The organism is Aeromicrobium flavum (assembly GCF_007992115.1).
GTDB lineage: Bacteria > Actinomycetota > Actinomycetes > Propionibacteriales > Nocardioidaceae > Aeromicrobium > Aeromicrobium flavum.
On sequence record NZ_BJZQ01000004.1, the window covers coordinates 165919 to 219920 of the forward strand.

The window sequence follows — 54002 nt, forward strand, 5'->3', positions numbered from 1 at the left end:
CCTCGACCATCGCGGCGATCGCCTCGTCACGGTCGGCCCCGGTGGCGACGACCTTGGCCAGCATCGGGTCGAAGGCCGACGAGATCGTGGTGCCGTCCTCGACGACGGTCTCGACCCGCGCCACGGGCCACCATGCCTCGCGGACGCGGCCCGCCTGCGGCAGGAAGCCCGCGTACGGGTCCTCGGCGTAGACCCGCACCTCGATCGCGTGACCGCGGCAGGTGAGGTCGTCCTGGGTCATCGGCAGCGGCTCGCCCGCGGCGACCGCCAGCTGCCAGTGCACGAGGTCGGTGCGGGTGACCTCCTCGGTCACCGGGTGCTCGACCTGCAGCCGGGTGTTCATCTCGAGGAAGAACGCCTCGTCGCCCTTCACGAGGAACTCGACCGTGCCGGCGCCGACGTAGCCGACCTCGCGACTCAGGGCGACGGCCGCGGACAGGATCCGCTCGCGCACGGCGGAGTCGAGGTGGGGCGCGGGTGCCTCCTCGACGACCTTCTGGTGCCGGCGCTGGGCCGAGCAGTCGCGCTCGAAGAGGTGCACGACGTCGCCGTGGCGGTCGCCGAAGACCTGCACCTCGACGTGGCGGCCTCCCTCGACGTAGCGCTCGATCAGCAGGGTGTCGTCGCCGAACGCGGCCTGCGCCTCGCGGGCCGCGGTGGCCCACGCGTCGGCGAGGTCCTCGGCGCGGCGCACGACGTGCATGCCCTTGCCGCCGCCGCCGGCCGCGGCCTTGACCAGCACCGGGAAGGCGTCGGACGGCACGGCGTCGGGCTCGTAGCGCGGCATGACCGGCACGCCGGCACGCTCGGCCACCTCGCGGGCGCGGTCCTTGCGACCCATCAGCTCGATCACGTCGGTGTCCGGACCGACGAACACCAGTCCGGCGTCCGTCACCTGCCGGGCGAACCCGGCGTTCTCGGACAGGAAGCCGTAGCCGGGATGGATCGCCTCGGCACCTGCTTCGCGGGCGGCGGCGACGATCGCGGCGCCGTCGAGGTACGACGGCACCTCGACGACCGCGGCGGCGGCGGCCAGGTGCGCGGTGTCGCCCGCGACGTGCACGGCGATGCCACGGATGCCGAGCTCACGGCATGCGCGCAGGACGCGCGCGGCGATCTCGCCACGGTTGGCGACGAGGAGGGACTGCAGGGTCATGGGACTCACATCCGGAAGACGCCGAAGCGCGGCTCGGGAACGGGGGCGTGGGCGGCGGCCGAGAGACCGAGCGCCAGCACGCGGCGGGTGTCGACCGGATCGATGATCCCGTCGTCCCACAGCCGTGCGGTGGAGTAGTAGGCCGAGCCCTGGGTCTCGTACCGGTCGCGGATCGGGGCCTTGAAGTCCTCCTCAGCCTCCGGCGACTCGAAGTCGCCGCGCACGGTGGCCAGGACCGAGGCGGCCTGCTCGCCGCCCATGACCGAGATCTTCGCGTTGGGCCACATCCACAGGAAGCGCGGGTCGTAGGCCCGGCCGCACATGCCGTAGTTGCCGGCGCCGAACGAGCCGCCGATGACCACGGTGAACTTCGGGACGACGCTGGAGGCGACCGCGGTGACGAGCTTGGCACCGTCCTTGGCGATGCCGCCGCTCTCGTACTCGCGCCCCACCATGAAGCCGGTGATGTTCTGCAGGAAGACCAGCGGGATCCCGCGCTGGTTGGCCAGCTCGATGAAGTGCGCGCCCTTGAGCGCGGACTCGCTGAACAGGATGCCGTTGTTGGCCAGGATCGCGACGGGCCAGCCGTCGATGTGGGCGAACCCGCAGACCAGCGTCTCCCCGTAGAGCGGCTTGAACTCGTGCAGGCGCGAGTCGTCGACGATGCGGCTGATGACCTCGCGGACGTCGTACGGCGTGCGCGAGTCGACGGGGACGACGTCGTAGAGCTCGTCGGGGTCCTCCCGCGGCGGCAGCGGCTCGCGCCGGTCGATCGACGGGGTCTGGGGCCGGGCGAACGTGTCGACGATCGACCGCACCAGCTGCAGGGCGTGGTCGTCGTCCTCGGCGAGGTGGTCGACAACGCCCGAGACCTTCGCGTGGACGTCGCCGCCGCCGAGCTCCTCGGCCGTCACGACCTCGCCGGTGGCGGCCTTCACCAGCGGCGGGCCGCCCAAGAAGATCGTGCCCTGCTCACGGACGATCACGGTCTCGTCGCTCATGGCCGGGACGTAGGCGCCGCCGGCGGTGCACGAGCCCATGACGGCGGCGACCTGCGGGATGCCCTGCGCCGACATCTGCGCCTGGTGGAAGAAGATCCGGCCGAAGTGCTCGCGGTCGGGGAAGACCTCGTCCTGCATCGGCAGAAACGCGCCGCCGGAGTCGACCAGGTAGAGGCACGGCAGCCGGTTCTCGGCGGCGATCGTCTGGGCGCGCAGGTGCTTCTTGACGGTCAGCGGGTAGTACGTGCCGCCCTTGACGGTGGCGTCGTTCGCGACGATGACGCACTCGCGTCCCGCGACGCGGCCGATGCCGGTGATGATGCCGGCGCTGGGCACGGCGAACGGGTCGTCGCCGTAGAGGTCGTACGCGGCCAGGGCGCCGATCTCGAGGAACGGCGAGCCGGGGTCGAGCAACCGGTCGACCCGGTCGCGCGGCAGCAGCTTGCCGCGCGCGACGTGGCGGTCGCGCGCCTTCTCCGATCCGCCCAGTCGCGCGGTGGCGGTCCGCTCCCGCAGCTCGCTGACGAGCTCTCGCATGTTCACGGCTCGAAGGTTAACACTCATTAACCTGCGCTGCTATGCTCCCGGTGTGAGCCGCCGCGAGCAGATCCTCGACACGGCCGCCGGCCTGTTCGCCGAGCGCGGCTACCACGGCGTCTCGGTCAACGACATCGGCGAGGCCTGCGGGATCTCCGGCCCCGCGCTCTACAAGCACTTCGCCGGCAAGGAGGACCTGCTGGCGCAGTCACTGACCTCGATCAGCGACCAGCTGGTCTCCGAGGGACGTCGGCGTCGCGCCGAGGCCCCCGATGCCGACGCCGCGCTCGACGCGCTGATCGCCTGGCACGTCGGGTTCGCCCTGCAGCACCCCGCCCTCATCGTCGTCCAGGACCGCGAGTGGTCGAACCTGCCGCCGGCGGCGCAGGCCACCGTCCGCGAGCTGCAGCTGTCCTACATCGACACCTGGGTCGGGACGCTGCGCGAGCTGCGCGCCGACCTGGACCGCGCGACGGCGCGCGCCGCTGTCCAGGCGGTGTTCGGACTCATCAACTCCACGCCGCACTCGGCGCGCATCAGCGCCGACGCGATGGCACGGCTGCTGGCGTCGATGGCTCGGGACGCGCTGCTCGCGACCTGAGCGACACCGTCGCCACCGCCACGCCCACCATCATCACGATGCCGCCCGCCCACTCGAGCGCGGCCGGCACCTCGTCCAGCGCGACCCACGCCGACAGCACCCCCACCGGCGGGACGAGCAGGATGAACGGCACGACGCTCGCCGCGGGGTACTTCGCCATGAGCCCGTTGAAGATCGTGTAGCCCACGAGCGAGGACAGCACCACGGTGTAGAGCGTGCTGACCCAGGCCTCGACCCCGAACCGGCCGAGCGCGGCGGAGATCTCGGCCGGCCCCTCCACGACGAGCGAGACGGCCAGGGCGGGCAGCGGCACCACGAGCGCCGACCACACCACGAGCGAGAGTCCCGACGACACCTTCGCCGCCCGGGCGATGACGTTGCCGACCGCCCACGAGAGCGCGGCGCCGACCGTGACCAGCAGCGGGACCAGCGGCGCGTCCTGGTGGAAGCCCCAGGCGACGATCGCCAGGCCCGCGGTGCCGATCGCGGCGCCGATGCCCTGCCGCCGGGACGCACGCTCGCCGAGGACCCCGGCGGCGATCAGGATCGTGAAGATGACCTGCGCCTGGAGCACGAGCGCGGCCAGGCCGGCGGGCATGCCGATCGCCATCGCGAGGTACAGCAGCCCGAACTGGCCGAAGCTCATGAAGAACCCGACGGCGACCACGACCTGCCAGGACGCCTGCGGACGGGCGACGAAGAACACGAGCGGGAACGCCACGAGCAGGAACCGGATCGCCAGGAACAGGAAGGGCGGCACGTCGGCCAGGCCCACGTGGATGGCGACGAAGTTGCAGCCCCAGATCACCGCGACCAGGACGGCGAGGAGGCTGTCACGGCGGGTCACCGACTCATGCTCGCAGGGTGCCGGCGGAGGTGCCGCCGCACCGCCTGCCAACCTTCGTCGAGTTCACGCCACCGGCACGCTAGAGCGGCAGCGAGATGACCGGCGGGACGGGCCTGCCCGCCGCGAGGAGGTCGAGCACGTCCCGCTCGTGGGGCACGAACGGCTCGGGCAGCGCCGAGAGCGGGTACCACCCCGCCGACGCGGCCTTGTCGGCCTCGACGTGCGTGGCGTCGCCGCTCCACCGCGTGGCCTCGAAGAACAGGTCGATCCGTTGTTCGACCTGCGGGCCACCGCGCTCGAAGCGATGGATCGCGGTGACGGGACGCAGGTCGTCCGGAGCGACGGTGACGCCGGCCTCCTCGAGGGCTTCGCGCACCGCGGCCTCGTGGGCGGACTCGCCGGGGTCGACGTGCCCGGCCACGACCGCCCAGTACCCGTCGCGGTAGCCCGTCCCCGCGCGCTGCTGCACGAAGACCTCGTCGTCGCGGCGCAGGATCACGTAGGCGGCGGCGACGAGCAGCGAGCGGGCGTCGGCGTGGTCGTCCAGCCGGTAGTGCTCGGTCACGTCGCCAGTGTGTCAGCCGGCGGTCAGGGGCGGCAGCGCTCGCCGTAGAACTCCTCGAGCGACGCCCGCGTGGCGTCGTCCAACGGCAGGGTGAAGTAGGCGTGGTCGACGTCGGCCGTGCGGACGCGGACCCCGAACCGGGTGCCCACCTTGTCCTCGGCCACGACGTGCGGATCGCAGCGTCCCATCACGACGTCGAGCCGGGCCCGCCGCGGGCGGTCGAGAGGCAGCTCGACGTCCACCGGGGTGGCCGGCCCGAAGGCGAACCGCAGGGTGGGCGCGAACCCGAGCAGCACGACGTCGGTCTCCGCGCGGGGCGTCAGCACGACGTCGCTGGACCAGGTGTCGCCCGTCACGCGCGGCTCCTCGACCCGCATCTCCACGGCCTCGTCGAAGGCCTGCCGGCCGCAGTCGCCGTCGACGAGGTCGCGCAGGACGCCGTACGGATCGTCGACCGGCACGCGGGACGTCCGGTCCTCGTCGCCGAAGCGGTACGTGAAGTCGGCCGTGACGGACAGGTCGCCCTCGTCGGGGCACGTCCCCAGGGGCGCGGCCACGTCGATGCCGGTGCCGAACCCCGGACCGACCTCCTCGGCCCCGTCCCAGGCGAACGCGTCCGACCACCGGTTCGACGACAGCCGCAGGCTGGTCAGCTCGATCGACCGGTCGGTGCCGTTGGTGACGGCCAGGGCGATGTCGCGGGTCAGTCGCTTGCCGCGGTACTGCATGACCTCGGCCGTGAACCCGTCCGGCGGTGCCGTGCGCTCGGGCTCCGCCGAGCAGGCGGCAGCCAGCAACAGCACCCCCGCCAGCGCGACTCGACCCCGCATGGGCCGAGTGTAGGTCCGCTCAGCCGTGCCGCAGGGTGCGTCGCGAGACCAGCGCGGCACCCAGCGCGACGAAGATCGCCGCGCCGGCGGTGTACTGCACGCCGAGATCGAACGCGGAGGCCGCGGACGCGTGGATCCAGCCCTGGACGGGTGCGGCGAACCGCTCGCCGAACTGCAGGGTGCTGCCGAGCGTCTCGAAGGCGTTCTCCTGCTCACCGAACTTCGCGACGGCCGGGACCGTCAGGTGCGAGCGGAACGTCGCGGTCAGCACGCTGCCGAGCACCGCCGTGCCCAGGACGGCGCCGATCTCGTAGGCGGTCTCGGAGATCGCCGATGCGGCGCCGGCCTTCTGCGGCGGGACGCTGGACAGGATGAGGTCGTTGGTGATGGTCTCGGCGAACCCGATGCCGATGCCCAGGATCGTGAACGCCACGGCCACCGACACGACCGTCGGATGACCGGTGAAGGCGGCCAGCGCGTAGCCGCTCGCCGAGAGCATGAAGCTCAGCGGCACGAGGGTGCGTGCCGGGACGTGCTCGACGAGGGGCACGGCCGCGAAGCCGGCGATCATCGTCGCGATCAGGCCCGGGACGAGGACCAGGGCCGATTCCAGCGGCGACAGGCCGAGCACGAGCTGCAGCAGCTGGGCGCCGAAGAAGAGGAACCCGGCCAGCGCCATGAGGCTCAGCGCGTTCGCCGCGAGCGCACCGCTGAAGACCGGGTTGCGGAAGAGCGCGAGATCGAGCATCGGCGAGGCGCTGCGCTGCTGCCGTCGGACGAACAGCCAGCCGGCGATCCCGCCCACGGCGAGCGCCGCGAGGGTCGTGTCGTCCAGGCCCGCGCTCGCGCCGTGCTTGATCGCGTAGACGAGCGGGACCATCGCCAGGAGGGACAACGCCACCGAGATCGGGTCGAACCGGCCCGGATTCGGGTCGCGGGACTCGGGGATCACGGCGAGCGCCGCCGGCACGAACACGATGATCATCGGGACGTTCAGCAGGAAGACCGAGCCCCACCAGAAGTGCTCGAGCAGGTAGCCGCCGACGACCGGGCCGAGCACCGCACCGCCGGAGAACATCGACGCCCACGCCGCGATGGCGGTGCGCCGGTCGCGGGCGTCCTCGAAGATGTTGCGGATCAGCGACAGGGTCGAGGGCATCAAGGTGGCGCCGAAGAAGCCCAGCAGGGCCCGGCCGGCGATGAGCATCTCGGCCGAGCTGCTGAACGCGGCGAGGGCCGATGCCGCGCCGAATCCGATCGCGCCTGCGATGAGCAGCCGACGACGGCCGATCCGGTCGCCCAGGCTGCCCATCGCGATGAGCAGCCCGGCCAGCATGAGCGCGTAGATGTCCACGATCCACATCAGCTGGTTGCCGCTGGGCCGCAGCTCACGGCTGATCTCCGGCAGCGCGAAGGACAGCACGGTGTTGTCGACCGAGACGAGCAGGACGGGCAGCATCAGCACCGCCAACGCGATCCACTCGCGTCGGCCGGCACGCGTGGTGGCGGGGGTGAACGTGGACATCAGTAGGACTATACCGTCCAGACGGTACAGTTCCAAAATGACTGTCATCACAGCCTGTTTCGTGATCGCGCTCACAGTTCGTCGCGGGTTGCCCACCCCCGCCCGGCCGAATCACTAGGCTGGGCCCATGGCCGAGGAACGCAGCACCCGCGACCGCGTCCTCGACGCCTTCGAGCGCCTGCTGGTCGGCGCCGGGAGCCGCGCCGCCACCCTCGACGCGGTGGCCGCCGAGGCGGGCGTGTCCAAGGGCGGCCTGCTCTACCACTTTCACAGCCGCGAAGCGCTGGTCGACGGGATGGTCGAGCGATTGCGCGAGCAGGCCCGTACCGACGTCGTGAAGATGCTGTCGGCGCCGCAGGGTCCGGTGGAGTTCTACCTCGAGACCTCGGTCGACACCGGCAGCGACTTCGACCGCGCGCTCATCGCCGCGTCACGGATCGCCCAGGAGAACGACCACGGGGCCCGCACCGCGCTGGCCGACATCCGCGACGCCTGGTTCGACGTCCTCAACGGGCACCTCGGCGACGAAGCCCTCGCCCGGACGATCCAGCTGATCGGCGACGGCCTCTACTTCGACGACACGACGGGCCTCGGCAATCCCGACGCCCTGACCCACGTGCGCGAGGTCCTCGGCCGCCTCGGCCGCTGACCGAGTGGGTTTCCCACCTCACGCATCGCGCCAGACAGGCGCCAGCTCCTCGAACGGCAGGCGGTCGAGCACCGCGAGGTCGGGGGCGGCCACGTCGTAGGTGACCTGGTCGGCGGCGTAGGCCACGTCGAGCACGTCGGCGCCGCGGCGGAGCCGGTTCTCGAGGGAGCCCGCCTCCGCGATCGGCACGACCAGCCGAGCCCGGCGCCACAGCACCCGCTCGCGCGTGCCCGCCACGTCGAGTGCCGCGGCGGTGGCGTCGGCATATGCGCGCGCCAGACCGCCGGTGCCGAGCAGGGTCCCACCGAACCAGCGGGTCACCACGACGACGACGTCGCTGACCCCATGGCCCGAGATCACCTCGAGCATCGGGCGGCCAGCGGTCCCGGAGGGCTCGCCGTCGTCGTTGCTGCGGCGCAACGCACCGTCCGGGCCGATCACGAACGCGGTGCAGTGGTGCCGCGCGTCGTGGTGGGTGGCTCGCACCTCGGCGATCAGCGACCGCGCCGACTCCTCGTCCTCCACGCGGCCGACCCGGGCCAGGAACCGCGACCTGAGCACGACGACCTCGGCCTCGGCGGAGCCGCCGAGGCCGAGATCGATGGTGCGGTAGGTCGCCACCCCTCAGTTCTTGCGCAGTTCCAGGAAGATCGAGGGACCGAAGTCGCTGGCGGCCAGCGGCTTCTGCAGCACCCGCTCCACGGCGACGAGCGCCTTGGCCGGCACGATGCGCTTGAGCTTCTGGCTGCGCAGGTTCGACACCGAGAGCTTGCTCTGCAGGGTCAGGCCGGCGGCGGCGAGCTGGCTCACGACCGTGTCGATGTTGTGGTTCACGAAGGCGATCGCGTCGGGCTGGTCGGCCGCCACGGTGCGGATGCTGACGGGCTCCTTCGGCAGCGTCTTGCCGGCCTTCTTGAACGCGCGGCGGTTCTTGAAGTGGCCGTAGTTCGCGACCTCGATGATCGCGGTGCCGCCGGGGGCGAGCACGCGCGCGATCTCGGCGAACTCCGCCGTCGGCTCGGGGATGTGGTGCATGACGCGCACCATGGTGATGAGATCGAGCTCGCCGTCGGCGAACTTCAGGGCGTCGGCCTGCTGGCGCTCCTTGATGACGTCGCTGGCCGCGAGGAACGTCTCCGCGGCGTCGAGCTGGGTCTGGCTCGGCTCGGCCAGGGTGACCCGGTCGGCGTACTCGCGCAGCAGCAGCGCGAGGCGACCGAAGCCGCCTCCGACGTCGGCGGCCTTCGTGAAGCGGCGGCCCTTCAGGAGTCGGCGGATCGCGACCTGCTCGGCGGCGTTCTCGTAGTCGCGGTTGTTCCAGTACTGGGTGTAGTCGTATCCCCGGTCGTACTGGTCGGCGACCTTCTTGCTGGGCTTGTCCTCGTTCACCGGGCAACCCTAACAATCAGGTGCTGATCGGCCCGCATCCGCAGACGCGCGTCAGCGACCGAAGGTGCGCGGACCGAACTCCGGGTCGGTCTTGGCCATGCCGGCCTTGCGCGCGACGGCCGTGTTGGGGGCCTTGAACATCGCCTTCTGCAGCTGGCGCTCGAGCTTGAACGCGCGGCGCGGCTGCGCCCGGCGGGTCTCGTTGAGCAGCTTCTTCGACGCGGCGACCGAGTCGGGCGAGCGCGCCAGGATCTGGTCGATGAGCTCCAGGGCGGGCTTGGTCGGGTCCTCGGCGACGCCCGAGGCGATGCCGTACTCGACGGCCTGCTCACCGGAGAAGACCTCGCCGGTCATGACGAGGCGCTTGGCCAGGTCGGCGCCGACCAGCTCCGACAGCGCGACCGTGCCGCTCATGTCGGGGACGAGGCCCCACTTCGCCTCGAGGATCGACCACTGGCAGTCCGGCGAGGTGAAGCGGAAGTCGGCGGCCAGCGCGAGCTGGATGCCGCCGCCGAACACGTGGCCGCGGGTGACCGCGATGACCGGCACCGACAGCTCGCGCCACGCCCACAGCGGCTGCTGGAACCGGTTGGTGCCCTTGAGCGGGTTGGGCAGGAAGTACTTCGTGACCTTCTTCTTGTCCGTCATCACGGAGCCGAAGTCCAGGCCGGCGCAGAAGGAGGGACCGCGGCCCTCGAGGATCACGGCGCGGACGTTCGGATCGGCCTCGATCCGGTCGGCTGCCTCCATCAGGCCGTCGAGCACGCCGAACGTGATGCCGTTCAGCTTCTCGGGGCGGTTGAGCCAGACGTGGGCGATGGGCCCCTCGATCTCGGTGACGACGTGCTGTTCGGCCATGCGCTCAGGGTAGATCGTCGCCGAGCGCGTCCCGCAACTGCTCCACCGCCTCGCTCAGCGAGTGCGACGTGGCGACCCCCTCGGGCCAGCCCGTGCCCCCGAGCACCAGCCGGGTGTGCTGCGCCATCGCGGCCAGGCGATCCATGTCCTCTGGGGGCGGGGTGACGTACGAGGACCACAGGAACACCGCGTCCGGCTGGCTGCTCTGGACGAACACCTCCAGCGACTCCATCGGCAGCCGGGCACCGAGCTCGGTCCACGGATGACCGTGCTTGGCCAGGGCCGCGCCGAGGGCGACGATCGGCAGCTTGTGCTGCTCGTCCTCGACGCACGCCAGGACCACGCGCGACGGGCCGTGGGTGGGGCGCTCGTGGGCCGCGGCACGCAGCGCGCTGAGGATGGAGGCGGTGACGAGGTGCTCGGCGGCGACCCCGAGTCGGCCGTCCTCCCACTGCAGGCCGACCTCGATCATCGCGGGGGCGATGACGGAGTCCCAGCCCTCCTCGATCCCGTACCGCTCGATCGCCTGCTCGGCGGCCCGCTGGACCTTGGCCGGGTCGAACTCCTTGGCTCCGGCCAGGATCGTGAACACCGCCTGGTCGTGGCCCGAGGTGCGTAGTCCTTCCGAACCACCACCGACGATCGCCGCCAGCTCGTGCGGTGCCAGACGCTTCACGCGTTCGGCCGCCTCCTGGGCAGGCACGCCCGCCTCGATGAAACGGGCCAGGGTGGCGACCCGGTCGGCGTCGATGATCGTGTAGCGGCGGTGACCGCCGGACGTGCGGAACGTGGGGCCGACGCCGTACCGGCGCTCCCACGTGCGCAGGGTGGGAGCGGCGATGCCCAGCATCTCGGACAGCGCCCCCACCGTCCAACGGCGGTGCATGGGTCAGATCATAAAACTTATTCAAGGTGCTTGCCAAGTGAATAGATTGACTAGTACGGTCGAACTACTTGACCGGGTTGTGCACCCAGCTCGGATCTCGCTCCTCACCCTTGGGGAAGGGCAGGAAACATCATGGTCAACATCAAGCGACTCCCGTCGCCCATCATCGAGTCCTACGAATGGCAGTGGGAGGGCGCCTGCATGGGCGTCGATTCCTCCGTCTTCTTCTCACCCGAAGCAGAGCGCGGCATGAAGCGTCACCGCCGCGAAGAGTCCGCCAAGGCGGTGTGCGCCACGTGCCCCGTCATCGATCGGTGCCGCGAGCATGCGCTCGCCGTCCAGGAGCCGTACGGCGTCTGGGGCGGTCTCACCGAGTCCGAACGTGCCGAGATCCTGGCCGGCCGCGTGTCGGCCGTCGGCTGATGTCCAAGGCGAAGCAGGGCAAGGCCAGTACGTCGGCCAAGATCCTGTACCAGCCGGTCGGACTGATCTCCTCGTTGCTCGCGGGACTCATCGCCACCGCGATCTTCAAGCAGGTCTGGAAGCGGGCCAGCCCGAACAGTGAAGGCGATCCGCCCACACCCACCCAGTCGGAGTTTCCGCTCAAGGAGATCCTGCTGGCTGCGGTGATCCAAGGCGCGATCTTCTCCACGGTCAAGGCCATCGTCCAGCGTCAGGGAGCTCGCGCGTTCGCCAAGGCGACCGGCGAGTGGCCCGGCGACTGAGCACGCAGCGAGTGCTCACGACGTCGAGCCAGCGCAGAAGAGACGCCTGAGAAGCATGCCGATGGCCCCGGGATCACTCCCGGGGCCGTCGGCCTTTCTTGGGCCATCCGAGGCAAACGAGAAAGGGCCGGATCCCGTGGGATCCGGCCCTTCACCTGTGCGCGAGGGGGGATTTGAACCCCCACGCCCTTGCGGACACTGGCACCTGAAGCCAGCGCGTCTACCATTCCGCCACTCGCGCATGGCCCGGATAACCGAACCGACGTCAGAGTCTAACAGGCGGCTTCGCGGGCGCGAACCCGGCGGGTCACCCGCCGATCCGCACGGGGGTGTGCGGCGGGTCGCAGGCGCAGACGACGCCGATGTGGTGCCGTGTCGATACGATCGACAGGACCAGCCGTCACTGAACGCCCGCGCGCCCGAGGAGGTGAGCACCATGGCAGGAGTCCTGCAGCGTTTCGAGAAGCGCCTCGAGGGTGCTGTCACCGGGGCGTTCGCCCGCGCGTTCCGCAGCGCCGTCCAGCCGGTCGAGATCGCCGCGGCCCTCCAGCGCGAGGTCGACCAGAGCGCCACGATCCTCAGCCGCGAGCGCACCCTCGTGCCCAACGACTTCACCGTCGAGCTCTCGCCGGCCGACCACGACCGGCTCGCTCCCTACGGAGCCACCCTCGCCACCGAGCTGGCCACGCTGCTCAAGGAGCACCTGGCCGAGCAGCACTACACCGCCGCGGGCCCCCTCCACATCGAGTTCGCCCTCGACGAGGAGCTGCACACCGGCCGCTTCACGATCGTCAGCGCGTCGAACGCGTCGGTCACGCCCGTGCGCGGCGAGCCCATCACCGACACCGCCGTGCGGCGCGCGAAGGTGGTCCTCGACATCGGCGGCCTGCGCCACCCCGTGAACCCGCCCGGCATCACGATCGGCCGCGGCTCCACGGCCGACCTCAAGATCGACGACCCCGGCATCAGCCGCAACCATGCCGAGGTCTCGTTCCTCGGCTCGGGCGTCGAGGTACGCGACCTGGGCTCCACCAACGGCGTGATCGTCGACGGTCGCCGGGTCGACGCCGCCTTCCTGCGCAACGGATCCACGATCCGGCTGGGCAACACGACCATCTCGGTGCAGATCAGCGAGGAGGTCGTGTGACCGGGGACGCGGAGATGCCATGAGCGAACTCACCCTCACCCTGATCAAGCTCGGCTTCCTGGCCGTGCTGTGGCTGTTCGTGCTGTCGGCCGTCTCGGTCATCCGCACCGACATCTTCGGCACCAAGGTCCAGACGCCGAAGCAGCCCAAGGGCGAGAAGAAGCCCAAGCAGCCCAAGGGCGGCACGCGCACCCGCCGGGTTCGCGGCGCCCCGAGCCAGCTCGTGATCGTCGACGGCCCCAACGCCGGCCAGAGCGTGCCCGTCTCGACCGAGCCGGTGCTGCTCGGCCGCGGCACCGACGCGGCGATCCGGCTCGACGACGACTACGTCTCCACCCGCCATGCCCGCTTCGCCACCAACGGCGAGCAGTGGTTCGTCGAGGACCTCGGCTCCACCAACGGCACCTTCATCGGCAGCCAGCGCGTCACGTCCCCCGTGCCCGTCGCGCTCGGCACCGCGGTCCGCCTGGGCAAGACGATCGTGGAGTTGCGCAAGTAGATGGCGCCCCTGACCTACCGCTTCGTGGCGATGACCGACGTCGGCCTGCGTCGCTCCAACAACCAGGACTCCGGCTACGCGAGCCCGCGCCTGCTCGTCATCGCCGACGGCATGGGCGGTGCCGCGGCCGGCGACCTGGCCTCCTCGGCCGCCCTCGCCGAGATCCGCCAGATCGACCGCGACCTCGACCCGGAGGAGGACGGCGACGCGCTCGAGGCGATGCGCACCGCCGTCGCCCACGCCAACCACCGGCTGGCCGAGCTGATCGCCGACGACCCGGCCGTCGAGGGCATGGGCACCACCCTCGAGGCCATGCTCTGGGACGGCGAGAAGCTGGCCGTGGCCCACATCGGCGACTCCCGCGCCTACCGTCTGCGCCACGGCCGCCTCAGCCAGCTGAGCATCGACCACACCTTCGTGCAGAGCCTCGTCGACGAGGGGCGCATCACGCTCGAGGAGGCGCGGGTCCACCCGCACCGGTCGCTGCTGCTGAAGGCGATCCTCGGGCGCGACGACTTCGAGCCCGACTTCACGTGGCTCCAGCCCTCGGCCGGCGACCGCTACCTGCTGTGCAGCGACGGCCTGACCGACATGGTCGACGACGCCACCATCGAGCGCACGATGAAGCTCGAGACCATCGACGTCGCCGCCACCGAGCTGGTGCGGCTCGCCCTCGAGGCCGGCGGGTACGACAACGTCACGGTGGTCCTGGCCGAGTTCGTCGACGGCGACGAGACGGTCGACGAGGACCTCGTCTGCGCCGACGGCCGCCCGCAGTTGGTGGGCGCGGCCACCAGTCAGCCGCGGGGCCGCACGGGCTCGGTCCGGGCCGCGACCGCACCCACCTCGAACCTCACCTCGCACACCGGCGCGGTCGAACCCGACCCCGAGGAGCTGCGCTACGCACCGCGTCCCGTCCCCCGTCGTCGCTGGGTCCGGTGGCTGCTCGTGGGCCTGGTGGTCGTCGGACTGGTCGGCGGCGCCGGGGCCTACGCCTACGACTGGTCCCAGCGCCAGTACTTCGTCGCCCCGTCCGACGACTCGGTCGCGATCTTCCGCGGCGTCGACCTCTCGGTGCCGGGCCTGACGCTCGCCCACGTCGACGAGATCACCCGCATCCGGATCGACACGCTGCCCCCGTACCAGCGCGACCGCGTCGCCGCGGGCATCACGGCCGCCGACCGCGACGAGGCCAAGCGCATCGTCACCAACCTGAGCATCCAGGCCACCGAGCCCACACCGACACCCACGCCCACCCCGGCGCCGCGGCGCAGCCGGGCGACGACCGCGCCGACGGAGACGCCATGAGCGCCCCGGGCAGCACGCCGACCTGGATCCCCCGCAAGCGCCGCACCGCCGAGCTCGGCCTGCTGCTGCTGGCGATCGCCATCGGCATCGGCTCCTACGCGGCCGTCGGCCTCGGACTCGACGGCAGCGTCCCGCCGGGGATCTACACCGTGGGTGCGGTCTACGCGATCGTGGCGCTCGGCGCCCACGTCGCCGTCCGGCGCTTCGCCGGGTACGCCGACCCCGTGCTGCTGCCCCTGGTCGTGGCCCTCAACGGCATCGGCCTGGTGATGATCTACCGGATCGACCTCGGCCTGGACGCCATGGGATCGCCCTACGGACCCTTCGCGCAGGGCCAGCTGCGGTGGACGGTCCTGGGCATCCTGATGTTCGTCGCCGTGCTGGTGCTGATCCGCGACCACCGCCGGCTGCAGCAGTACACCTACACGTTCGGCCTCGCCGCCATCGCCCTGCTGGTCCTGCCGATCCTGCCCGTCATCGGCAACGCCAAGCGCGGCGCGCAGATCTGGATCCAGCTCGGCCCCTTCAGCTTCCAGCCCGCCGAGGCCGCCAAGATCGCCCTGGCGATCTTCTTCGCCGGCTACCTGGTCGCCAAGCGCGACGCCCTCGCGCTCGCCGGCCGCCGCATCCTCGGCGTCGACCTGCCCCGGGGCCGCGACCTCGGCCCGATCCTGCTCGGCTGGCTGATCAGCGTCGGCATCCTGGTCTTCCAGCGCGACCTCGGCTCGTCCCTGCTGTTCTTCGGCCTGTTCGTCGTGATGCTCTACGTCGCCACCGAGCGTCCCGGCTGGCTGTTCGTCGGCACCGCGCTGTTCGCCGTCGGCGCCTGGTTCGGCTATGCCGCGTTCGGTCACGTGCGCGAGCGGTTCGACGCCTGGCTCGACCCGTGGTCCGACCCCGACCAGAACTACCAGCTCATCACCGCGCTGTACGGGCTCGGCCACGGCGGTCTGCTCGGCCGCGGCTGGGGCGAGGGCAGCCCCGAGCTGACCCCGTTCGGGTTCTCGGACTTCATCTTGTCGTCCATCGGCGAGGAGCTGGGCCTCACCGGCCTCATGGCGGTGATCGTGGTCTACGGCCTGATCGTCGAGCGCGGCCTGCGCATCGCCCTGACCTGTCGCGACGCCTTCGGCAAGCTGCTCGCCGTGGGCCTGTCGGTGTCCTTCGCCCTGCAGGTGTTCGTCGTCGCCGGGGGCGTCACCCGACTCATCCCGCTGACCGGCCTCACCGCGCCGTTCCTGGCCGCCGGCGGCTCCTCGATCATCATGAACTGGATCATCGTGGCGTTGCTGCTGCGGATCAGCGACCAGACCCGGCGCCCGGCGCCGGAGGTCAGCACGATCAGCGGCGACGACGAGACCCAGGTGGTGAAGCTGTCGTGAACAAGCCCGTGCGTGCCATGGCCGTCGTCTGCCTGCTGATGTTCGTCGGCCTGCTGCTCAACGCGAACTACGTGCAGTTCGTGCAGGCCGACGACCTCAACGAGAAGCCCGGCAACCGCCGTGTCATCGACGAGGAGTTCAGCCGTGAGCGCGGCGCCATCATCGTCGACGGCAAGCCCATCGCGCAGTCGGTCCCGGTCAAGGACAAGTGGCAGTTCCAGCGCCGCTACACCGACGCCAAGCTCTACGCGCCGGTCACCGGCTACTTCTCCTACCTGTACGGGCGCGAGGGCATCGAGCAGACCTACAACTCGATCCTGTCGGGCAGCGACGACCGGCTCTTCGTCAACCGCGTCATCGACGTCATCTCCAACGACCAGCCCCAGGGCGGCAGCGTCGAGCTCACCCTCGACCCCGCCGCGCAGAAGGCCGCGTTCGACGGTCTCGCCGACCTCGGCGAGAAGACCCGTGGTGCGGTCGTGGCGCTCGACCCGCAGACGGGTGAGGTGCTGGCGATGGTCAGCCAGCCCACGTACAACCCCAACGCGCTGGCCAGCCACCGCCTCGAGAAGGTCGCCCAGAACTGGCGCCGCCTCAACCAGGACGAGACGCAGCCGCTGATCAACCGCTCGACCCAGACCACCCTGCCCCCCGGCTCGACGTTCAAGGCTGTGACGGCCGCAGCGGCGCTCGAGGACCTCGGCCTCAAGGCCGACGACGACGTGCGCGGCGGCGCCACGCTCGGCTTCCCCGGGATCGACTACAAGCTCACCAACCAGGGCGGCAGCACCTGCGGCGGCAACCCGATCAGCTTCCAGCGTGCGCTCGAGGTGTCGTGCAACGTGTCGTTCGGCTGGCTGGCCCGCAAGGTCGGCCAGGACAAGCTCGCCGAGCAGGCCACCAAGTTCGGCTTCGGCGAGCGCCCCATCGACGACCTCGTCTCCTACGCCAGCCGTTTCACCGCCGACCCCGACACCGACCTCGAGGCGCCCCAGCTGGCGCAGTCCGGCATCGGCCAGTTCGAGGTGGCCGCCACCCCGATCCAGATGGCGATGGTGGCCGGGGCCGTCGCCAACGACGGCGTCCTGATGAAGCCGCACCTGGTGCGCACCGTCCGCGCCCCCAACCTCTCGGTGCTCGAGCAGCCCGAGCCCCAGGAGCTCGGACGGCCGATGTCCGCCGGCGACGCCCGTGAGCTCAGCGACATGATGGTCTCGGTCGTCCAGGACGGCACCGGGTCTCCCGCCCAGATCCCCGGCGTCGACGTCGGCGGCAAGACCGGCACGGCCGAGTCCGCCCCCGACCGACCCCCGTACGCGTGGTTCATCGGCTTCGCGCCGGCCGACGACCCGAAGGTGGCCGTGGCCGTCCTGGTCGAGTCCACGCAGAACACCAGCGACATCGGCGGCGGCCGCCTCGGCGGCCCGATCGCCCGCTCCGTGATGGAGGCAGTGCTGCGATGACCCTCATCCACCCTTTGGGAGACTGGACACCATGACCGACACTGACTCGACGATGAGCCCGCTCGGCGACCGCTACCAGGTCGGCGAGCTGGTCGGGCGCGGTGGCATGGCCGACGTGCGCGCCGGCCACGACATGCGCCTCGGTCGACCCGTCGCCATCAAGCTGCTGCGGCCCGACCTCGCTGCGGACGAGACGTTCCAGGAGCGGTTCCGCCGGGAGGCCCAGTCCGCCGCCTCGCTGAACCACCCGTCGATCGTGGCGGTCTACGACACCGGTGAGGCCACGGAGGACTCCGGCGCCACGGTGCCGTACATCGTCATGGAACTCGTCGAGGGCCGCACGCTGCGCGACGTCCTGCGCGACGGCCGCAAGATCCTGCCCGAGCGCGCCCTGTCGATCACCGCCGACATCCTGGCCGCGCTCGACTACAGCCATCGGGCCGGCATCATCCACCGCGACATCAAGCCGGCCAACGTCATGCTGACGCCCGAGGGCAAGGTCAAGGTGATGGACTTCGGCATCGCCCGCGCGATCGCCGACACCTCCAGCGCGATGACCCAGACCGCGGCCGTCATCGGCACGGCGCAGTACCTGTCGCCCGAGCAGGCCCGCGGCGAGACCGTCGACGCCCGCAGCGACATCTACTCCACGGGCTGCGTCCTCTACGAGCTGCTCACCGGCCGTCCGCCGTTCGTCGGCGACAGCCCGGTGTCGGTGGCGTACCAGCACGTGCGCGAGGAGGCCCGGCCTCCGTCGCAGCTCAACCCCGACGTCTCGCAGGCCGTCGACCACGTCGTCGCCAAGGCGCTCGCCAAGCGCGTCGACGACCGCTACTCCAGCGCCGGCGAGATGCGCAAGGACATCGAGCGCGTGCTGGCCGGTGGCGCGGTCGACGCCCCCACCCAGGCCGTCCCCGTCGTCCCGCCGGCATCGACGCAGGTCGCCCCGGCCGTCACCGCTCCGATCCTGCCGCCGCCCGCGGACGACGAGGAGAAGAAGGGCAACGGCAAGTGGTGGGCGGTGGCGCTGGTCCTGCTGGCGATCGCGGCCGCCATCGGCGTCGCGCTCATGCTCACCAACGGCGACGAGAAGGTCCAGACGCCGCAGGTCGCGGTGCCGCGGGTCGAGGGCCTCGACGTCGAGACCGCCACGAACCGGCTCGAGTCCAAGAACCTCACCGTCGGCGACACCTCGCAGGCCACCAGCGCCGACATCCCCGAGGGGCAGGTCATGTCGACCGATCCCGAGGCCGGCACGACGGTCGACGAGGGCACCTCGGTCGACCTGGTCGTCAGCTCGGGCCCCGAGCTCGTCGACCTGCCCAACCTGACGAGCTACTCGTACGACGAGGCCAAGGAGCTGCTCGAGGGCGATCGCTACGGGCTCAAGGTCAAGCGCCAGAACACCGACAGCGACCAGCCGAAGGGCCGGGTGCTCAACACCAACCCGCCCCCGGGCACGTCCGTCGAGCGCGGCAGCACCGTCACGCTGATCGTCTCGCGCGGCCAGGTCGACGTGCCGAACGTCGTCGGTCAGGACGTCGACGCGGCGCGCAAGGCGCTCGAGGACGCCGGGCTGAAGGTCACGGTGCAGAACGACCCGGCCGGCACGGCGCCCGACGGCACCGTCACCGAGCAGAGTCGGGAGCCGGGCACCATGGTGGCCCCGGGCACGTCCATCACCATCACGGTGTCGAAGCCGCCGGTCGCGACCACGCCCCCTCCGCCCAGCCCGACCGCCGAGCCGACGGACGACTTCCCCCTGCCGTAGGGCCAGGCCCGTCAGTCCACGACGGTGGCGTGCCGCATCGACACGCTGCCGAGGTACGCAGGCGCCGTGACCTCGTCGAGGTCGCGCTCCTGGAGTCCGAGGCCGTACTTCTCGGCGTACTGCCGGTAGGTCGTCACCTCGGGCGACGCCGTGAGCGCCGCCTGCAGCTGTGACCTGTCGCCGATCGCCTCGATGACGTACGGCGGGGCGTAGGGCACGCCGTCGAGGACGACGGTGTTGCCGACGCACTTGATGCCCGTCGAGGAGATCAGACGCTGGCCCTGCAGGGTCACGGCCTCGGCGCCGCCAGCCCACAGGGCGTTGACGAAGGCCTGGATGTCTTGCTGGTGCACGACGAGGAGGTTCGGGTCGAGGCCGGGGATGTCGACCGATCGCGGCGCGTCCTCGAGGGCGATGCGCAGGCCCGGACCCTCGACCTCGGTCAGCCCTGCAGGGTCGGCCAGCCGGGCCACCCGGCGCAGCTCGCGACGCATCTCGGCGTCGTCGACCTTCTTGCCCATCGTGTCGACCTCGCCCTGCAGCTTCGCGACCTCCTGGCGACGGGTGTCGACCTCGCGGGCCCGGTCGCGCAGCACCGAGTTGAGGTCGCCACCGGCGGGTCGCAGGTCGGAGCCATCGGAGGTCACGGCCGCAGCCACGAGCACGAATCCGCACACGCAGGCGAGCACCAGGGCCGGCAGGCTCCACCTGCTGACGGTGATGTTCTTCCCCTCGTGGCGTGGCGAGTCCGGCACGACGACTACGCTAGCGGAGTACGTCACACTGCGGCCCTGCCGCCGGCCCATCGGGAGAAGATCCGTGTTCAACAGGTTCAAGCGCAAGTCCGTGAACGACGACGGTCCCAAGCCCGTGCGCATCGGCAACCGGTGGGCCGCTCCGTTGATGGTCGCGTGCGCGGTCATCGGCCTTGCCTGGATCGTCGTCTTCTACACGATCAGCAACACCGACGTGACGATCCCCGGCTACAGCGACCTCGGTGGCTGGAACCTCGCCATCGGCATGGGATTCATCCTCGCCGCGTTCGGCTTCGCCATGAAGTGGGAGTGAATCACACCCATGTGATTCCCCACAGGTGTGCACACGCCTGTGGACAACGACAGCAGGGTGACGCCGTGCCGGTCGCTCAGACCAGGCCGGGCAGCGCCGAGCGCAGGTCCTCGGTGCGCCAGAGCACCGCGGCGACGAACACCACCGCGAGCGCGGTGAAGGTGGCCACCTGGTAGACGGTGCGTCGCTCGCGCGGCGCGTAGGCGAACATCAGGCCCAGCACGATGCCGGTGAGGAAGCCGCCCAGGTGGCCCTGCCAGCTGATGCCCTCGCCCAGGCTCACGTAGCCGTTGATCGCCAGGATCACGATCATGCCCGTGATGTTCTGGCGCGTGCGGATCAGGAAGATCAGCGCCAGGCCGAACAGGCCGAACACCGCTCCCGACGCCCCGATGGTGGGGGTGAACGGGTCCTCGAGCAGGTAGACCAGCACCGACGAGCCGACGGCCAGCATCAGGTACGTGGCGATGTAGCGCGCCCGGCCGAGCGCCTCCTCGACGTACGGGCCGAACAGGTACAGCGAGAGCATGTTGAGCCCGATGTGCACCAGCCCGCCGTGCAGGAACGCGGCGGTGACCAGGCGCCAGTAGTCGCCCTGGGCGACCTCGACGCCGCTGAGCCACCCCCACGTGAAGAACCCGCTGAGGTTGGGATTGCGGGCGCCGCCGGTGGCCATGACCACCAGTTGGGCCGCGACGTTGAGCCCGATGATCGCGAACGTGACCGCGCCGACCCGCGAGGAGACGGCTCCGCCGGCCATGGTGCGCGGCTGGCGGACGGCGGCCTGACCCCGGTTGACGCACTCGGGGCACTGGAAGCCGACGCTGGCCTCGCGCATGTCCTCAGGACAGATGAAGCGGGAGCAGCGCTGGCACTGGATGTACGCAGGCCGGTTCGGATGCCGGTAGCAGGTCTGCTGACCGGCGCCCTCGTGCGTCACCGATCGATGGTCACGGATTCGATCACGACGGGCTCCGTCGGACGGTCGAACCGGTCGGTCTCGGTGGCGCCGATGGCGTCGACCACGGCGCGGCTGTCGGCGTCCTTGACCTCGCCGAAGATCGAGTGCTTGCGGTTGAGCCACTCGGTCGGGGCGACCGTGATGAAGAACTGCGAGCCGTTGGTGCCGGCACCGTTGGGCTTGGTGCCCGCGTTGGCCATGGCCAGCAGGTACGGGCGGTCGAACTGGAGCTCGGGGTGGAACTCGTCGTCGAACTCGTAGCCGGGGCCGCCGCGGCCGTCGCCGAGCGGGTCGCCGCCCTGGAGCATGAAGTTGGAGATGACCCGGTGGAACGTGAGGCCGTCGTAGAAGGGCTTCGTGGACACCGAGCCGGTGGCCGGGTCGACCCATTCCTTGGTTCCCTCGGCCAAGCCGACGAAGTTCGCCACCGTCTTGGGCACGTGGTGGTCGAACAGCTCGATCTTGATGTCTCCACGGTTGGTGCGGAGCGTTGCGGTGAGGGGCACTTCACGTCCTTTCAGGGGTTGGTTCCATCCTTGCACGACCAGTCCAACGGAGGCCGCTAGCGTGGGGGCATGTCGAGACTTGTCGTCCTCCTGACCGTTGCCGCGGCTGTCGCCGGGGTGCTCAAGAAGGCCACCGCCGACCGCGGTGGCTCCTACGATCCGCGGACCGAACGGTGACCGTCGACCTCCGGACCGAGGGCGGCGTCACGACGCTGACGTTCTCGTCGGGACCGGTCAACCTCTACTCGCTGGAGCTCCACGACGAGTTCGACGCCGCCCTCGACCGGGTCGAGGCGGACCTTCCCCGAGTGCTGGTCGTGCGCGCCGAGGGCAAGATCGTGTCCGGCGGCGTCGACGTGGCGCAGTTCCACGCCCGCACGACCAAGGCCGACACCCAGGCCCTCTACGACCGCATGCTCGAGCTGCCCGAGCGGTTCGCCGCGCTGCCCGTGCCGACCGTGTTCGTCGCCCACGCCCTGACGCTGACGTGGGCCCTCGAGGTCGCGCTGGCGTGCGACGTCCTGCTGGCCTCGTCGAAGGCGAAGTTCGGCCTCGTCGAGCGCGTCATCGGGCTGACCCCGACGATGGGCGGCACGCAGCGGTTCGCCTCCCGCGCCGGGGTGGCCCGCGCCAAGGAGTTCGTGTTCACCGGCACGCCGTACGACGCAGCGACCCTCGAGCGCTGGAACGTCGTCAACCGCGTCGTCGCGCCCGAGGAGCTCGACGCGACGGTCGACGCGTTCGCCGCCGATCTCGCCGCCGGCCCGACGCAGGCCTTCGGCGCCGCCAAGCAGATCCTGCGCGAGTTCGAGGCCTCCGGCGTCCCCGGCTCCGTCGCCCGCACCACCGCCATCGCCGCGGAGCTCTTCGACACCGAGGACCTGCAGCACGGCATGGCGTCCTTCCTCGCCGACGGCCCCGGCAACGCCACCTTCACGGGACGCTGACTGAGCGCTGGCAGTGACGTTTGCGGGGCCGAAACGCCGTGTGGGACCCCCGAAACGTCACTCCCAGCGATTCAGGCGGCGGCGGGAGCAGGGTCGGCGGAGCGGACGCGGCGGGTGGTGCGGCGCTCGGCCCAGAAGGAGACCACGGGGATGCAGGCGAGCAGGACGACGCTCAGCAGGTAGCCCCAGGACCACTTCTCGCGCAGGGTCAGCTTGGCGGCGAGCACGATCAGGACCATGAACAGGAAGCCGTGGAGTTGGTCGATGACCAGGAAGACGTCCTGGTTGCGGTTGAACCACGAGCCCTCGTCGGTGGCGTACTTGCCGATGAAGCCCGCCATGACGATCAGCAGGTTGATTCCGACGATGGTCGCCATGACCTGGTACGCGCGCAGAAGACGGTCGTTCACCGCCCCAGATTACCGCTCGCGGCCAAGCACCATCTCGCGGGACATCCGCCACCACATGAAGATGACGAACCCGGCGAAGACCCACCATTGCAGGCCGTATCCGAGGTTCTGGCCGCCGGCGAGCCAGGACACGTCGGTCTCGGGCACTTCGGCGACCTCGAGTCCGCCGGCCACCTCGCCGTCGGTGGCGATCGCGTAGCCCGACCACAGGTCGTCGTAGCCGAGCTCGTTCAGCAGGGTGGGGATCCGGACCGAGCCGATCGTGCGCGCGTCGGGGTCCCAGCCGGCGCCGGACTCGTCGCCGGGCTGCAGCACCGCGTCGAACGTGACGAGGCCTCCGGGGACGTCGGGAAGGGAGGCGGCCGGGCGGGGCGCCCAGCCGCGGACCACCATCAGCTCGGCGTCGTCGACGGTGACCGGGGCCAGCAGCCACGCGCCGGTCTCGCCGCCCTGCTCGCGGTCGGTGACCCACAGCTGCTCGGCCGCCGGCCGGAACCGCCCCGTCACGGTGACGGGACGCTGGTCCTGGTCGGTCGTGAAGACCTGGCCCGGTCCCCACACGGACTCGAGGTCGGCGGGGCCGGCCGCCAGCTGCTCGGCGCGCTCATCGGCCTGGCGCTGGTCGTAGACGCCCAGCTGCCACGACGCCATGAAGACGCAGAACACGACCGCCGCGATGGCGAACAGGTGCAGGCCGAGGAGGCGCGGGGCGAACCACGCGCTCGGCCCCGGCCGGTCGGTCATGACGTGAACGGCTTGATGCCGGGGTACAGCGGGAAGCGCTCGGCCAGGACGGCCGTGCGCTTGCGCAGGCCCTCGATGTCGACCTCGCCCGGCTGCAGCGCCGCCGCGATGATGTCGGCGACCTCGGTGAACTCCTCGGCGCCGAAGCCGCGGGTGGCCAGCGCCGGCGTGCCGATGCGCAGGCCCGACGTGACCATCGGCGGACGCGGGTCGTTGGGGACGGCGTTGCGGTTGACCGTGATGCCGACGTGGTCGAGCCGGTCCTCGGCCTGCTGGCCGTCGAGCTCGGAGTTGCGCAGGTCGACGAGCACGAGGTGCACGTCGGTGCCGCCGCTGAGCACCTGGACGCCGGCGGCGACCGCGTCGTCGGCGAGCAGCCGGTCGGCCAGGATGCGGGCGCCCTCGATGGTGCGCTGCTGACGCTCGGCGAACTCGGGCTGCAGGGCCATCTTGAACGCGACGGCCTTGGCGGCGATGACGTGCTCGAGCGGACCGCCCTGCTGGCCGGGGAACACGGCCGAGCGCATCTTCTTGGCGATGGCCTCGTCGTTGGTGAGGATCGCGCCGCCACGCGGACCGCCGAGGGTCTTGTGCGTGGTGGTCGTGACGATGTGGGCGTGCGGCAGCGGGCTGGGGTGCAGGCCCGCGGCCACGAGGCCGGCGAAGTGGGCCATGTCGACCCACAGGACGGCGTCGACCTCGTCGGCGATCGCGCGGAAGGCCGCGAAGTCGAGCTGGCGCGGGTAGGCGGACCAGCCGGCGATGATCACGCGGGGGCGGTGCTCGATCGCGAGCGCGCGCACCTCGTCCATGTCGACCAGGCCCGTCTCGGGAACGACGTGATAGGCGATCGGGTTGTAGAGACGGCCCGAGAAGTTGAGCTTCATGCCGTGCGTCAGGTGACCGCCGTTGGCCAGGTCGAGGCCCAGGATCGTGTCGCCCGCGGTGGCGATGGCGTGCAGGGCGGCGGCGTTGGCCGAGGCGCCCGAGTGCGGCTGGACGTTGGCGTACGCCGCGTCGAAGAGCTGCTTGAGCCGGTCGATGGCCAGCTGCTCGACCTGGTCGACGAACTCGCAGCCACCGTAGTAGCGCTTGCCGGGGTAGCCCTCGGCGTACTTGTTCGTCAGCACGCTGCCCTGCGCCTCGAGCGCGGCGACGGGAGCGAAGTTCTCGGAGGCGATCATCTCGAGCGTCGTCTGCTGGCGGACCAGCTCGGCGTCGAGGAGCGCCGCGACGTCGGGATCGAAATCGGCGAGATGCTGGTCATGGCTCATGCAGCCCAGCCTATCGCCCGCACCGGACACGCTGTTTCCCCTGTCCGCGCGCAGGTTAATCGAAACGCAACCTCCCGGTCGTGGCCCCACCGCGCGCACGGGAGTAGCGTGCGGGACGTGTGTCCAGATGGTGGACACCCGACAGGAGGATCGGATGAATTCCATGCGGCGACGCGTCACCGCGCTGGCAGCTGCCACCCTCGCCGGCTCCGTGCTGGCAGCGTGCGGCTCCGGCCAGGGCGACGACGACAGCGAGTCGAGCCTGATCGTGGGCACCACCGACAAGGTGGTGTCGATCGACCCGGCCGGCTCGTACGACAACGGCTCGATGGCGGTGCAGACGCAGGTCTACCAGTACCTGCTCAACTTCCCGGCCGGCAGCACCGAGCTGACGCCCGACGCGGCCGAGGAGTGCGACTTCGAGAAGCCCACCGTCTACGTGTGCACGCTCAAGTCGGGTCTGAAGTTCGCCAACGGCAACGAGCTCACCGCGTCCGACGTGGCCTTCTCGTTCCAGCGCATCGTCGACATCAACGACCCGAACGGCCCGGCCTCCCTGCTCGGCGCGATGAAGAAGGTCGAGGCGCGCGACGACACCACGGTCGCGTTCACGCTTGCCGCGCCGAACGACCAGACGTTCGCCCAGATCCTGGTGACCTCCGCCGGCCCCATCGTCGACGAGGAGACCTACCCCGCCGACAAGCTGCTCGACGACGACGCCGCGGTCGAGGCCAACGCGTTCTCGGGTCCGTACACGCTCGGCGAGTACAAGAAGAACGAGCTGGCCGAGTTCACGATCAACCCCGACTACGACGGCACCTACGGTGAGCCGAAGTCGGACGTCACGATGCGGTACTACGCCGACTCGAACAACCTCAAGCTCGACGTCGAGAAGGGCGACATCGACGTCGCGTACCGCTCGCTGACGCCGACCGACATCGAGAGCCTCGAGAAGTCCGACGACGTCACGGTCCACACCGGACCCGGCGGCGAGCTGCGCTACATCGTCTTCAACCTCAAGACGATGCCCGGCGAGACGGACGCCCAGAAGCAGGCCGTCCGCCAGGCGGCCGCGTACCTGGTGAACCGTGAGGAGATCGCCTCCGAGGTCTACAAGGGCACCTACACCCCGGCGTACTCCGCCGTCCCGGACGGCCAGGTCGGTGCGACCGAGGCGTTCAAGGACAAGTACGGCGACAAGCCCGACGCGGACGCCGCGAAGAAGACCCTCGCCGACGCGGGCGTGAAGACGCCGGTCGAGCTCAACCTGCAGTGGAACCCCGACCACTACGGCGGCAGCTCCGACCAGGAGTACCAGGCGGTCAAGCGCCAGCTCGAGGACAGCGGACTGTTCAGCGTCAACCTGCAGTCGACGGAGTGGAACACCTACTCCGAGGAGCGCGTCAAGGACGCCTACCCGGCGTTCCAGCTGGGCTGGTTCCCGGACTTCCCGGACCCGGACAACTATGTTTCCCCGTTCTTCGCGCCGAACAACTTCCTGCAGTCGCACTACGAGGACGACGCGATGACGAAGCTGCTCGACTCCGAGCGCGGCGACGCCGACAAGGCCTCGCGTGAGGCGACGCTCGGCAAGATCCAGGACATGGTCGCCGACCAGGTCCCGATCCTGCCGCTGCTGACCGGCGCGCAGGTCGCGGTGGCCGGCAAGGACGTGAAGGGCGTGAGCGACACGCTCGACCCGTCGTTCAAGTTCCGGTTCTCGTCGCTGTCGAAGTAACCCACCACCCAGGATCGGGGTCCCGGCACGTGCACCACGCGCGCCGGGACCCCGCTTCCACGCCGGCAGGAGTCCCTCGTGACCACTGATGTCCTCGTCGCCGCCGACGCCCCGTCGGCCGAGCCGCCCGCGCGCCGCGGCGGGCTGAGCCCGCTCGCGCGCTACCTGCTGCTGCGGCTGGCCCTGATCGTGCCGATGCTGTGGGTGCTGGTCACCCTCGTCTTCTTCCTCATGCGCGTGATCGGCGACCCGATCACCGCCGCCCAGGGCGGGCGACTCACGCCCGACCAGATCGCCGAGCGCAAGGCCGAGGCCGGCCTCGACCGGCCGATCCTGACCCAGTACTTCGAGTACCTGGGCAACATCGTGCGCGGCGACTTCGGCACGACGCTGACCGACAACCGCGACGTCACCGACATCCTGGTCGTGAACGGCGCCGCCACCCTCGAGCTCTCCTTCTGGGCGCTGATCGTCGCCTTCGCCGTCGGCATCCCGCTGGGCCGCATCGCCGCCCGGCACCGCGACCGCTGGCCCGACGTGCTGCTGCGGCTGTTCGCGATCGTCGCCTACGCCGCGCCCGTCTTCTTCGTCGGCCTGCTGCTGAAGCTCGCCACCGCGCCCTTCGGCTGGCCCACCTCGGGTCGCGCCTCGACCGCCACCGAGCTGACCCTCGCGAAGGTCGATCCCCAGACCAACATCATGATCGTCGACGCCTTCCTGTGGGGCGAGCCGGAGTACATCTGGGACGTCCTGCAGCACGCGGTGCTGCCGGCCGTCGCCCTCGGCCTGCTGACCGGCGGCGTCTTCCTGCGCCTCGTGCGCGTCAACCTGCTGCAGACCCTGCGCGCCGACTACGTCACGGCCGCCCGCGCCCGCGGCGTCTCGGAGCGCCAGGTCGAGCGCAAGCACGCGTTCCGCAACGCGCTGGTGCCCGTCGTCACCGTGATGGGCATGCAGATCGCCATGCTGCTGGCCGGCGCCGTGCTGACCGAGACCACCTTCGAGTGGAAGGGCATCGGCTACGAGCTGGCCCAGTACCTGATCCGGCGCGACTTCCTCGCCGTGCAGGGCATCGTCACCGCGATCGCGTTCGTCGTGTGCATCGCGAGCTTCCTGATCGACGCCATCGTGGCGCTCGTCGACCCCCGAGTGAGGTTCTGATGCGGTACCCGGGCAAGAGCGTCATCGACTCGTCCCACGGCCTGCAGCGGTTCATGCTGCTGCTGGGCGCCGGACTCATCGCCCTGTTCATCGTCCTGGCGATCCTCGCGCCGTGGATCGCGCCGTACGACTTCAACCAGGTCCGCGGCGACGACGGTCAGCTGTTCGGCACCCAGCAGCCGCCGAGCGCCGACCACTGGTTCGGCACGTCCGTCGGCGGCGCCGACGTGCTGTCGCGCGTGATCTACGGCGCCCGCACCGCGGTCGAGGTGATCGTGCTCGCGGTCCTCGTCTCGAGCCTCATCGGCGTGCCCCTGGGGCTCGTCTCGGGCTACCTGGGCGGCTGGCTCGACAAGGTCCTCGTCCTGGTCATGGACGCGCTGTACTCGTTCCCGTCGCTGCTGCTGGCGATCGTCGTGTCGATCGTGGTCTCGGGTGGCTCGAGCGGCGCGCTGGGCGGCATCGCGTCGGCGGCGATCTCGATCACCGTCATCTTCATCCCGCAGTACTACCGCGTCATCCGCAACGCGACAGTGTCGGTGAAGACCGAGCCGTACGTCGATGCCGCGAAGGTCGTCGGCGTGCGCACGCCGCGCATCCTGTTCCGGCACATCCTGTCGAACGTCGCCCAGACCCTGCCGGTGATCGCGACGCTCAACGCGTCCGAGGCGATCCTGACCCTCGCCGCGCTGGGCTTCCTCGGCTTCGGCATCGAGCCGTCGGCGGCGGCCGAGTGGGGCTACGACCTCAACAAGGCGATGCCCGACGCCACCAACGACATCTGGTGGACGGGCCTCTTCCCGGGCCTGGCCATCGTCCTGGTCGTGCTGGGCGTGACGCTGCTCGGCGAGAGCCTGAACGACATCATGAACCCGCTGCTGCGCACCCGCGGCGGCGACAAGGCCGAGAGCGAGCTCGAGATCGAGCTGGCCGAGGACCTCGCGGCCGATCCCGAGAGCGCGCCGGCGACCGGTGCCGGCGTCGCCGCCGCTGCGGACGGGAAGGACACCCGGCGAACCGCCGTGCTGTCGTTGTCGGATCTGCGGGTCAGCTTCGGCACCGACGCCGGCCGGGTCGTGGCGGTCGACGGCGTCGCCTTCGACGTCGAGCCCGGCGAGGTCGTCGCCGTCGTGGGCGAGTCCGGGTCGGGCAAGTCGGTCACCTCACGGGCCGTCATGGGCCTGCTGCCCGGCACCGCGAACGTCGACGGGTCCGCGCTGCTGCGCACGCCCGACGACGGTGAGCGCCAGCTGATCGGGATGAGCCCGGCCCAGCTGCGGCCCGTCCGCGGCGACGAGATCGCCATGATCTTCCAGGAGCCCTCCACCGCACTCGACCCCGTCCGCACCGTGGGGTGGCAGATCGTCGAGGCCATCCGCGCCCACCGCGACGTCAGCAGGTCCGAGGCACGGGCGCGGGCCGTCGAGCTGCTCGAACTGGTGGGCCTGCCCGACCCGGCGCAGCGCGTCGACTACTACCCGCACCAGCTCTCGGGTGGGCAGAAGCAGCGCGTGATGATCGCCATCGCGATCGCCTGCGACCCCGACGTCATCGTCGCCGACGAGCCGACGACGGCCCTCGACGTGACGGTGCAGGCGGCGATCCTCGAGCTGCTGCTCGACCTGCGCGATCGTCTCGGCACCGCCATCGTGCTCATCACGCACAACATGGGCGTCGTCGCCGACATGGCCGACAGCGTCGTGGTGATGTACCGCGGCAAGATCGTCGAGAAGGCGCCGGTCGACCGGCTGTTCTCGGCCCCCGCGCACCCGTACACGCGGGCGCTGCTGGACTCGGTCCCGCACCTGGGCCGCACCAAGGTCACCGAGGGCACGCCCGCGCGCGGACCGCTGCCGCTGGAGAACGCGCCCGTCGTGCTCGACCTCGACGACATCGTGGTCGAGTTCCCCGGCCGGTGGGGCGAGCCGCCGTTCCGCGCCGTCGACCACGTCAGCCTGCAGGTGCACCGCGGCGAGGTCCTCGGCCTCGTGGGCGAGTCGGGCTCGGGCAAGTCGACCCTCGGCCGCGTCGCCGTGGGCCTGCAGCAGCCGACGTCCGGCACCGTCCGGGTCGGTGGCGAGCTCGTCTCCGGGCTGAGCGACGCCGACCTGCGACCGTTCCGTCGCCGGTTCGGCTTCGTGTTCCAGGACCCCGCAGCGTCGCTGAACCCGCGGATGTCGATCCTGGACTGCATCGCCGAGCCGCTGCGGGTCCACACCGACCTGACGGACGCCCAGGTCACCGAGAAGGTCCGCAGCCTGCTCGACTCGGTCGAGCTGCCGCGCGACTTCGCCGAGCGGTTCCCGCACGAGCTGTCGGGGGGTCAGCGCCAGCGCATCAGCCTGGCGCGCGCCCTGGCGCTCGACCCCGACCTGCTCATCGCCGACGAGCCGACCTCGGCGCTCGACGTCTCGGTGCAGTCGCGGGTGCTCGACCTGTTCCTGGAGCTGCAGCAGCGGTTGCAGTTCGCCTGCCTGTTCATCACCCACGACCTCGCGGTCGTGGACACGCTCGCCAACCGGGTGGCCGTGATGCAGCGCGGCGGCCTCGTCGAGCTCGGCGACCGCGAGCAGGTGCTGCGGCACCCGACGCAGGAGTACACGCGCAGCCTCATCGCGGCCGTGCCCGTGCCCGACCCGGCCGAGCAGCGCCGGCGCCGGGCCGAGCGCGGCGACCTGCTGACGGGGGCCTAGCCCGCGACCGACCGGGGAATGCCACCCCGCGACGCGCTCAGCGGTCCCAGGCGGCGACCTGGGCGCGGCGCTCGAGGCCGAGCTTCGCCAGGACGGTGGAGACGTAGTTCTTCACCGTCTTCTCCGAGAGGAAGAGCTCGGCGGCGATCTCGCGGTTCGAGCGGCCCAGGCGCAGCTGGTCGAAGACCTTGTGCTCCTGCGCGGTCAGGTCGGCCAACGGGTCGGGGGCGTCCTGGCGGCGCAGTCGCTCGAGCACCGAGCGCGTGACGGCGGGGTCGAGCAGCGACTGCCCGGCGGCGACGCGCTGGACGGCGTCCACGAGGTCGTTGCCGCGCACCTGCTTGAGCAGGAAGCCCGCGGCCCCGGCCATGATCGCCTCGAACAGCGCCTCGTCGTCCTCGTACGAGGTCAGGATCAGCACGGCGGTGCGTGGGGCCGCCCGGCGGACGTGACGGCACAGCTCCATGCCGGAGCCGTCGGGCAGGCGCGCGTCCAGCACGGCGACGTCGGGCTGGAGCCGCTCGATGTCGGCCGCCGCCTCGGCGACCGTGCCGGCCTGGCCCACGACGGTGATGGTGCCCGAGTCCTCGAGCAGGTCGCCGACCCCGCGGCGGACGACCTCGTGGTCGTCGAGGAGGAAGACGCGGATCGGTTCGGTCACGGGCTCAGCCTACGGATGCGGCTCCGCCGGGAGGTCCTGATCGAGCGGAACGCTCCAGACCAGCCGCGTGCCGACACCGCCGGGCCCCGGTTCGATGGTGAAGGACCCGCCCTCGCGGCGGGCGCGCTCCGCGAGGTTGGCGAGTCCGCTCGCGGGCCCCCGGTCACCGATGCCCACGCCGTCGTCGGTCACGGTCGCGACCACCTCGTCGGGCCCGACGCGCAGGCACACGTCCACCCGCGTGGCCCGGGCGTGCCGGACGACGTTGGCCAGCGCCTCGTTCATCACGGCGTGCACGTCGCTGCGCAGGCCGATGCCGAGGAGGCCGAGGTCGCCGTCGACCTCGATGTTCGGCGCGAAGCCCAGCGGCGCGGCCGTGGCCTTCAGCAGCCGCACCAGTCGGGGCCCGTCGGTGGTGGCGTCGGACCCGAGGGCGAAGATCGCTCCGCGCAGGTCGGCGATCGCCCGGTCGACGTCGTCCACCGCCTGAGCGGCGCGCCCGGCCCACGGCTCGTCGACGTGGCGTGAGATCCGGTCCACCGAGAGGCCCACCGCGAACAACCGCCCGATCACCAGGTCGTGCAGGTCGCGAGCGATGCGGTTGCGGTCCTCGAGGACGGCCATCCGCGCCAGCTCGGCCCGGGTGCTGGCGAGCTCGTCGAACAGGCGCGCGTTCCTGATCGCGGTGCCGGCCACGGCTGCGAGCCCGGCGACGATGCGCTCGTCGTCCTCGCTGAAACCGCCCGGCTTCTCGGTCAGGTACAGGTCGCCGAAGACGACGCCGTTCACTCGGACGGGCACCCCGAGGAAGGCACCCATCGGCGGGTGGTGGGGCGGGAAGCCGACCGAGTCCGGGTGCGATCCCACGTCGTCGAGCCGCAGCGGCCGACCGTCGCGCAGCACCACTCCGAGGACGCCGCGGCCTCGCGGGAGCGTGCCGATCGAGGCGGCCATGCCGGCGTGCACGCCCTCGGTGAGGAACTCGACCAGCTCGTCGTCGGAGTCACGGCCGAGCACGCCCAGCGCGGCGTAGCGGGCGCCGGTGAGGTCGCGGGCCTGGTGGACGATCCGGGTCAACAGGCTGTCGAGGTCCAGGTCGGAGGTGACGGCCACCGCGGCGTCGACGACGTTCTCCCAGCGGTTCCTCTCGAGTGCGTCCACGCGTCCACCGTAGCGGCGGCGTCGGGCCCAACGTCCCTCGAACTCGTGACGTTCGGCCCTGCCCGGTCCGCGGTGACCGGCGCACGATGGAGGTGTTCGAGAAAGGAACGAGTCATGAGCACCAACACCATCGTCGTCGGAGTCGACGAGACCCCCGCCGGCGTCACCGCCCTGCAGTGGGCCGCCCGTGAGGCTGAGCTGCGTGGGGCCGACCTGAAGATCGTCCACGTCTGGCAGATCGACGCCGCCGTCGCCATGGCCGGCGCCGAGGTGCCGTGGATGGCCTACGAGACCGACGCCCGCTCGAACGCCGCACGCTGGGTGAGCGAGACCATCGGCGCCCAGGACGCGAACGGTCAGCCCCGCCGCATCGACGTGGTCCAGGGCGCCCCCGGCCCGACCCTCGTCGAGGCCTCGCGCGACGCCGCGATGCTCGTCGTCGGCACGCGGGTCCACACCGGCATCAGCCGCGTGCTGTTCGGGTCCGTGAGCCACTACTGCCTGACCCACGCGGAGTGCGTCGTGGTCGCCGTGCCGACCACCTCGACGGCGGAGAGGTCCGACGTCGCGTCGGCCGACCAGCCCGTCACTGCCTGACCCGTGGCCCCGGCGGCTCCATGCCTCCGGGGCTACGTTGGCCGCATGATCGAACGCGTCCGTGAGCACGCCGGCTCGGTGATCTTCGCCCGGGTGGCCGGCACCGAGGGCTCCCAGCGACGCGCGCGCATCCACGGCACCCCGGGTCCGCGCCGGTTCAGCCCCGGCGACCCGATCTGGCGCGTCCACGGCGACGCCTCCATGTTCGTCGGCGGCATCCGCGCGCTGCTGTTGCAGTCGCTGCACCCGCTGGCCATGGCCGGGGTCGACCAGCACTCCGGGTTCCGCGGCGACCCGTGGGGCCGCCTGCAGCGCACGAGCGGCTTCATCGCCGAGACCACCTTCGCCACCGTCGAGCACGCCGACCGTGCGATCGGCGCCGTCCGCCGCATCCACGAGCGCGTCGCCGGCACCACGGACGACGGCCGTCCGTACGCCGCGTCCGACCCCCACCTGCTGCGGTGGGTGCACGTGGCCGAGATCGACTCGTTCCTGCGCGCCCACGATCGCTACTCCGCGCGTCCGCTCACGCCGGACGAGCGCGACCGGTACGTCGCGCAGGCCGCCGTCACGGCGCGGCTGCTCGGCGCCACCGACGTGCCCGAGGACGTCGCCGGGCTCGCCGCGGTCGTGGCCGCCTACCGCCCCGAGCTCGAGAGCACCCCCGCTGCGCGGGAGGCCGCCCGCTTCATGCTGCTGCGTCCGCCCGTCCCGCTGGCGTTGCGGGCGCCGTACGGCCTGCTCGCCGCCGCGGCCGTGGGCCTGTTGCCCCGGTGGGCGCGCGGTCCGCTCCGGCTGCCCTGGCTGCCGGTCACGGAGGCCACCGCGGTGCGTGCGGGCGGCACCGCGATCACGCGCGGGATCGGCTGGGCGATGGCACCGCCGGCTCGCTCCACATGAGGAACCGGACGAATCGCGCCACAATGGGAGACGACCCACCTAACTCCAGGAGTGATCAGTTGTGAAGAAGCTCGTACTGCTGACGGCCGTCGCCATCGGATACGTCCTCGGAACCCGCGCCGGGCGCGGTCGCTACGAGCAGATCAAGCGGCAGGCCGACAAGGTCTGGCACGCCGATCCGGTCCAGAACGCCGCCCACAAGGCACAGGACACCGCCACGACCACCGCCGCCGACGTCGGCCACCGCGTCGCCGAGACCGCCAAGGACGTCTCGAGCACCGTGACCGAGAAGGTCAGGAGCACGGGCGGCAAGGGTGACGACAAGGTCTCGGCCACCCCCGAGCCCGAGGCGTCGGCGCCCTCGTACAGCACGAGCTCGGAGGGCCTGCGCGCCGGCGCGGCCGAGGCTGACGCGAAGTCGGCCTACGACATCAACGAGGCCGGCTCGGACGACCTCGCGTCGAGCCCGAACCCGCTGAGCGACGCGAAGCCGGAGAAGGGCTCGCCCGCCTGATGCGACTGCGCATCTTCACCGAGCCCCAGCAGGGCGCCTCCTACGACGACCTCCTCGCGGTCGCGCAGGAGAGCGAGCTGCTGGGGTTCGATGCGTTCTTCCGGTCCGACCACTACCTCGCCATGGGCGGCGACGGGCTGCCCGGCCCGAGCGACGCGTGGATCACGCTGGCCGGCCTGGCGCGCGACACCTCGACGATCCGGCTCGGCACGCTGGTCACCAGCGCGACGTTCCGCCTCCCGGGCCCCTTGGCGATCAGCGTCGCCAACGTCGACCAGATGAGCGGCGGCCGGGTCGAGCTGGGCCTCGGCGCCGGTTGGTTCGACGACGAGCACCGCGCCTACGGCATCCCGTTCCCGAGCACCCCGGAGCGCTTCGATCACCTCGAGGAGCAGCTCGAGATCGTCACGGGCCTGTGGAAGGACACCTCGGGATCGTTCTCGTTCGAGGGCGAGCACTACTCCGTGCACGGCTCGCCGGCGCTGCCCAAGCCCGCGCAGGGCTCCGTGCCGGTGATCATCGGCGGCAAGGGCAAGCGCCGCACCCCCACCCTCGCGGCGCGGTTCGCCGACGAGTTCAACGTGCCGTTCGTGTCGCTGGACGAGACCCGCACCCTCTTCGCGCGCGTCGCGAAGGCGTGCGAGGACGCCGGCCGCGACCCGTCGTCGCTGACCTACTCCAACGCCCTCGTGCTGTGCGCGGGGTCCGACGAGGCGGAGATCGCACGTCGCGCGAGCGCGATCGGCCGCGAGGTCGACGAGCTGCGCGAGAACGGCCTGGCCGGCACCCCGGCGGAGATCGTTGAGAAGATCGGCACGTTCGCCGACGCCGGCTCCGAGCGGATCTACCTGCAGGTGCTGGACCTCGCCGACCTCGACCACCTGCGTCTCGTGGCCGAGGAGATCCTGCCGCGCGTCTGAGCGGCGACGCTCAGGGACGGTCGGCGTCGGAGCGGCCCACGTCGAGCGCGTCGCGCTCCATCTCGCGGGTCAGCGCCTCGAGGAACTCGATCACGGCCGGACGCGCCTCGTCGGGAACGGCCGAGGCGATCCGCTTCATCCGGTCGTGCATGTCCGCGAGGTGCCCCTCCATCTGGGTGCGGGCGAGCTCGGTCGGGAGCAGCAGCACCGAGCGCCGGTCGGTCGGGTGCGGCACGCGGGTGAGGTGCCCCGACGCGACCAGGCGGTCGACCAGGGTGGTGACGGCGGCCGTGGTGATGCCCAGGTGGTCGGCCAACTTGCGCGGCGTCACCCCGGCCGACGGCGCATCGGGGCTCTCGCCCGACGCCGGTCCGACGACCCGCATGACGTGCCGGAGCGACCGCAGGTCGGTCGGGTTGACCCGCATCGAGGCGCTGAGGCGGGCCCGCATGTCGCGGTCGGCCCGCACGAGGTGCCGGACGGCGCGCAGGAGGGCACGCTCGTCATCGGAGTACTCGTGCGTCATCGGGGTACTCGGGGGGTGGTGCGACGACACGCGGCCAGCCTACACTTCCTTACAGAAGTTGATATCTAGGTTGCTTAGCAATATGGTGCGAGGGTCGTCGAGGAGGCCCCATGGAGACCGTGTTGGACCAGGAGTCGGCGGGACACCCACCTGACCGGTTGCCCGCCGACGACCCGCGCGACCTCGTCGTGCTCCTCGACGACGAGCACCGGCCCGCCGGGACCGCGCCCCGATCCACCGTCCACGGCCACGACACCCCGCTGCACCTGGCGTTCTCCTGCTACCTCTTCGACGAGCAGGGTCGCGTGCTGCTGACCCGTCGCGCGCTCGGCAAGCGCTCGTGGCCGGGCGTGTGGACCAACTCCTTCTGCGGCCATCCGCGTCCGGACGAGTCGCTCGCCGACGCCGTGCGCCGGCACGGCCGCAGCGAGCTCGGCACCGACGCCCGTCACCTCCGGTCGGTGCTGCCCGAGTTCAGGTACCGGGCGGTCGACGCGGCCGGGGTCGTCGAGAACGAGTTCTGCCCCGTGTTCGCCGCCCGCGCCGACGGCGCGCTGCAGCCCCACCCCGAGGAAGTCGCCGAACTGCGCTGGGTCGGCGTCGACGAGCTGCGCGAGACGATCCGCGTCGCGCCGTGGGCGGTCAGCCCGTGGCTGGTGGCCCAGACGGCCGCGCTCGACGAGGCCGACGCCTGGCACCTCCTGCGCCCGAGCGACACGGAGACCTCCGCATGAGCCTTCAGGACGAGCTCGACTCCCTGGTGAGCCCCACCCGCGCGCCCGACCTCGCCCGCGACCACGGTGCGCTGCTGGCCGCCCTCGAGCTCGGCACCTCCGGCGGCAAGCGGTTCCGGCCGTGGCTCGTCAGCACGGTCCACGCCGCCTTCGAGGGCGCGCAGGCCGAGACCGTCGTCGACAGCGTGGCCGCGGCCACCGAGCTGCTGCACACGGCCTTCGTCATCCACGACGACGTGATCGACAACGACGACACGCGCCGCGGTCGACCGAGCGTCCCCGGCTGGTTCCGTGCGGACGCCGTCGCGCTCGACACGGCCGACGAGGACCAGGACACCTACACGCGGGCCGGGGCCATCCTGGCTGGCGACCTCGCGCTCGCGGCCGCGATCCGCGCCGTGGCCACGTGCGGCGCCGACCCGCAGACGACCGGACGCCTGCTCGACCTGCTGGACGCCACCCTGCACGCCTCGGCCGCGGGCGAGCTGGCCGACGTGCGGCTCTCCCTCGGCCCGCGCATGCCCGACGCCGAGGAGGCCCTCGCGGTGGCCGAGCACAAGACGGCCGTCTACTCCTTCATGCTGCCGATGCAGGCCGGCGCGGTCCTGGCCGGCGCGAACGACCACCTGGTCGAGGCGCTCGGCGAGATCGGACGCTGCCTGGGCATCGCCTTCCAGCTGCGCGACGACGTGCTCTCGATCTTCGGCGACCCCGCCGAGACCGGGAAGGACCGGCTCGGCGACCTGCGCGAGGGCAAGCGCACCCCGCTGATGGTCCACGCCGCCCAGACCTCCTCGTGGGGTCGGATCGCGCCACACCTGGGCGATCCGCACCTGACCGAGACGACCGCGGCCACCGTGCGCGGCCTGCTCGAGTCCTGCGGCGCCCGCCGGCACATCGAGGAGCTGGCCGACCGCCACGTCGAGATCGCCCGCGAGCAGGCGCGCTCGCTCGGCCTCGACGGCTCCCTGCTCGAGCCGCTGCTGGCCCACGCCTGGGGCGTCACGACGGCCGCCACCCGGGTCGGTGCCGCATGAGTGCCCCGTGGACACACGACCGTGACGACGAGCCCACCACCGGGTACGCGCTGTACGACGAGGTCGCCGAGCGCAGCGCCGCGCTCGTGATCAAGCGCTACTCCACCTCGTTCGGCCTGGCGTCACGGCTGCTCAACGGCCCGGTCCGGACGCGCGTGCGCAACATCTACGCCCTGGTGCGGGTCGCCGACGAGATCGTCGACGCGCCGCGGCCGCAGGCCGATCCGGCCGACCAGGAGCGCCTGCTCGACGACCTGCACGCCGAGGTGCACCAGGCCCTGCGCACCGGCCACAGCGCCAACCTCGTCGTGCACGCCTTCGCGCTCACGGCGCGCTCCTGCGGCATCGGCCCCGACCTGATCGATCCGTTCTTCGCCTCGATGCGCACCGACCTGTTCCGGGTCGAGCACGACGAGAAGAGCTTCGCCGAGTACGTCTACGGATCGGCCGAGGTCGTCGGGCTGATGTGCCTGCGCGCGTTCCTCAGCGGGCGCCCGAACGCCGACCGGGAGTACGCCGAGCTCGCGCCCGGCGCCCAGCGGCTCGGCGCGGCCTTCCAGAAGGTCAACTTCCTGCGCGACCTGGCCGCCGACCGCGACCAGCTCGGGCGCAGCTACTTCCCGGGGCTGGACCCCGACCGGTTCGACACCGAGGCCCGCGACCGCTTCCTCGACGACATCGACGCCGACCTGGCCGCCGCGGCCGAGGTGATCCCGCGCCTGCCCGTCGGCAGCCGTCGCGCCGTCGCGGCCGCGCACGCCCTGTTCGCCGAGCTCTCGCGTCGCCTGCGTGCCACCGCGCCCGAGCGCATCCGCACCGAGCGCATCCGCGTCCCGTCGGCCGTCAAGGCCCGCATCGTCGCCCGCGCCGTGCTGGTGGGGGCCTCATGAGCCGCGTGACCGTGATCGGCGGCGGCATCTCGGGCCTGGCCACCGCCGCCCTGCTGGCCGCCGACGGCTGGTCGGTCGACCTGCTCGAGCAGCGCGACGAGCTCGGCGGCCGTGCCGGCAGCTGGAGCAGCGACGGGTTCCGCTTCGACACCGGACCCTCCTGGTACCTGATGCCCCAGGTCTTCGAGCACTTCTTCCGGCTGCTCGGCACGACCGCGGCCGAACAGCTCGACCTCGTGCGCCTTGACCCGGGGTACCGCGTCTTCTTCGAGGGCCACGACGCCCCCGTCGACGTCCGCGCCACCCGCGCCGAGAACGTGGCCCTGTTCGAGTCGATCGAGCCCGGGGCCGGCAGCCGGCTGGAGGAGTACCTCGACTCCGGCGAGGACACCCACCAGATGGCCGTCGACCACTTCCTCTACACGAGCTTCGAGCGGCCGGCCAACCTCGCGCACCCCGACGTGCTGCGACGCGCGCCCCGACTGGCGGGGCTCCTCGGCCGATCGCTGGAGTCGCACGTCGCGTCGCGGTTCACCGACCCGCGGCTGCGCCAGGTGCTGGGCTACCCGGCCGTCTTCCTGGGCTCCTCGCCCTCGCGCGCGCCGAGCATGTACCACCTGATGAGCTGGATGGACCTCGCCGACGGGGTGCAGTACCCCCAGGGCGGGTTCTCGACGATCATCGACGCGATCGCGGCCCTCGCGGTCTCGCGCGGCGTGCGCATCCGCACCGGCGCCACGGTCGTCGGCATCGACACCGAGCGGATCGACACGTCGCGGCTGTCGCGCCGGCGGGCCCGGGTCACCGGGGTCACCGTGCGCACCGCCGACGGCATCGAGCAGGTCCCGGCCGACGTCGTGGTGGGAGCCAACGACCTGCACCACCTCGAGACGACGTTGCTGCCCGAGCACCTGCGCACCTACCCCGAATCGTGGTGGCGGCGTCGCGACCCCGGTCCCGGTGCCGTGCTGGCGTACCTCGGCGTGAAGGGTCGCCTGCCCGAGCTGGCACACCACTCGATGTTCTTCACGAACGACTGGGACAAGAACTTCGACGACGTGCTCGGCCGTCCCGGCCGCGTGCCCGACCCGGCGTCGTCCTACGTGTGCCGGCCCTCGGCCACCGACCCGTCCGTGGCGCCCGAGGGCGACGAGAACGTGTTCGTCCTCGTCCCCGTCCCGGCCGACGTCCGGTTGGGTCGCGGCGGGATCGACGGGGCCGGCGACGCCGAGGTCGAGAAGGTGGCGGACGCGGCCATCGCCCAGATCGCCCACTGGGCGGGCGTGCCCGACCTCGCCGAGCGGATCGTCGTGCGGCGCACCGTGGGTCCGCGCGACTTCGCCGACGACCTCAACGCCTGGTCCGGAGGCGCCCTCGGCCCGGCCCACGTGCTGCGCCAGAGCGCCTTCCTGCGCGCCAACAACGCGTCCCGCACGGTCGACGGCCTGCTGTACGCCGGGTCGAGCACGATCCCCGGCATCGGACTGCCGATGTGCCTCATCAGTGCCGAGCTGGTGCTGAAGCGACTGCGTGGCGACCGGTCCGCCGGTCCGACGCCCGAGCCGGGGACGACCACTACGGTGGTCGCGTGAGCTGGCTCTACCTCGCCTCGGTGATCGGTGCGGGCTTCTGCATGGGCCTGGTCGACCGGCGCTGGAGTCTCTTCCTGTTCCGCGACGCCCGTCGCGCCGTCACGATCCTCGTCGCCGGCTTCGTGTTCTTCCTGGTCTGGGACCTGGTGGCGCTCGAGCTCGGCGTCTACAGCCGCGGCGAGTCGCCGGCCATGACCGGCATCGAGGTCGCCCCGGACCTGCCGCTCGAGGAGCTCTTCTTCATCGCCTTCCTCTGCTACGTCACGGGGGTGCTCCACGGGCTGTTCGACCGCGTGCTGCGCCGTGAGCAGGTGCGCCGATGACGTACCTCGGTCTCGCCGCGATCTTCGTCGCCGCGACCGTGCCGGTGCTGGTCGCCGCGGTCGTGCTGCGTCGACCCGACCGTCGCTGGTGGGCGGTCACGGGGCTGACCGGACTGGCGCTGTGCGTCCTGACCGCCGTGTTCGACAGCATCATGATCGCCGCCGACCTGTTCCGGTTCGACGAGTCGAGCCTGACCGGCATCCACGTGGGCCTGGCCCCGATCGAGGACTTCGCCTGGCCGATCGCCGTGACGATCCTGGTGTCGTCGCTGTCGCTGTTGCTCGACCGGCCGCGGGAGCGCGCGTGAGTCCCGCCGCGCAGGTCCTGGCCTCGTCGCGCCCGTTGTCGTGGGTCAACACGGCGTTCCCGTTCGGTGCCGCGTACCTGCTGGCCGGCGGCGGACCCGACGTGCTGTTCTGGGTCGGCTGCCTGTGGTTCCTCATCCCCTACAACCTGCTGATGTATGGGATCAACGACGTCTTCGACTACGAGTCCGACCTGCGCAACCCGCGCAAGGGCGGGGTGGAGGGGGTCGTCCTCGATCGGCGCGTCCACCGCCTCACCATCTGGTCGGCGATCGTCTCCAACGTGCCGTTCGTGGTCGCGTTCGCCGTGCTCGGTTCGACCGTGTCGAACCTCGTCCTGGCCCTGAGCGTCTTCGCGGTGGTGGCGTACTCCGCGCCGGTGCTGCGGTTCAAGGAGCGCCCGTTCCTGGACTCGCTCACCTCCAGCACGCACTTCGTCAGCCCGGCCGTGTTCGGACTCGCGCTCGCCGATGCCCGCGGCCACGAGGTCGAGGTGGGCGTCACCGTGGTCGCCGCACTCGCCGGGTTCTTCCTCTGGGGCATCGGCTCGCACGCCTTCGGCGCCGTGCAGGACGTCACCGCCGACCGTGCCGCCGACATCGGGTCGATCGGCACGGCGATGGGCGCCCGCACGACCACGTGGTTCGCGTTCGCGGCCTACCTGCTCGGCGGTGCCTGCCTGCTCGCGCTGCCGTGGCCCGCCACGCTCTCGGCGCTGCTGGTGCTGCCGTACGCGGCGAACATCGCGCCGTTCCTGTCGATCACCGACGCCACCTGCGAGCAGGCGAACGCCGGGTGGCGCCGCTTCCTGTGGCTGAACTTCGCCACCGGCTTCCTGGTGACGCAGCTGCTGATCTGGATCAGTCTGCGCTGATCGATCGCAGCCGGTCCTGCCACCGGACCCACGGCGGACGGACGGCCCAGTTGAGCCGGAGCGTCGTGACGGCGCGCCGCATCCGTCGCCGCAGCTGGGGCATCCCGCGCAGTGAGCGCGCGGAGACGCCGACGCGGAGCGACCGGTCGTAGCAGATGACGGCCTCGGGCCCGAGCACGAACGCCAGGTCCATGTCGTCGTGCACGTCGTCGAAGCGGTGCACGTCGCCGCGCACGCGCTCCCAACTGGTGCGCCGGATCGCCATGCTCGACCCCCACAGGGGCACGTGGGCCAGCGCGAGGTACGTCAGCGCGAAGTAGGCGCCGAGGTAGACCAGCCCGGCGAGCGGCCGCAGGACCGCGGGCAGGTCGTGGAACCGTCCCGGACCGGTGACGGCGTCGACCTGCGGATCTGCCATCGCGCGCGCCACGCGGGCGATCCAGTCGGGCCCGGGGCGCGAGTCGGCGTCGAGCCGGGCGATGACGTCGCCCGTGGCCGCGTCGTACCCGGCGGCCGTGGCGACCGGGATCCCCAGGACGGGCTCGACGACGACGCGGGCACCGAAGGCGCGGGCGACATCGGCGGAGTCGTCGGCGCTGGCGTTGTCGACGATGACGATCTCGTCGGCGAGCTCGGTGCCGGCGGCCAGGCGACTCAGGCAGGCGCGCAGCTCGGTGGCGTCGTCATGGACGGGGATCACGACGGAGATCGTCGGTCGGGTCACTGCGGCTCCGCCATGGCGGTGCGGCTGACGATGAGGGCGGCGATGACCGCCCCGAGGGCGCCGGCGGCGAGGTCGCCGATCGTGTCGAGGTAGCCCACCTGGATGCGGTCGTCGAGGTAGGTGTGGCCGAGCCACTCGCCGAACTCCCACAGGACCGCGAGCGTCACGGCGGACGTGGCGGTGACCACGAACGCGCCGAGGGCGGGCCGCTCGAGCCGCGGGTCGGCATGCCCGGGCAGCGCGCCCGCCCTGACCAGGACCTGCCACGTGATGACGGCGATCAGCCCGGTGGCGGTGGCGTGGACGATCAGGTCGAGCCCCGGGACGGCCAGGTACCAGTCGAGCTGGGCCGCCCAACCGCCGATGAGGAGCGTCGCACAGTACGCGACGTCGAGCAGGAACGCGCTGCCGATCGCGCGCGGGATGAACAGGGCACCGAGCACGAGGAAGAACAGCGCGAACCCGATCCAGCCGCCCTCGATCGTCGCGGCGACCACGCTGACGACACCGGCGGCGCGCAGCGCGTCGGAGGCGATCAGGGGCATTCGGCCATCCTACTGAGCGTCCGGTGGACGCTGCTGCCCCGACAGACGATTCTGACCGGGAAATCAGGGAACTACATCACTGTAGTTTGTCCACATCCCTGTGCACAGGTGGGGACAACTCGTCCTCAGCGCAGGTGCGCGAAGTCGTCGACCAGCCCCATCTCGTCGTCGGCCAGGGTGAACGACTCGAGCGCACGCGCGACGACGCCACTGGCGAGCAGGGCCACCAGCACGACCGTGAAGAGCACGCCGACCACGAAGGCCAGCAGCAGGGCGATCATCGCCGGTCCTCGACGTTCTTCATGCTGATCGACCTCCGCCATCGGGTTCGTCACTCGTGGCTTTGAAGAGCAGCTGCACCCCGATTCCGGACGACTGCCCTACGGTCGGTCCATGAAGGTCCTGCACCCCTCGACCGTCCTCGGCCTGGGGACCGGTGTGATCATCGTGGGCGTGCTCGCGTTCCTGCCTCGCGTCTTCGAGGAGGAGCCGCCGGTCCGCCGCGGCACCGTGGCCGTCGGTGTCGCCGCGGACGGCACCCTGTTGGTGCGCTCGACCCTGTGCTCCGGCGACCCGGTTCCGGTCTCCGTCTCCCATGGCACCGCGAACGGCTCCGGCGTGCGCGAGGTTGCGACGACGCAGGCCGGGCGCCAGGCTCCGGTCGAGCTCCCAGTCGGCCTGGACGAACGGACCGACCTGACGATCACCGCGCCGGACCTCGACGGGCTCGTCGTCACGGCCGCCGGGTGGCGAGGGCTGGACGAGCACGTCTGGATGGTCGCGTCCGCTCCGGAGTCGCGCGAGACGACGACGCTCGAGGGCGCCGAGCTGCGTGGGTGGAGCTGCTGACCCACCCCGGACACGGCTCAGCCCACCACTCGACGAGTGGTGGGCTGGGCCTGGTGCGTCCTGCGGTTACCGCGGGCCGGGACCGTCGGGGTCGCGGTCCGTCGGCTGGGCGCGGAAACCCTCCTCGCGCGTCACCTCGGTGCGCGTCTCGGTGTAGTCCCCCGCGGTGCTCGGGCCCTCGGCGGAGGTGGTGTCGCGAGTCGACGTCGTCTCGCGACGCTCGGTCACGTTGCCGTGCTTGTCGGTCGTGACGTCGGGGTCGAGCTTGTCGGCCTTCGTGATGTGGTGCTCGGCGTGCTGGTGCACCTCGGCCGCCTCGTTCTCGAGGTTGCCGGCACGCTGCTCGAGCCGCTCGGCGTCGAGGCGGGCCTGCTCGGCGTCGGCGCGCGCCGCGGCGGCACCGGCTTCGGTCTGGCGGGCGTTCACGGTGGCCTCCCGTGCCTCCTCACGCAAACGCTGTGCCTCCTCGCGGTGCTCGCGCTCCTTCTCCAGCTTGTGCTGCTCCTTGGCCTTCTTGCCCTTGGTGAGGGCCCAGACGAGTCCGAGCAGGAGCAACAGCGCCACGACGGCGATCAGAACCCAGACCCAGGTGTCGACGTTGTCCATGGGAGTTCTCCCTTCGCGGGCCGCGGCGGCATCGGTGACGCTGGAACGCCGGGCCCCCTCATACCTTGGTACCGCAGGCTGGACCATGCCGCTCGTCGGAGCTGGCGCGGAGCGGAGGCGCCTGCCTGTGCCAGGTGGTCTCATCGTCTCGACTGTCAAATGATGGGCCTATGCCGGCGTATGAGAGCTGGGCCTCGAGTCCGGCTTCGCGGAAGGTCATGCGTGCGAACAAGTCTCGCGACACCGCGCCGGAGTTGGCGGTGCGGCGACTCCTCCACGCCGAAGGCTTTCGGTATCGGGTCAATCACCGACCTGACACTGGTCTCCGGCGTACAGCCGACATCGTCTTCTCGAAGCAGCGCATCGCCGTGTTCATCGATGGCTGCTACTGGCACGCATGCGCGGAGCATGGGACGACGGCTCGCGCCAACGCTGGCTACTGGTCCTCCAAGCTGGCCTCAAACGTCGCACGTGATCGAGACACAAACGAGCAGTTGCGCGCTCGCGGATGGACGGTCCTAAGGTTTTGGGAGCACGAGGATCCCGTCACCGTCGCGCGGGCAATTGCAGACTCGGTTCGTCAGAGTGAGCCCTAACGACGCCATTCCCGAACATGCCATCGTCCTGGCGTTCTAGACAGTCGACGGATGCTAAGCTTGCGAACGTGCGTTCGAGCTCTCCTGCCTTCACCTTTATCGACCTCTTCGCCGGAATCGGCGGCTTCCATGCAGCCATGAAGGCACTGGGCGGGGAGTGCGTCTACGCGGTCGAGATCGACAAGCAAGCCGCCAAGGTCTACGAGGCGAACTGGGGACACCCGGCTCTTGGTGACATCACCCTGGATGCCGATGACGACCTCGGCGTGATGAACGTTCCGCCGCACGATGTGCTCTGCGCGGGCTTCCCCTGCCAGCCCTTCTCGAAGTCCGGCGCCCAGCGAGGGATGGACGAAACCCGCGGCACCCTCTTCTTCAACATCGCGTCGATCATCAAGGCCCATCGGCCGAGCGTGGTCATGCTCGAGAATGTCCGGAACCTCATCGGTCCGCGCCACGAGCACGAGTACTCCGTCATCATCGAGACGCTTCGAGAACTCGGCTACCACGTGTCGGACATCCCGACGGTCTTCTCCCCCCATCTGTTGCCGCCCGAGCTGGGCGGAGCACCCCAGGTGCGCGAGCGGGTCTTCATCACGGCCACCTACGCGCCTCACGAGGTCCGCAAGGACCTCGAGCTTGGCGGTCCGCTGCCCGCAGCCGCGATGGCCGACACGTTCGGCGATTTTGACCCCAAGCGCGACTGGCACATCGAGGACCTGCTCGATGACACTCACAACGTGCCCGGTTGTGATCTGACAGAGTCGGAGAACCACTGGATCAGCGCGTGGGATGAGTTCGTGCAGATCATGCGCCCACTGATGGCCGACCGCCCCTTGCCGGGATTCCCGATCTGGGCGGACGCGTGGATGGATTTCCCGGAGATGCCCAAGATCAGGTGGAACGCAGATCGCGTGACCGTGCCCTCGAAGGTGACGATGCCCACCGTCGACCTCGAGCTTCCGGCGTGGAAGCAAAGTCACCTGCGCAAGAACTACGACCTGTTCGCGCGCCACTTCGAGGCGATCATCCCTTGGGCTCACCAGTGGAAGGTCTACACGGACGTCTTCCCGGCCTCGCGTAGAAAACTAGAGTGGCAGGCTCAGGACGCCAAGTCGCTGTGGGACACCGTCATGCACCTGCGGCCGTCCGGCCTTCGCGCGAAGAAGCCGAACTACCTTCCGGCGCTGGTTGCGATCACGCAGACATCGATCATCGGCAGTCGCGAGCGGCGTATCTCACCGCGAGAGACCGCTCGCCTGCAGGGGCTTCCGGATTCGTTCGTCTTCCCCGACCAGCCGGACTCAGCCACCTACCGCCAGATGGGCAACGGAGTGAACGTTGGGGTCGTCTGGCACGTGTTCAAAGCGCACGTCGAGCGTGACCGCGACATTCTCACCTCGGGACGGAAGACGGACGCCATTGTCCAAGCAGTGGCGTCTTCTCCAGACACTCCTTCGACTGTCCTGTCGAAGCACGTCCCGGCGTTGGATACGCCCTGACCTTCGAGCGCCGCGGCTCGACACGAGCAGACCTGCTCGTTCCTCAGGTCCCCTGGCAGTCCTCAGCAAACCGGTCCCGGACAGCGGGCCAACTTCCGAATCGACGGATGATGGATCCGGCCGAGGGATGGCCCGGTCGATGCACCACCCATTCGGAGTACGCGCGACTGGAGCCAGATGCACCCATCTCTCGGAAGAACCTCTTAGCGCTGTCCGCCAGTTCGGAGTCGGAGTAGAAGAATGAGCCTGATTTGTCGGAGCCTCCGTCCACCCCGGCCGACTCGCAGGCGTGAGCCCAAGAGTCGAAGTGGTGAGCGAACCACCCGGTACCGGGGCCCACGAAAGCACCTTGGCTTCGCAACTCTTCATATGTACCGGAACTGAGCGGGTAGGCCAGAGTCGCCGCCTCGCTCAAAGCAGACAGGCCCTCCTCACGGCTCCACCCTGTGGGTCGAGACTCATTCCAGGTCGGATCGAGGTTGTCGAGCAGCGTTCGGCGATCGTCGCGGAGGCGACCATCAGCGAGCATGCCGCGCTGGGTCCGCCGCCACGGGCCGAGCGGGTAACCCTCCTCAGTCTCGAAGTGACTAGGTACGCGAGCATCCCCGTTGGCATCCCGATAGGCCCGGAGTTGACGAAACCCCTCTAACCAAGCTTCGTCTCTCACGTCGCGGTCGACACTCACACCGAGACCGGTGAGTTGCTTTACGCGTTCTGGCGTCAAGGTTCCCTTCTTCAGAAAACTCTTTTGCTTCGTATACCAACGGCCGAGTTTGAAGCCAGAAGGACTAACATAAGAGGACGGAACATGCGTGTCGCCCGTCTCCTGTATAAAAATTCGCAATTCATCGACAGCCTCAGCGAAGGGGTCACGACGACCGTGACTCCAATCGACACCCATTCGTTCAAGCTCCACCCGAATTTCTTCTGAGAGTCGCTGGGAGTGGAACGCCTCGATTTGCATCTGCAGCCATTTGCCAATCGGCTTGCCGGAAGGACTGCGGTGCATCACCGGAACGTTGATGTGGCCGTTCTCCTCGCCAAAAGCGCGGATGAGCGTCAGGTTCGATTTCCTCGACGTGGCCTGAGGGTCCCACACCACCCCAAGGTCGTCGAGCATTTGGATACGCTGCTCAGAGAGTCGACCAGCCCTCTTCCATGAGCGCTGCGTGTTCAGCCAGGAACCTAGTCGAAATCCGTCGTCACAGACGAAGCTCCCTGCGACAGTCGGAGATCCGCCCGCTTGGAGGTGGTCCGCGAGATGCTCGTAGCCGACCTCCCACCCAACTCCGCGCCACGACTGACTCACTCGATGTGCCTCCTCAATGCGTGCTTCCAAACAACCCGATCACTGACTACCCGCAATGACGCACAACTGCACCGAGAACCGCAACAAGCCCAGCCTTCGTCACCGTCCCTCCCCGTGATTCGAAATCCGCGTTCCAGGGAAGACCGACAGATTCAACGATCGATTTCGCTAGTTCAGGCTTGGTTTGCTTCTCGTCGATGCCGAGCCCGAGGTATCGGTTGACCAAAACAAAAATCTCCCGCGGCTCGGTCGATCCGGTCGACATCTTCGGCACTTCGACGCCGAGGCGATCCGCGATCTCCCACACGATGTCAGCCTTTGTTGTCAAGCTTCCGCCGCCTTCATGAAGGACCTAAGACGCGAGGTGGTCTCGCACGACCACTCGATCGGATCAAGTCGTTTCGCTGAACGGTTCAGCAATTCCATCAAACGCATCCGTTCGATGACAGTCACCACCGTGGTCAACTGCCGCCAATCTGGTCCGGCGTTCCGCACTGTCCCGGGAATGACGAGAAGACTCATAGGATCGAGGTCCATCGCTAGCCAACTCGCCCAGAGTCGAAGGTCGATGTCCGTTGTCTTCCGGAACGTCTCCGCTTGAATTGTGCACTGGGCTAGACCGAGCGGGAACCCAGGGCGCTGATCCGCGAATTGACGCCACGCAACGACATCCACGCCTCCGTCCTTCCGGAGGGGCGGACGGTAGCCGCGTCCGGGCTCGAGACCGATCTTTGAGGCCAGCCATGGGACGGCCTGGTCGAAGGCCTCCGGTCTGCCGTGCCTCGAGGGGTAGCCGAACGAAAGAGCACGACCGCCCTCTCCCCAAAGGTTCGCCAAAGCCTTCTCGGCGATCGTTTCGAAGAGCTCACCCATTTCCGCTGCGTCGGTGGCACGCACTGTCTGGCGGGCCACCGACCCGGGGGTGAGATGGAGAAGCGCAGCGTAATGAGTGAGGAGCGGGTTGCCATTCTCGCGAAGCACGGCCAGTTCTGACGTCCGGAAGGGATAGGCGGACCCAAGGACCTTGACGCGTTTGGCCATTACCTCCATGGCCATGCTCACCTTCAAAGGAGGAGCGCCGATCTCAACCGATGCGAGTTCTTCCAGCCTGTCCCGGCCGAGATGCCCGGACATGCTGACAAGCGTGGCAGTCTCGATCCAATCGGCTATCGCCTCCACACTTGCGATCTCGAGATCGGTCACCGGTCAGACCACCGACTCGGCATCGACGTCGTCAATCGTCGATCGGATGCTGCCTGCGAGCGATTCGATGTCCTCTACGAGCTTCTGAATCTCGGCATCCATAGCGAACTCCGATACGTCACTACTAGCGGCCGCCAGTGCGTTACGCGCCGTCGTAAGCTTCAGCGTCAAGGCCTTCAGCGGGTCCAAGCCCTTTTCCTGGATTCGCTGCTTTGCTTCCTCGAGAGTCTTCCCCTCGCGAAGGGCTCCAAGTCCTACATCCGATGCGACGACATTTCCGAGTTGGGAGATCTGCCGCGAGTCGGAGATCAGCGGCTCGTGCTCGTTGTCGCCGAATACCCATTGGATGATCTCCTTGAGCTCCTCCGACTTCTCAGACGGAACCGGCGCCTCACCGATAACGGTCTGCGAACCAAGGGGCGCGCCCACGTGGCTGCGAATCTTCGTGCTTCCCATCGCCACGGTCAACAAGGAGAAGGCGCTCTCCACCTGGGACGTCTCAAGCCCCAACTCGGCAGCCTGGTTCAACACCGCTTGATCGCGATACAAGTCGGCGGCCTTGGACTTGGGGATGCCGATGAGATCGGCCACCTCCTGAATCGTCCTGCCTTCTTCAACCCGCGCCGCGATGTATCGCGCTTGCATGAAGGGTCTCCAGGCAAGCTTGCCGACGACATGGACCCTAGCGATTTCCGCGTGAGTTGTATCTCGTGACTGGTGCATCACCACAGGTATGGACATCTTCGGGCTGATCGCCCGCTTCTTCGCCACATCTTCCCATCGCTCTGGCGTCGCGAACCCAGAGCGAACGTCTGGATACGCCAAACCGATCAAGGCGGTCAGGCGTCGATTTCCTTCGACGACGATCCAAGTCCCGGCCTCGTCAGGACTCGGGACAACGATCAGGGGTTCCGCGTTAAAGAACCCCAATTCAGCGATTGACTGCGCCACGGGAAAGGCTTCGAATCCCATCTCAAGCATGGTCGCCAGTTCGGCCGTGTCCTTGCTTCGGTGCGTCTCGGGGATACGAGGGTTCTCGGGATCGAGACGCAAAGCATCCAACGGGACACTCCCCAGTTTTCCCGCGCTCATCGGGAGCGGCTCAGACATTCGTATCCTTTCGAACTACTAATCCAGAGCCTAGGTAGATGGCCAATGCCAGTACCTGGCCCTCGTCTTCCTGACTACGTACTTGGGTGCGGTGGATTTGGATCACTATCTGATCTGGATCTGTATCGAGACTCTCCACGTACCGATCCCCCGGATAGAAATCTCCATTGGGCTGCGCCTTGAGGTCGCGTCCCTGAAACAGATTCACGAAGCCGAGTTCTGAAGACCACCCACGAGTTCGAGGCCCACCGTGGTCCTCCATCAGCATGATGGTGACCTTCTTGACGTGCTGGAATCCGCGAACGACTGCGTCGATGAACTCCTCATGCAGCCACCCCGGGCTGTAAGAGGGTCGCGCCCACCCTCGGAGCAGTGCCTCAGCAGCCTCCACCGAGGTGAGGCGCAGAGTCCGGAACGACAACCTCCCTTGCGGCACGAGTGGCGCGTCTAGCAGCCCAATTTCGGAGAGAAGGCGTTCGTTGTGAGCAGTGTCCGTAGAAGCACGCGACGGCATACGCATCTGGTGCCACCCGAGGTTCATCGTCGAAAGTGCTTGGACCACGCTCGACCGCGTAGGAACCATTCCCTTGGGAAGTAGTAGTCCAATCTCTTGCGCCCAAGAGTGCACAGACCCCCCACTCTCGACGTGATCCCGCAAGCGGGCCCGCAGGTCCTCTTCCGTATGGACGACTTCGGTCAGCGACCGGACGGTCTTCTTGCTCGCGAAGAACTGACAGTAGGGAAGAAGATCTCCTCGATAGCCGAACGCACGAGCTCGCTGCTCGAGCGTGTCGACCTGGGGACTCGCCGGCCGGTTCATATAGGTCACGGTCAAGCCCTCTACCGTGAATCCTCGATCCAACTTGTTGCCGCCCACGAGGATATGTATCGGGGAGACGTGCCAGTCCACTTTGTTGACGTCAGCTGCGCTGTTGACCAGCCACGTGATGGCCTCCAGAAGAACCGTCTTGAGCTTCACCACGAACTGGGCGTCGTCGGCGTCTCTGGCACCGTTGGCCACGAGACGGGCGCGCTCCTCAAGGATGCTCTGGGGGACAGTTGCAATCTCTCCTTCTACGATCTCCTTCTTCCACGCCTCCAACTGGCGCCGGATGAGGAACTCGTACCGAGCTTGGACGTCATTTCGAGCCGTCGAATGCACGAGCATGCTGATGGGCGGGCTGGCGTTGTCGTGCAGCAGCAGAAGCGCGGAACCTGCGAGAAATGCGGAAAGGGCCTGGTGGAGGCTGCGCTGGAGTCTGAGCGGCGGCGACTTCGATGCCTGCTCATCGAGAAGCGGGACGTTTCTTACAACCGTGTCAGCGTTGTCGATGAAAAACTGCCTGCCGCCCGTGTAACCCCTACCTGGAGTCAGAAACTCAACGTGCTGAGGACTCAGGATGTCCGCAGCATCCAAGAGCAACGGAGCATACGGGGTAGCCGTGTACTGGACGTAAAGGTGCCGGGGCACCGATCTGCGAAGCTCACGGATCGCCCCGTACGTCCTGCTCTCGGCGTCCCTGCTTGTATTCAAGGACGCCTGGTCCGCCTCATCGTCGATGATGAGTACGTTCAAACTGTCCGGCATCTTCTCGAGTTGCTTCGCTACCGCTCTAATTCGGCCTGCGTGCTTGAGGACTGGTACGAGACAGACACGACCCATATCAACGAACCGGCGGAGTTTCTTGCCAGCCGCCTCGGTCGTTGGATTTGTCTCAGTGATCCACACGTAATCAGCCCGCGTCGTAATACCCAACGAGGCTTCGAGCCGGTCTCGGTTTTGGTCGAGTAGAAGATTGGTAGATCCAAGCAACGCGACGATCACTGCGTATCCAGCATCTGCTGCTGCAGCGGCAAGCGCGGTGATCGAAGTTGTCTTTCCCGACTGAACGTAACCCAACGCTAGAACCGTTGAATCAGTCCCGCGACCAGCCGCGGGACCGTGCGAAAGTATGGAGTGCACGGATTCCCATATTGACACTCTCGTCGGTTCGTCCATGGACGTGGCAAGGAACTGATCTAGGCGACCGGTCTCGCTCATTCGACGTTCTCTTCCTTTACGAAGGCACGTTTCTTGACTTCGGTCCAGGACCCAAAGCGATTTCGAATGGTCTGGAACGAGGGTCCGTCCGGTGCGAATTGTCGTCTCCAGTCATCAAACTTGTGGGCGGAGTTCGGTTGACTGGGATCGAGCAAGTACTGACGCACTATCTGTAGCAAGTCTTGATCTGTCCACTTCGACTGATAGTTGTTTCGTACGGCCCGTCCTGGGACCACGCCCGCCGCATCGCAGGCCGCGGACCAGTTCCCGAAGCGCTGCCAGATCCTAGGCACCGAAGGTCCGCTGATTTGACCGGAAGCGAGCAGGCTTGCATACGCTTTTGTCGTCAGAGGAAACTCATAGATTGCGGCCTCGCGAAGCGATTCGAGAATGGCCTCGTCTGACCATCGTTCTTCGTTGTTACCAGCCGGACGGAGGCGAAGGTGGACAAGATCGATCGGCCAATACCGCACGGTTTCGCTCGACGTCAGTCCCGCCACCTCCGCAGCATCCGAGACGGTCATAGCGCCGCCACCGTCTAGCGCTTGTCGGATTAGCGGTTCGACACGAGCGCGACGATCACGCTCAGCAATCTCAGTTCGAACCCGCTGCAACTCCGCGACTTCAGCTGCACTTGGGCCTCCGTACTTCGCGATGAGTTGCCGCACACGCTCCCTGGTGAGTCTGTGAAGACTTCCGATCTCGTCCAAGGTCGCGCCTGAGAGGCGTCTCTCGATCATGTCCGAGACGTGGGGCGGAGCCGGCGGGAGAGGGGGAGTCTCGCCGTGCCCCACCCAGGCGTATACATCTCGATCAATCCTGACGAACCGACTCTCGCCCTTCGACAGGGTCCGCATAACCTCCCTGACGAGTTGCGCAGACGGTATGGGGGCATCGAGGGTTTCCGACACGACCGCGTGGACCTCAGGAAGGGTGACTGGCTCTGCTTCTCGTTGGGCGACGATGTCCCGAAGGAGGGCCTCCACACGGAGGCGCTGGGCGCGGTTGGTTATGCGCACTCGAACTGCTTTCGGCTGGGCGCGGTTGGTTATGCGCGCTCGAACTGCTTTCGGCTGGGCACGGCGCTCGGCTGCGCAGGCACGACATTCGGTGTAACGCATTCCCGGCTTATCGCTAACCGTAGGAAACGCCGTCGCACGTTTCGTCTCTCCGCAAGAACCCGAACAAGTCTGGAATCCGTCATCGGTACGACCGAAGTATCGGCCTACCACCGAAGCCCCGATATTGTCCATACTTCACCAAATCCCGAGAACCCTCGCCAATGCCTCACTAAGAATAGTTCGCACACGGGTTCGAGGTGTGCAATATGGGACTTCTGTACGTGTGAGCCGCGCACGGTAGTTCGCGCTCTTGACCCACGCCTGCGCACGAACGCAGCGCATGGCTGACGGTCAGGGCGTCGGCCGCTCAGGCGGCCGAGGTGGAGCCTAGGGGACTCGAACCCCTAACCCCCTGCTTGCAAAGCAGGTGCGCTACCAATTGCGCCAAGGCCCCTGGTGGGTGGAATCAGACGGAGTCGCTGTGCGCGGCCCACGGATCGGGCTGCGCGGCGGGCTTGCGGCGGTTCGAGAGCCAGACGGCTCCGGCGACCGCAAGTGCCAGGGTGAGGATCTTCTTCACGTCGATTCCTCCTTCGGTGGGCCTAGATGGACTTGAACCATCGACCTCTTCCTTATCAGGGAAGCGCTCTAACCGAGCTGAGCTATAGGCCCCGGGCAGCAATAGAAGAGATTACCCCAAGGTCTGCGGCGAGTTCCAATCGGGTCGGCGAGTGGCGCATCACCCCCGCCGAGTGGCGCAGAACGGCCCGCCACTCGGCG

58 protein-coding genes and 3 tRNA genes (1 of these 61 running past the window's edge) are annotated in these 54002 nt (G+C 69.5%); 29 read left to right on the forward strand and 32 right to left on the reverse strand.

The features are described 5' to 3' along the window. Together AFL01nite_RS06400 and AFL01nite_RS06405 are read right to left on the reverse strand one after the other, a co-directional pair. Positions 1–1156: the 5' portion of an ATP-binding protein gene (locus AFL01nite_RS06400; protein WP_146826580.1), read on the reverse strand. 632 nt of this gene lie to the left of the window's left edge; 1156 of the gene's 1788 nt are visible here — the first part of the coding sequence; its start codon is at positions 1154–1156; the stop codon falls past the left edge of the window. A 5-nt stretch (positions 1157–1161) separates the two neighbouring features. After that, positions 1162–2694 (reverse strand): carboxyl transferase domain-containing protein, encoded by a 1533-nt coding sequence (locus tag AFL01nite_RS06405; RefSeq protein ID WP_186813850.1) that lies wholly within the window; start codon positions 2692–2694, stop codon positions 1162–1164. A 52-nt stretch (positions 2695–2746) separates the two neighbouring features. Here AFL01nite_RS06405 and AFL01nite_RS06410 point away from each other — a divergent pair, with 52 nt between their 5' ends. Further along, entirely contained in the window at positions 2747–3295 is a 549-nt protein-coding gene (locus AFL01nite_RS06410; RefSeq protein ID WP_246119610.1) for a TetR/AcrR family transcriptional regulator, read from the forward strand. Here AFL01nite_RS06410 and AFL01nite_RS06415 read toward each other — a convergent pair. The 4 genes from AFL01nite_RS06415 to AFL01nite_RS06430 all read right to left on the reverse strand — a co-directional run bounded on the left by AFL01nite_RS06415 (position 3231) and on the right by AFL01nite_RS06430 (position 7062). Continuing rightward, a complete protein-coding gene (locus tag AFL01nite_RS06415; RefSeq protein ID WP_146826586.1) occupies positions 3231–4142 on the reverse strand; it encodes an EamA family transporter in 912 nt (303 codons plus the stop codon). The genes AFL01nite_RS06410 and AFL01nite_RS06415 overlap by 65 nt on opposite strands. A gap of 79 nt (positions 4143–4221) precedes the next feature. Beyond that, the gene (locus AFL01nite_RS06420; protein WP_146826588.1) at positions 4222–4707 is read right to left on the reverse strand and encodes an NUDIX hydrolase; all 486 of its coding nucleotides are present in this window, start codon (positions 4705–4707) and stop codon (positions 4222–4224) included. A 23-nt stretch (positions 4708–4730) separates the two neighbouring features. After that, on the reverse strand, positions 4731–5537 hold the full coding sequence (locus AFL01nite_RS06425) for a hypothetical protein (protein ID WP_146826590.1): 807 nt from the start codon (positions 5535–5537) through the stop codon (positions 4731–4733). 19 nt (positions 5538–5556) lie between these two features. Then, on the reverse strand, positions 5557–7062 hold the full coding sequence (locus AFL01nite_RS06430; protein ID WP_146826592.1) for an MFS transporter: 1506 nt from the start codon (positions 7060–7062) through the stop codon (positions 5557–5559). Between the two features lie 127 nt (positions 7063–7189). On the opposite strand from AFL01nite_RS06430, the gene AFL01nite_RS06435 reads away from it, so the two are divergent. Further along, on the forward strand, positions 7190–7711 hold the full coding sequence (locus AFL01nite_RS06435) for a TetR/AcrR family transcriptional regulator (RefSeq protein ID WP_146826593.1): 522 nt from the start codon (positions 7190–7192) through the stop codon (positions 7709–7711). 18 nt (positions 7712–7729) lie between these two features. Here AFL01nite_RS06435 and AFL01nite_RS06440 read toward each other — a convergent pair whose 3' ends face one another. The 4 genes from AFL01nite_RS06440 to AFL01nite_RS06455 are packed head-to-tail and all read right to left on the reverse strand — an operon-like array spanning position 7730 to position 10844. Beyond that, positions 7730–8332: an IMPACT family protein gene (locus AFL01nite_RS06440; RefSeq protein ID WP_146826595.1), complete on the reverse strand. Its 603-nt coding sequence runs from the start codon at positions 8330–8332 to the stop codon at positions 7730–7732. Positions 8333–8335: 3 nt separating this feature from the next. Then, positions 8336–9100 carry a class I SAM-dependent methyltransferase gene (locus tag AFL01nite_RS06445; protein ID WP_146826597.1) on the reverse strand — a complete coding sequence of 255 codons (765 nt, stop codon included), beginning with the start codon at positions 9098–9100 and terminating at the stop codon, positions 8336–8338. Positions 9101–9151: 51 nt separating this feature from the next. After that, positions 9152–9958 carry a crotonase/enoyl-CoA hydratase family protein gene (locus AFL01nite_RS06450; RefSeq protein WP_146826599.1) on the reverse strand — a complete coding sequence of 269 codons (807 nt, stop codon included), beginning with the start codon at positions 9956–9958 and terminating at the stop codon, positions 9152–9154. Between the two features lie 4 nt (positions 9959–9962). Further along, positions 9963–10844, reverse strand: coding sequence for a MerR family transcriptional regulator (locus AFL01nite_RS06455; protein ID WP_146826601.1), 882 nt, complete (start codon positions 10842–10844; stop codon positions 9963–9965). A gap of 132 nt (positions 10845–10976) precedes the next feature. Between AFL01nite_RS06455 and AFL01nite_RS06460 the strand changes: the two genes are divergently transcribed. Together AFL01nite_RS06460 and AFL01nite_RS06465 are read left to right on the forward strand one after the other, a co-directional pair. Then, complete coding sequence (locus tag AFL01nite_RS06460; protein WP_146826603.1) at positions 10977–11267, forward strand: WhiB family transcriptional regulator; 291 nt, start codon at positions 10977–10979, stop codon at positions 11265–11267. Beyond that, positions 11267–11569, forward strand: a complete 303-nt coding sequence (locus AFL01nite_RS06465; protein ID WP_146826605.1) for a DUF4235 domain-containing protein — start codon at positions 11267–11269, stop codon at positions 11567–11569. Before AFL01nite_RS06460 ends, AFL01nite_RS06465 begins: the two co-directional genes overlap by 1 nt. A gap of 158 nt (positions 11570–11727) precedes the next feature. Here the strand turns inward: AFL01nite_RS06465 and AFL01nite_RS06470 are convergent. Further along, positions 11728–11810 (reverse strand) — tRNA-Leu (locus AFL01nite_RS06470). A 195-nt stretch (positions 11811–12005) separates the two neighbouring features. Between AFL01nite_RS06470 and AFL01nite_RS06475 the strand changes: the two genes are divergently transcribed. Genes AFL01nite_RS06475 through pknB form a run of 6 tightly spaced genes read left to right on the forward strand, consistent with a single transcriptional unit; the run spans position 12006 to position 19139 of the window. Continuing rightward, a complete protein-coding gene (locus AFL01nite_RS06475) occupies positions 12006–12716 on the forward strand; it encodes an FHA domain-containing protein (RefSeq protein WP_186813841.1) in 711 nt (236 codons plus the stop codon). 19 nt (positions 12717–12735) lie between these two features. Next, on the forward strand, positions 12736–13215 hold the full coding sequence (locus AFL01nite_RS06480) for an FHA domain-containing protein FhaB/FipA (protein WP_146826609.1): 480 nt from the start codon (positions 12736–12738) through the stop codon (positions 13213–13215). Next, positions 13216–14523: a PP2C family protein-serine/threonine phosphatase gene (locus AFL01nite_RS15695; protein WP_146826611.1), complete on the forward strand. Its 1308-nt coding sequence runs from the start codon at positions 13216–13218 to the stop codon at positions 14521–14523. Then, a complete protein-coding gene (locus AFL01nite_RS06490; RefSeq protein WP_146826613.1) occupies positions 14520–15905 on the forward strand; it encodes an FtsW/RodA/SpoVE family cell cycle protein in 1386 nt (461 codons plus the stop codon). Before AFL01nite_RS15695 ends, AFL01nite_RS06490 begins: the two co-directional genes overlap by 4 nt. Continuing rightward, positions 15902–17368, forward strand: a complete 1467-nt coding sequence (locus tag AFL01nite_RS06495; protein ID WP_146826615.1) for a peptidoglycan D,D-transpeptidase FtsI family protein — start codon at positions 15902–15904, stop codon at positions 17366–17368. Before AFL01nite_RS06490 ends, AFL01nite_RS06495 begins: the two co-directional genes overlap by 4 nt. A gap of 31 nt (positions 17369–17399) precedes the next feature. Beyond that, a complete protein-coding gene (pknB, locus tag AFL01nite_RS06500; protein ID WP_146826617.1) occupies positions 17400–19139 on the forward strand; it encodes a Stk1 family PASTA domain-containing Ser/Thr kinase in 1740 nt (579 codons plus the stop codon). Positions 19140–19150: 11 nt separating this feature from the next. Here pknB and AFL01nite_RS06505 read toward each other — a convergent pair whose 3' ends face one another. After that, a complete protein-coding gene (locus tag AFL01nite_RS06505; protein ID WP_186813842.1) occupies positions 19151–19894 on the reverse strand; it encodes a DUF881 domain-containing protein in 744 nt (247 codons plus the stop codon). A gap of 64 nt (positions 19895–19958) precedes the next feature. Between AFL01nite_RS06505 and AFL01nite_RS06510 the strand changes: the two genes are divergently transcribed. Continuing rightward, the gene (locus AFL01nite_RS06510) at positions 19959–20207 is read left to right on the forward strand and encodes a cell division protein CrgA (RefSeq protein WP_222593411.1); all 249 of its coding nucleotides are present in this window, start codon (positions 19959–19961) and stop codon (positions 20205–20207) included. Positions 20208–20283: 76 nt separating this feature from the next. Here AFL01nite_RS06510 and AFL01nite_RS06515 read toward each other — a convergent pair whose 3' ends face one another. Further along, positions 20284–21147, reverse strand: a complete 864-nt coding sequence (locus AFL01nite_RS06515) for a rhomboid family intramembrane serine protease (RefSeq protein ID WP_186813843.1) — start codon at positions 21145–21147, stop codon at positions 20284–20286. Beyond that, complete coding sequence (locus AFL01nite_RS06520; RefSeq protein ID WP_222593412.1) at positions 21144–21674, reverse strand: peptidylprolyl isomerase; 531 nt, start codon at positions 21672–21674, stop codon at positions 21144–21146. The genes AFL01nite_RS06515 and AFL01nite_RS06520 overlap by 4 nt, the downstream gene beginning before the upstream one ends. 173 nt (positions 21675–21847) lie before the next feature. Between AFL01nite_RS06520 and AFL01nite_RS06525 the strand changes: the two genes are divergently transcribed. Next, on the forward strand, positions 21848–22621 hold the full coding sequence (locus AFL01nite_RS06525; protein WP_146826623.1) for an enoyl-CoA hydratase/isomerase family protein: 774 nt from the start codon (positions 21848–21850) through the stop codon (positions 22619–22621). Between the two features lie 71 nt (positions 22622–22692). On the opposite strand, the gene AFL01nite_RS06530 is transcribed toward AFL01nite_RS06525, so the two are convergent. Genes AFL01nite_RS06530 through glyA form a run of 3 tightly spaced genes read right to left on the reverse strand, consistent with a single transcriptional unit; the run spans position 22693 to position 25049 of the window. After that, on the reverse strand, positions 22693–23031 hold the full coding sequence (locus AFL01nite_RS06530) for a DUF3817 domain-containing protein (RefSeq protein ID WP_146826625.1): 339 nt from the start codon (positions 23029–23031) through the stop codon (positions 22693–22695). A gap of 9 nt (positions 23032–23040) precedes the next feature. Next, the gene (locus AFL01nite_RS06535) at positions 23041–23775 is read right to left on the reverse strand and encodes an SURF1 family protein (RefSeq protein ID WP_146826627.1); all 735 of its coding nucleotides are present in this window, start codon (positions 23773–23775) and stop codon (positions 23041–23043) included. Continuing rightward, positions 23772–25049, reverse strand: a complete 1278-nt coding sequence (glyA, locus tag AFL01nite_RS06540) for a serine hydroxymethyltransferase (RefSeq protein WP_146826628.1) — start codon at positions 25047–25049, stop codon at positions 23772–23774. Before glyA ends, AFL01nite_RS06535 begins: the two co-directional genes overlap by 4 nt. Positions 25050–25203: 154 nt before the next feature. Here glyA and AFL01nite_RS06545 point away from each other — a divergent pair, with 154 nt between their 5' ends. From AFL01nite_RS06545 to AFL01nite_RS06555, 3 genes are all read left to right on the forward strand, one after another. After that, on the forward strand, positions 25204–26787 hold the full coding sequence (locus AFL01nite_RS06545; protein ID WP_246119611.1) for an ABC transporter substrate-binding protein: 1584 nt from the start codon (positions 25204–25206) through the stop codon (positions 26785–26787). A 78-nt stretch (positions 26788–26865) separates the two neighbouring features. Then, positions 26866–27948, forward strand: coding sequence for an ABC transporter permease (locus AFL01nite_RS06550; protein WP_246119612.1), 1083 nt, complete (start codon positions 26866–26868; stop codon positions 27946–27948). After that, positions 27948–30641 carry an ABC transporter ATP-binding protein/permease gene (locus tag AFL01nite_RS06555; RefSeq protein WP_146826630.1) on the forward strand — a complete coding sequence of 898 codons (2694 nt, stop codon included), beginning with the start codon at positions 27948–27950 and terminating at the stop codon, positions 30639–30641. The genes AFL01nite_RS06550 and AFL01nite_RS06555 overlap by 1 nt, the downstream gene beginning before the upstream one ends. Positions 30642–30678: 37 nt before the next feature. On the opposite strand, the gene AFL01nite_RS06560 is transcribed toward AFL01nite_RS06555, so the two are convergent. Further along, entirely contained in the window at positions 30679–31302 is a 624-nt protein-coding gene (locus tag AFL01nite_RS06560) for a response regulator (protein ID WP_246119613.1), read from the reverse strand. A gap of 9 nt (positions 31303–31311) precedes the next feature. Continuing rightward, positions 31312–32463, reverse strand: coding sequence for a GAF domain-containing sensor histidine kinase (locus AFL01nite_RS06565; RefSeq protein WP_146826632.1), 1152 nt, complete (start codon positions 32461–32463; stop codon positions 31312–31314). A gap of 114 nt (positions 32464–32577) precedes the next feature. On the opposite strand from AFL01nite_RS06565, the gene AFL01nite_RS06570 reads away from it, so the two are divergent. The 4 genes from AFL01nite_RS06570 (at position 32578) to AFL01nite_RS06585 (ending at position 35394) form a co-directional block, all read left to right on the forward strand. After that, positions 32578–33060: a universal stress protein gene (locus AFL01nite_RS06570; RefSeq protein ID WP_146826634.1), complete on the forward strand. Its 483-nt coding sequence runs from the start codon at positions 32578–32580 to the stop codon at positions 33058–33060. 45 nt (positions 33061–33105) lie between these two features. Then, complete coding sequence (locus AFL01nite_RS06575; RefSeq protein WP_146826636.1) at positions 33106–33960, forward strand: oxygenase MpaB family protein; 855 nt, start codon at positions 33106–33108, stop codon at positions 33958–33960. Positions 33961–34021: 61 nt separating this feature from the next. Further along, positions 34022–34474, forward strand: a complete 453-nt coding sequence (locus tag AFL01nite_RS15275; protein WP_186813845.1) for a hypothetical protein — start codon at positions 34022–34024, stop codon at positions 34472–34474. After that, the gene (locus AFL01nite_RS06585) at positions 34474–35394 is read left to right on the forward strand and encodes an LLM class F420-dependent oxidoreductase (protein WP_146826638.1); all 921 of its coding nucleotides are present in this window, start codon (positions 34474–34476) and stop codon (positions 35392–35394) included. Before AFL01nite_RS15275 ends, AFL01nite_RS06585 begins: the two co-directional genes overlap by 1 nt. A 10-nt stretch (positions 35395–35404) precedes the next feature. On the opposite strand, the gene AFL01nite_RS06590 is transcribed toward AFL01nite_RS06585, so the two are convergent. Further along, on the reverse strand, positions 35405–35920 hold the full coding sequence (locus tag AFL01nite_RS06590; RefSeq protein WP_146826640.1) for a MarR family winged helix-turn-helix transcriptional regulator: 516 nt from the start codon (positions 35918–35920) through the stop codon (positions 35405–35407). A 110-nt stretch (positions 35921–36030) separates the two neighbouring features. On the opposite strand from AFL01nite_RS06590, the gene idi reads away from it, so the two are divergent. The 7 genes from idi to AFL01nite_RS06620 are packed head-to-tail and all read left to right on the forward strand — an operon-like array spanning position 36031 to position 41676. Further along, positions 36031–36654 (forward strand): isopentenyl-diphosphate Delta-isomerase, encoded by a 624-nt coding sequence (gene idi, locus AFL01nite_RS06595; protein ID WP_146826642.1) that lies wholly within the window; start codon positions 36031–36033, stop codon positions 36652–36654. Beyond that, positions 36651–37691, forward strand: coding sequence for a polyprenyl synthetase family protein (locus tag AFL01nite_RS06600; protein ID WP_146826644.1), 1041 nt, complete (start codon positions 36651–36653; stop codon positions 37689–37691). Before idi ends, AFL01nite_RS06600 begins: the two co-directional genes overlap by 4 nt. Further along, a complete protein-coding gene (locus AFL01nite_RS15280; protein WP_186813846.1) occupies positions 37688–38581 on the forward strand; it encodes a phytoene/squalene synthase family protein in 894 nt (297 codons plus the stop codon). Before AFL01nite_RS06600 ends, AFL01nite_RS15280 begins: the two co-directional genes overlap by 4 nt. Beyond that, complete coding sequence (gene crtI / locus AFL01nite_RS15285) at positions 38578–40173, forward strand: phytoene desaturase family protein (RefSeq protein WP_186813847.1); 1596 nt, start codon at positions 38578–38580, stop codon at positions 40171–40173. The genes AFL01nite_RS15280 and crtI overlap by 4 nt, the downstream gene beginning before the upstream one ends. Next, positions 40170–40496: a lycopene cyclase domain-containing protein gene (locus AFL01nite_RS06610; RefSeq protein WP_146826646.1), complete on the forward strand. Its 327-nt coding sequence runs from the start codon at positions 40170–40172 to the stop codon at positions 40494–40496. Before crtI ends, AFL01nite_RS06610 begins: the two co-directional genes overlap by 4 nt. Further along, entirely contained in the window at positions 40493–40804 is a 312-nt protein-coding gene (locus AFL01nite_RS06615) for a lycopene cyclase domain-containing protein (RefSeq protein ID WP_146826648.1), read from the forward strand. The genes AFL01nite_RS06610 and AFL01nite_RS06615 overlap by 4 nt, the downstream gene beginning before the upstream one ends. After that, positions 40801–41676, forward strand: coding sequence for a prenyltransferase (locus AFL01nite_RS06620; RefSeq protein WP_146826650.1), 876 nt, complete (start codon positions 40801–40803; stop codon positions 41674–41676). Before AFL01nite_RS06615 ends, AFL01nite_RS06620 begins: the two co-directional genes overlap by 4 nt. On the opposite strand, the gene AFL01nite_RS06625 is transcribed toward AFL01nite_RS06620, so the two are convergent. The 3 genes from AFL01nite_RS06625 to AFL01nite_RS15290 all read right to left on the reverse strand — a co-directional run bounded on the left by AFL01nite_RS06625 (position 41663) and on the right by AFL01nite_RS15290 (position 43226). Further along, a complete protein-coding gene (locus AFL01nite_RS06625; protein ID WP_146826652.1) occupies positions 41663–42400 on the reverse strand; it encodes a glycosyltransferase family 2 protein in 738 nt (245 codons plus the stop codon). The genes AFL01nite_RS06620 and AFL01nite_RS06625 overlap by 14 nt on opposite strands. Beyond that, positions 42397–42945, reverse strand: a complete 549-nt coding sequence (locus AFL01nite_RS06630) for a DUF2238 domain-containing protein (RefSeq protein WP_146826654.1) — start codon at positions 42943–42945, stop codon at positions 42397–42399. Before AFL01nite_RS06630 ends, AFL01nite_RS06625 begins: the two co-directional genes overlap by 4 nt. A gap of 125 nt (positions 42946–43070) precedes the next feature. Continuing rightward, the gene (locus AFL01nite_RS15290; RefSeq protein ID WP_186813848.1) at positions 43071–43226 is read right to left on the reverse strand and encodes a hypothetical protein; all 156 of its coding nucleotides are present in this window, start codon (positions 43224–43226) and stop codon (positions 43071–43073) included. A 112-nt stretch (positions 43227–43338) separates the two neighbouring features. On the opposite strand from AFL01nite_RS15290, the gene AFL01nite_RS06635 reads away from it, so the two are divergent. Beyond that, the gene (locus AFL01nite_RS06635) at positions 43339–43794 is read left to right on the forward strand and encodes a hypothetical protein (RefSeq protein ID WP_146826656.1); all 456 of its coding nucleotides are present in this window, start codon (positions 43339–43341) and stop codon (positions 43792–43794) included. A 66-nt stretch (positions 43795–43860) separates the two neighbouring features. Here the strand turns inward: AFL01nite_RS06635 and AFL01nite_RS06640 are convergent, their stop codons facing one another. Then, positions 43861–44400: a hypothetical protein gene (locus tag AFL01nite_RS06640; protein ID WP_146826658.1), complete on the reverse strand. Its 540-nt coding sequence runs from the start codon at positions 44398–44400 to the stop codon at positions 43861–43863. 170 nt (positions 44401–44570) lie between these two features. Here AFL01nite_RS06640 and AFL01nite_RS06645 point away from each other — a divergent pair, with 170 nt between their 5' ends. Both AFL01nite_RS06645 and AFL01nite_RS06650 read left to right on the forward strand, forming a co-directional pair. Continuing rightward, positions 44571–44996 (forward strand): very short patch repair endonuclease, encoded by a 426-nt coding sequence (locus AFL01nite_RS06645; protein WP_146826660.1) that lies wholly within the window; start codon positions 44571–44573, stop codon positions 44994–44996. A gap of 68 nt (positions 44997–45064) precedes the next feature. Continuing rightward, on the forward strand, positions 45065–46498 hold the full coding sequence (locus AFL01nite_RS06650) for a DNA cytosine methyltransferase (RefSeq protein ID WP_222593414.1): 1434 nt from the start codon (positions 45065–45067) through the stop codon (positions 46496–46498). Between the two features lie 43 nt (positions 46499–46541). On the opposite strand, the gene AFL01nite_RS06655 is transcribed toward AFL01nite_RS06650, so the two are convergent. From AFL01nite_RS06655 to AFL01nite_RS06690, 8 genes are all read right to left on the reverse strand, one after another. Further along, positions 46542–47807 (reverse strand): helicase associated domain-containing protein, encoded by a 1266-nt coding sequence (locus AFL01nite_RS06655; RefSeq protein ID WP_186813849.1) that lies wholly within the window; start codon positions 47805–47807, stop codon positions 46542–46544. 46 nt (positions 47808–47853) lie between these two features. Beyond that, the gene (locus AFL01nite_RS06660) at positions 47854–48114 is read right to left on the reverse strand and encodes a hypothetical protein (RefSeq protein ID WP_146826665.1); all 261 of its coding nucleotides are present in this window, start codon (positions 48112–48114) and stop codon (positions 47854–47856) included. A gap of 17 nt (positions 48115–48131) precedes the next feature. Next, a complete protein-coding gene (locus AFL01nite_RS06665) occupies positions 48132–49010 on the reverse strand; it encodes a hypothetical protein (protein WP_146826667.1) in 879 nt (292 codons plus the stop codon). A gap of 3 nt (positions 49011–49013) precedes the next feature. Continuing rightward, positions 49014–50120 carry a ParB/RepB/Spo0J family partition protein gene (locus AFL01nite_RS06670; protein WP_146826668.1) on the reverse strand — a complete coding sequence of 369 codons (1107 nt, stop codon included), beginning with the start codon at positions 50118–50120 and terminating at the stop codon, positions 49014–49016. Beyond that, positions 50113–52161 (reverse strand): Z1 domain-containing protein, encoded by a 2049-nt coding sequence (locus AFL01nite_RS06675; protein ID WP_146826670.1) that lies wholly within the window; start codon positions 52159–52161, stop codon positions 50113–50115. Before AFL01nite_RS06675 ends, AFL01nite_RS06670 begins: the two co-directional genes overlap by 8 nt. Continuing rightward, a complete protein-coding gene (locus AFL01nite_RS06680; protein WP_146826672.1) occupies positions 52158–52685 on the reverse strand; it encodes a hypothetical protein in 528 nt (175 codons plus the stop codon). The genes AFL01nite_RS06675 and AFL01nite_RS06680 overlap by 4 nt, the downstream gene beginning before the upstream one ends. Before the next feature lie 918 nt (positions 52686–53603). Next, positions 53604–53676: transfer RNA gene (locus AFL01nite_RS06685), tRNA-Ala, on the reverse strand. 143 nt (positions 53677–53819) lie between these two features. Further along, positions 53820–53894 (reverse strand) — tRNA-Ile (locus AFL01nite_RS06690). Between the last annotated feature and the right edge of the window lie 108 nt (positions 53895–54002).

Bases quoted from the DNA above. Each gene is read 5' to 3' on its own strand.
- AFL01nite_RS15290 (WP_186813848.1), bottom strand. From the start codon at position 43,226: ATGATCGCCCTGCTGCTGGCCTTCGTGGTCGGCGTGCTCTTCACGGTC.
- AFL01nite_RS06635 (WP_146826656.1), top strand. From the start codon at position 43,339: ATGAAGGTCCTGCACCCCTCGACCGTCCTCGGCCTGGGGACCGGTGTG.
- AFL01nite_RS06670 (WP_146826668.1), bottom strand. From the start codon at position 50,120: ATGTCTGAGCCGCTCCCGATGAGCGCGGGAAAACTGGGGAGTGTCCCG.
- AFL01nite_RS06435 (WP_146826593.1), top strand. From the start codon at position 7,190: ATGGCCGAGGAACGCAGCACCCGCGACCGCGTCCTCGACGCCTTCGAG.
- AFL01nite_RS06535 (WP_146826627.1), bottom strand. From the start codon at position 23,775: ATGACCGACCGGCCGGGGCCGAGCGCGTGGTTCGCCCCGCGCCTCCTC.
- AFL01nite_RS15280 (WP_186813846.1), top strand. From the start codon at position 37,688: ATGAGTGCCCCGTGGACACACGACCGTGACGACGAGCCCACCACCGGG.
- AFL01nite_RS06425 (WP_146826590.1), bottom strand. From the start codon at position 5,537: ATGCGGGGTCGAGTCGCGCTGGCGGGGGTGCTGTTGCTGGCTGCCGCC.
- AFL01nite_RS06675 (WP_146826670.1), bottom strand. From the start codon at position 52,161: ATGAGCGAGACCGGTCGCCTAGATCAGTTCCTTGCCACGTCCATGGAC.
- AFL01nite_RS06645 (WP_146826660.1), top strand. From the start codon at position 44,571: ATGCCGGCGTATGAGAGCTGGGCCTCGAGTCCGGCTTCGCGGAAGGTC.
- AFL01nite_RS06405 (WP_186813850.1), bottom strand. From the start codon at position 2,694: ATGCGAGAGCTCGTCAGCGAGCTGCGGGAGCGGACCGCCACCGCGCGA.
- AFL01nite_RS06480 (WP_146826609.1), top strand. From the start codon at position 12,736: ATGAGCGAACTCACCCTCACCCTGATCAAGCTCGGCTTCCTGGCCGTG.
- AFL01nite_RS06640 (WP_146826658.1), bottom strand. From the start codon at position 44,400: ATGGACAACGTCGACACCTGGGTCTGGGTTCTGATCGCCGTCGTGGCG.
- AFL01nite_RS06490 (WP_146826613.1), top strand. From the start codon at position 14,520: ATGAGCGCCCCGGGCAGCACGCCGACCTGGATCCCCCGCAAGCGCCGC.
- glyA (WP_146826628.1), bottom strand. From the start codon at position 25,049: ATGAGCCATGACCAGCATCTCGCCGATTTCGATCCCGACGTCGCGGCG.
- AFL01nite_RS06450 (WP_146826599.1), bottom strand. From the start codon at position 9,958: ATGGCCGAACAGCACGTCGTCACCGAGATCGAGGGGCCCATCGCCCAC.
- AFL01nite_RS06585 (WP_146826638.1), top strand. From the start codon at position 34,474: ATGCGACTGCGCATCTTCACCGAGCCCCAGCAGGGCGCCTCCTACGAC.
- pknB (WP_146826617.1), top strand. From the start codon at position 17,400: ATGACCGACACTGACTCGACGATGAGCCCGCTCGGCGACCGCTACCAG.
- AFL01nite_RS06460 (WP_146826603.1), top strand. From the start codon at position 10,977: ATGGTCAACATCAAGCGACTCCCGTCGCCCATCATCGAGTCCTACGAA.
- AFL01nite_RS06570 (WP_146826634.1), top strand. From the start codon at position 32,578: ATGAGCACCAACACCATCGTCGTCGGAGTCGACGAGACCCCCGCCGGC.
- AFL01nite_RS06430 (WP_146826592.1), bottom strand. From the start codon at position 7,062: ATGTCCACGTTCACCCCCGCCACCACGCGTGCCGGCCGACGCGAGTGG.
- AFL01nite_RS06545 (WP_246119611.1), top strand. From the start codon at position 25,204: ATGAATTCCATGCGGCGACGCGTCACCGCGCTGGCAGCTGCCACCCTC.
- AFL01nite_RS06590 (WP_146826640.1), bottom strand. From the start codon at position 35,920: ATGACGCACGAGTACTCCGATGACGAGCGTGCCCTCCTGCGCGCCGTC.
- AFL01nite_RS06575 (WP_146826636.1), top strand. From the start codon at position 33,106: ATGATCGAACGCGTCCGTGAGCACGCCGGCTCGGTGATCTTCGCCCGG.
- crtI (WP_186813847.1), top strand. From the start codon at position 38,578: ATGAGCCGCGTGACCGTGATCGGCGGCGGCATCTCGGGCCTGGCCACC.
- idi (WP_146826642.1), top strand. From the start codon at position 36,031: ATGGAGACCGTGTTGGACCAGGAGTCGGCGGGACACCCACCTGACCGG.
- AFL01nite_RS06680 (WP_146826672.1), bottom strand. From the start codon at position 52,685: ATGACCGTCTCGGATGCTGCGGAGGTGGCGGGACTGACGTCGAGCGAA.
- AFL01nite_RS15695 (WP_146826611.1), top strand. From the start codon at position 13,216: ATGGCGCCCCTGACCTACCGCTTCGTGGCGATGACCGACGTCGGCCTG.
- AFL01nite_RS06475 (WP_186813841.1), top strand. From the start codon at position 12,006: ATGGCAGGAGTCCTGCAGCGTTTCGAGAAGCGCCTCGAGGGTGCTGTC.
- AFL01nite_RS06600 (WP_146826644.1), top strand. From the start codon at position 36,651: ATGAGCCTTCAGGACGAGCTCGACTCCCTGGTGAGCCCCACCCGCGCG.
- AFL01nite_RS06455 (WP_146826601.1), bottom strand. From the start codon at position 10,844: ATGCACCGCCGTTGGACGGTGGGGGCGCTGTCCGAGATGCTGGGCATC.
- AFL01nite_RS06630 (WP_146826654.1), bottom strand. From the start codon at position 42,945: ATGCCCCTGATCGCCTCCGACGCGCTGCGCGCCGCCGGTGTCGTCAGC.
- AFL01nite_RS06465 (WP_146826605.1), top strand. From the start codon at position 11,267: ATGTCCAAGGCGAAGCAGGGCAAGGCCAGTACGTCGGCCAAGATCCTG.
- AFL01nite_RS06555 (WP_146826630.1), top strand. From the start codon at position 27,948: ATGCGGTACCCGGGCAAGAGCGTCATCGACTCGTCCCACGGCCTGCAG.
- AFL01nite_RS06615 (WP_146826648.1), top strand. From the start codon at position 40,493: ATGACGTACCTCGGTCTCGCCGCGATCTTCGTCGCCGCGACCGTGCCG.